Source organism: Fusobacterium sp., from assembly GCF_030528405.1.
Taxonomy (GTDB): domain Bacteria; phylum Fusobacteriota; class Fusobacteriia; order Fusobacteriales; family Fusobacteriaceae; genus Fusobacterium.
The window spans coordinates 1-47,944 of sequence record NZ_JAUMYY010000004.1 but is presented as its reverse complement, the minus strand read 5'-3'; the positions used below and the strand labels follow the sequence as shown (position 1 = coordinate 47,944).

Sequence of the window (47,944 nt, the reverse complement as noted above, 5' to 3'; positions counted from 1 at the left end):
TGAAATCCGTAGGATTGAAATTTTCTCTTAGATACCCAAATGTGAAACTCAGTGAATTTCGAGAGCGTTAGCTTGAAGAAAACACTAGAGTTATCACAGTATGGTAATACATAAATAAGAAAAAGAAAATGAAATCCGTAGGATTGAAATTTTCTCTTAGATACCCAAATGTGAAACTCAGTGAGTTTCGAGAGCGTTAGCTTGAGGAATTAAAAATTTTAATTATAGAAAAACAAAAATATTTTTACATTGAATCTGGAGGAAAGATGAGAAAAGAAATTAAAGGAGCTCTTCTGGTATGTTTAGCAGCTAGTATGTGGGGCTTTGATGGAGTAGTTTTAACACCGAGATTGTTTCATTTAAATGTACCCTTCGTGGTATTTATACTACATTTTATCCCCTTCGTTGGAATGAGCTTAATTTTTGGCAAGGATGAAATAAAAAATATTAAATATATAAATAAAACTGATATTTTTTATTTTTTCTGTATCGCATTATTTGGTGGGAGTTTAGGGACTTTAGCTATAGTTAAGGCATTATTTTTAGTTAATTTTAAGCATTTGACAGTGGTAACACTGCTGCAAAAACTGCAACCTATATTTGCAATAATTTTAGCTAGAATAATTTTGGGTGAGAAATTAAAAAGAGATTATCTTTTATGGGGAGCAATAGCTTTAATAGGTGGATATTTTTTAACCTTTCAATTCAATTTACCTGAAATAAATGTGGGAGCAAATCTTCCGCTAGCAGCGTTTTACTCAATTCTAGCAGCATTTTCATTCGGTAGTGCCACAGTATTTGGGAAGAGGACATTAAAAAATGCCTCATTTAGGACAGCACTTTATCTAAGATATTTGATGACATCTGCAATTATGTTTGTAATAACACTTATAAATGGAAGTTTAGCAAACTTTAAGACAGTAAGTCCAAATGAATGGTTAATTATTTTTATAATTGCTGCAACAACAGGAAGTGGCGCTATAATGCTTTACTATATAGGTTTAAAAAATATAAAGGCTAAAGTTTCAACAATTTGTGAACTTTCCTTTCCAATTTCAAGTGTACTATTTGATTATTTAATCAATGGAAATTTATTAAGTCCAATACAAGTTGTGAGTGCTGGTGTAATGATATTTTCAATATATAGAATAACAAAGTTGAGTTAAAAACTAGAGCTAATATATAAGAATTTAAGAAAATAGTTTTTTGTAGGAGGTAAAGATGAGAGTATTAGAAGGAAAATTGTCAGGAAAAGGAATAAAGGTGGCTATAGTTGCAGCAAGGTTTAATGAGTTCATAACATCAAAACTAATTGGTGGTGCTGAGGATATTTTAAAAAGGCATGAAGTGGAAGAAAAAGATATTTCACTTGTTTGGGTACCTGGAGCTTTTGAAATACCGCTTGCAGCGAAAAAATTAGCTGAATCAAAAAAATATGATGCAATAATAACTTTAGGAGCAGTTATCAAAGGTTCTACTCCACATTTTGACTATGTTTGTGCTGAGGTTTCAAAAGGAGTGGCACATGTGGCATTGGATTCTGAAATTCCTGTAATTTTTGGAGTGCTTACAACAAATTCTATAGAAGAAGCTATTGAAAGAGCTGGAACAAAGGCAGGAAATAAGGGAGCAGATGCTGCAATGACTGCAATTGAAATGGTAAACCTATTAAAAGGAATTTAAATTAATATTTATGTGCTCTCAATTAGGAGAATTTTATGAATGATAGAGAATATATGGAAAGGGCTATAAAATTAGCAAGATTAGGTGAAGGTAAAGTAAATCCTAATCCTTTGGTGGGAGCTGTAGTAGTAACAAATGGAAAAATTGTTGGAGAAGGTTGGCACCAAAAATATGGAGCTGCACATGCAGAAGTCAATGCATTAGAGATGGCAAAAGAAAAAGCTAGAGGTGGAACTCTCTATGTTACTTTAGAGCCTTGTTCTCATTATGGAAAGACACCACCCTGTGTAAAAAAAATTGTGGACAGTGGAATAAAAAAATGTTTTGTATCAGTATTAGACCCTAATCCTTTGGTATCAGGAAATGGAATAAAGTATTTAAAAGAAGCTGGTATAGAAATAGAGGTTGGACTCTTAGCTGATATGGCTTATGAAATGAACAGAGTATTTTTCAAATATATAACAAAAAAAATTCCTTATTTATTTTTGAAATGTGGAATAACATTAGATGGAAAAATTGCAACAAGATCAGGAAATTCAAAATGGATAACTAATGATATAGCGAGAGAGAGAGTTCAAAGACTGAGAACTAAATATATGGGAATAATGGTAGGTATAAATACAGTGCTAAAAGATAACCCCAGTTTAGATTCAAGATGTGATAATTCAAGAAATCCCTTTAGAATAGTAGTAGACCCTAATTTTGATATAGATAAGTCTGCTAAGTTGTTAAATTTTAATGATGATAAAGTTATACTTATTGTATCTGAAAAAAATAAAGAAACTAAAATGGAAAAAATTAGAGAATTTGAGGCTAAGTCTATAAAATTTATATGCTTAGCAGGTGAAGAATTTAAAATAGAGGATATTTTAAGGGAACTTGGAAAAATGAACATAGACTCTGTTTTATTAGAAGGAGGAAGCACCTTAATTTCAAATGCTTTAAAGGAAAATGTAATAGATGGTGGAGAAATATTTGTAGCTCCAAAAATTCTTGGTGACAAGGAAGCTCTATCTTTTGTAAATGGTTTTGAATTTGAAAATATAAGTGATATTATAGAGTTACCTAATCCTAGATTTAATATTTATGGTGATAATATTTCTGTTGAATTTTCTAGATAGGAAGTGAGATATGTTTACAGGGTTAGTAGAAGAAATTGGAGAAGTGATTTCTATAAGTCAAACAGATAAATCTCTTAAAATAAAAATTAAGGCAAAAAAAGTTTTAAAAGATGTGAAGTTAGGAGATAGCATTGCAACAAATGGTGTTTGCTTAACGGTTATTGACTTCTCAAATAATTATTTTGTAGCAGATTGTATGTTTGAAACAATGAAGAGATCAAATTTAAAGAACTTAAAATCAGGAGATAGGGTAAATTTAGAAAAATCTATAACTCTATCGACACCTTTGGGAGGACATCTTGTAACTGGAGATGTAGACAGTGAAGGTGAAATTATTTCTATAACTAAGGAAGGAATAGCTAAAATATATGAAATAAAAATAGAGAAAAAATATATGAAATACATAGTTGAAAAGGGAAGAGTAACTGTTGATGGAGCAAGCTTGACAGTTATGCTTTTAAAAGATGAAAGTTTCGGTGTCTCTTTGATTCCACATAGTCAGGACGCTATAACCTTGGGTTCAAAAAAAGTTGGAGATAAGCTTAACATTGAAACAGATTTAATAGGGAAATACATAGAAAGATTTTATTTTTTTGCCACTCAAAATAAAGAAGAAAAAGAAAGTAAGTTAACAAAAGAATTTTTACTTAAGCATGGTTTTTAGGAGGAAATATGATTTATACAATAGAGGCTGCATTGGATGATATAAGAAAAGGAATACCTGTAATTGTTGTTGACGATGAGAAACGAGAAAATGAGGGAGATCTTTTTTTAGCAGCAGAAAAGGCGAATTACAAAGGCATTGATTTTATGGCAAAATATGGAAGAGGACTTATTTGTGTGCCACTTACAGAGAGTTATGCTAAGAGATTATTTTTAGAACAGATGACAGCTAATAACACAGATGCTAAATGTACAGCTTTTACAGTAAGTGTAGATTATAAATATGGAACAACTACGGGAATTTCAATAGCCGATAGACTTCTAACAATCCAAAAATTAGCAGATAAAAATACAAAGGCTGATGAGTTTACAAGACCAGGTCATATATTTCCATTGACTGCTAAAAACGGAGGAGTTATAGAAAGAGCTGGGCACACAGAAGCTGCAGTTGATCTATGTAAAATAGCTGGACTTGCTCCAGTAGGAGTTATTTGTGAGATTTTAAATGAAGATGGAACAATGTCAAGGGTGCCAGATTTAGAAAAATTTGCAAAAGAACACAATTTAAAAATTATAACTATAGAAGATTTAATAAAATATAGAAAAAAGACAGAACAACTTATGAAAATAGAAGTTGAAACAAATATGCCAACTGATAGTGGGACATTTAGAATGGTAGGTTTTGAAAATAATATAGATGGCAAGGAGCATATAGCTCTAGTCAAAGGAGATGTAAAAGATAAAGAGGCAGTGCCTGTAAGAATACATTCAGAATGTTTTACAGGAGATATTCTAGGCTCATTGAGATGTGATTGTGGTTCACAATTAAAAACTGCTATGAGAAGAATAGAAAAACAAGGGCTAGGTATAGTTTTATATTTAAGACAAGAAGGGAGAGGTATAGGTCTTTTAAATAAAATGAGGGCGTATAATTTACAAGAGCAAGGTATGGATACCTTAGATGCTAATTTACATCTTGGTTTTGGTGGTGATATGAGAGATTATGCAGTTGCAGCTCAAATGCTTAAAGCATTGGGAGTTAAATCTGTTAAACTTATAACTAATAATCCGTTGAAGATAGAAGGCTTAAGAGAATACGGAGTAGAAGTCATAGAAAGAGAAGAAATAGAAATAGAGCATAACAAGGTAAACAGACTTTATTTAAAAACTAAAAAAGATAGAATGGGGCACTTATTAAAACTTAAATAAAAAAATTAAATCGTAACATCTGTTACGATTTTTTTATATAGATATATAGTATAATAAATTGAAAATAAATTTTTGATAATTTTTTATTATAGAAGGAGATAATTATGTATTTAAGTAAATCAATGAGTATAAAAAATATAGTGGAAAAATATCCAGAAACAATTCAAGTTTTTAAAAATATTGGATTTAAAGGTTTAGAAAATCCAGCTGTACTTAATAAATTAGCAGATATATCATTAGAGAAAGCTATGATGATAAAAAGAGAAGATGTAGATGTCTTTATGGCTATGTTAAAGGAAGCAATAGATGGAGTACAAAAAGAAGAGAGTACAGATAAGAAAGCATCTCTTATGGGACTTTTACCCTGTCCAGTAAGAATCCCTCTTCTTGAAGGCTTTGAAAAATACTTATCAGAAAATAAAGATATAAAATTAAAATATGAATTAAAGGCTGCATATTCAGGTTTAGGCTGGATAAAAGATGAAGTCATAGATAAAAATGATATAGATAAATTAGCGGATATGTTTATTTCAGCTGGCTTTGACCTATTTTTTGATAAAGATTTGATGGGAAAATTTAAAACTCAAGGAATATTTAAAGATTTAACAGGAATTAAAAAATATAATGAAGATTTTGAAAACGAAAATATCTCTCTTAAGGATCCGAGAGGAGATTACTCTATGATAGGAGTAGTTCCAGCAATTTTTATAGTAAATAAGGCTTTATTGGGAAAGAGAGATAAACCTGAATCTTGGGCAGATATTTTAAAGCCCGAATTTGCAAGATCAATTTCATTGCCTATAGCAGATTTTGACTTATTTAATTCAATTTTAATTCATATTTATAAATTATATGGTAAAGAAGGAGTTAAAAATTTAGGAAGATCATTGCTTTCAAATCTGCATCCAGCACAAATGATAGAAGCTAAAGAGCCTGTTGTTACAATAATGCCATATTTCTTCTCAAAAATGGTACCAGAAAAAGGACCTAAGGAAGTTATTTGGCCTAAGGAAGGGGCTATTGTATCTCCAATATTTATGTTAACTAAGGCTGATAAAGCTAAAGAATTGGATAAGGTTATAAAATATATGAGTGGGGAAGCAGTTGGAAATGTTTTGGCCAATCAAGGTTTATTTCCAAGTGTACACCCTAAAGTAAAAAATCCTATTAATGGTAGACCTATGCTATGGATAGGTTGGGATTTTATATATGCTAATGATATGGGGAAATTGATCAAAGAATGTGAAAATATATTTAATGAAGGAGCAAGAGAATAATGAAACTTATAACAATATCAGGGCCGCCTTCATCTGGGAAAACATCACTTATTATAAAGACAATAGAAAGTTTTAAACAAAAGGGATTAAAAGTTGGAATAGTAAAATTTGACTGTCTATACACAGATGATGATGAATTATATGAAAAAGTAGGAGTACCTGTAAAGAAAGGACTATCGGGTTCAGTATGTCCTGACCATTTTTTTGCAAGCAACATAGAAGAGGTAGTGCAATGGGGAAGAAAAAAAGAGTTGGATTTATTAATAACGGAAAGTGCAGGATTATGTAACAGGTGTTCACCTTATTTAAAAGACATAAAAGCAGTATGTGTAATAGATAATTTAAGTGGAATAAATACTCCGAGAAAGATAGGTCCTATGCTAAAGCTTGCTGATGTTGTTGTAATAACAAAAGGCGATATAGTTTCTCAGGCAGAAAGAGAAGTTTTTGCTTCAAGGGTACAGACAGTTAATCCTAAGGCAGCGATAATACATATAAATGGTTTAACTGGTCAGGGAACCTATGAATTTGCAAGTTTAATAATGGATGAAAACGAAGAGATAGATACAGTTATGGAAAGAAAATTGAGATTTCCTCTTCCTTCAGCAGTCTGCTCTTATTGCCTAGGAGAAACTAGAATAGGAAATACTTATCAATTAGGTAATATTAGAAAAATTAATTTTGAAGAATGATCAGGTGAAAGAAATGAATAATGAGGAATTAAATATGGATTTTGATGAAATGGATTTAGATCTTTTAGATATTTTGGGAATAACTGAGGAAAAAATTGAAAGTATAACTTTAATTGCGGGTTACAATAAAAAAGGCGAAAAAGAATCTTACAAAGAGCTGACAATAAAAGTTGGAGAAATAGTTGCCATTGTTGGACCCACAGGTTCTGGGAAAAGCAGATTGCTTGCAGATATAGAATGGGGAGCACAGGGAGATACACCGACAAAGAGAACAGTGCTAGTGAATGGAGAACTAATGGATACAAAGAAAAGGTTTTCTCCAAGCTATAAATTAGTGGCACAACTTTCACAAAATATGAATTTTGTAATGGACTTAACAGTGAGAGAATTTATAAACTTACATGCTGAAAGTAGGCTTGTCTTAGATAGAGAAACTGTTATTGAAAAAATATTTAATAAGGCAAATGAATTGGCAGGAGAAAAATTTACAATAGATAGCCCTATAACCAGCTTAAGTGGTGGGCAATCAAGAGCACTTATGATAGCAGATACAGCTATACTTTCAACTTCACCTATTGTTCTGATAGATGAAATAGAAAATGCAGGTATAGATAGGAAGAAAGCTTTGGATTTATTAGTTGGAAATAATAAGATAGTTTTAATGGCAACTCATGATCCTATTCTTGCACTTATGGGAGATAGGAGAATAGTTATAAAAAATGGAGGTATAGACAAAGTTATTGAATCCACTCCAGAAGAAAAAAATATTTTAGGTTCTTTGACTGATTTAGATGATGTGCTCCAAGCTATGAGAAATAAATTGAGATATGGAGAAAAATTAGAGCTTGATTTTGAAATAAAAAAAATAACTTAAAGAATGTTTTAATCTTCAGATAATCTCATTAAAGATTCTATGAAAAATTATTAGTAGTTATTTAAGTAACAATATATATGCAATAGAAAATCCTCTGTCACAGGAGGGTTTTTATATTAATAATTATTTAGACGGGGTATCTAAAAATGAAACAGAGATTTTTAAAAGAGAAATTATGTAGAAAAAAATTAAAATAAGTTAAATAAATATAATTTAATAAAAACTTTGTTTAGGAAATTAAAATTTATATACAAAAACATAATATTATGGTAGAATTTTTCTTAATATAGGTTTAAATAAATAATTAATTTTAGGAGGCAGTATGAAGAAAAATTTAAAAAAAATAGTTTTATTTTTATTTCTTGTAATTTCAGTATTTAGTTTTTCTGAAATAAGATTTAAAGATGATGTGGGAAGAGAAATAGTTTTAAAAAAACCTTTGACAAAAGTTGTTGTTGCAAGCAGATATAATAATGAACTTATAAGAGCAATAGGGAGTATAAAAAATGTTATTTCAGTGGATACAAATACAGCACAGGATAGAATTTATTGGAGCGAATTTGATCCTAATAATGTAATAGGAAAGGGACAAAATGCTCTTAATTATGAAAAAATAATAGAGTTAGCTCCTGAAGCTTTAATAACACCTAGAAATAGTTCTTATGAAAAAGATATAGAACAATTATCTAAGGCTGGAATAGAAGTTATAGTTGTAACTGGTTGGGACAATGCAAATATGCCAGCACAGATAGAAAGACTGGGAAAAATGTTTGCCAATGAAGCTGGAGCAAAAAAATTGATAGATTTTTATAACAAAAATTTAGATGAGATAACAAAAAAAGTTGCAAAAATAAAAAATAAAAAGACAATTTATTGGGAATATGGCAATCCATTTACAACAGCTATTCCTGGAACTTCAAATGACGGTTGGGTTAGTATGATGAGAACCGCAGGTGGTATAAGCATATTTGACGACCCAAATATAAAAGGCAAAACTATAGACCCAGAGCAAATTTTAATAAATGATCCTGATTTAATAATAAAAACTACTTCTGGTTCAGCTTTAAAAAACACTGGAATATATACAGCACCTTCTGAAGAAGAATATGATGAAATTTCAAAAGAAATGGTATCAAGAAGTGGTTGGCAAGATTTAAAGGCTGTAAAGAATAAAAATTTCTACATAACAACAGGTTTTTGTGCAGGAGGTTTAGGAAAACTTATAGGTGTAGCTTATACAGCTAAATGGTTATATCCAGAAGAAATGAAAGATATAGACCCAGATAAAATATTTGCAGAATGGATGGCTATGCAAAACATAGAAACACCTAAAGGCCATGTTTATAAATTGAAATAAGGAAGAATAATGGAAAAGCTTTCTAAAATTTATAAGTATGAAGCACAAAAAAAAATAAAAATATTGATAATTTTTATAATTTTAATTCTGGTTTCATATGTATCTACCTTCAGTGGTATAGCAGATATAAGTTTGAAAAGAGTCTTTGTAACCTACTTTAAATTTAATATTTCGCAGGTGGAAGCACTCTCTAAAAGAGAGATGATAATATTTACGGATCTAAGGTTTGCAAGAGTTTTTCTAGGAATAATAGCTGGATTTTCATTGGCTGTATGTGGAACGATAATGCAGTCCATAACACAAAATAAAATGTCCAGCCCATTTACAACAGGAATCTCAAGTGCAGCTTCTATGGGAGCTGCACTTGCAATTTTATTTTTTTTGGAAAAATTTAAGTATTCAGAATATATAATAGTTTTGTTTGCTTTTATTTTTGGTCTTTTATGCTCACTTCTAGTTTATGGTTTATCAATGATAAAGGGTATGACTAAGGGAACTTTGATTCTTATAGGAATAGCTTTTAATTATCTTTTTTCTTCAGGAAATGCAGCACTTCAATTTGTCGCGAATGATGAGGTACTATCTTCCATTGTAAACTGGACTTTTGGTAATTTTTCAGGTCTATCTTGGACTAAAATTTTCATAATGACTATGATACTTTTGCTTCTATTCCCTTATTTTTTTATAAATAGACATTCTTATAATTTACTGGCGATGGGAGAAGAATCTGCTATATCATTAGGTGTAAATGTAAAAAGGTTGCGAATAGTATCTGGAATAATAATTACACTTTTAACAGCATCTGTTGTAAGTTTTGTCGGAGTTATTGCTTTTGTAGGTATAATAGCACCACATATAGCAAGAATGCTTATGGGAGATGACCACAGATACAGCATAATTTTAAGTGGACTTATAGGTTCTGTGCTTTTAGTTGTGGCTGACTATATAGGGAGAACAATAATTTCTCCTATAATAGTTCCTATAGGTATAGTTGTTTCTTTTGTAGGCATACCTATATTTATATATTTAATAATGAGTTCTAAGAGAGTGTAATTATGAAATTAGGAATAAAAAATTTAAGTTTTTCATATAGGGATAAAAAAGTTCTTAAAAATATTTCATTTGAAATTGAGAATGGAGAAATTCTTGGAATTTTAGGTCCAAATGGTGCAGGAAAAAGCACTCTTATAAAATGTATAAATGGAATTTTAAGAGCAAAGGACGGAAGTGTTTTTTTAGAAAATAAAAATTTGTTGAAGATGTCTTTAAAAGAAAAATCACAAATAATAGCTTATGTGCCTCAACTTTTATCTGTTCCTGAAATTTATTTAACTGTTTATGAAACTGTGCTTTTAGGAAGGGCACCTTATAAAAGAGGGAATTTTTCTGAACAAGATAGAATTTTGGCATTAAAAAATATAGAAAAATTTGGTTTAGAAAGATATATGTTTAGCTATGTGGAAGAGTTAAGTGGTGGGGAAAAGCAAAGAGTTTTACTTGCTAGGGCATTGACACAAGAACCTAAAATATTAATTTTAGATGAATCCACAAGTAATTTAGACTTAAAATATCAGTTGGAAACTATGGAGATAGTAAAGGATATAGTGAGGGAACGAAAACTTTTTGTATTAAATATTATTCATGATTTAAATTTAGCAATTTCTTACAGTGATAAAATTTTGCTCTTAAAAGAAGGAGAATTGAAATATATAGGGAAAACAAAAAGTATAGTTACAAAGGAAATTATAGAGGAAATTTTTGATGTAAAAATTGATATCATAGATTATAAAAATAAAAATTATATTATACCTTTGCATTAAATATGCTTGAATATAAAAAGAGGCTTTTATTCTTCAGTAGTTTAGTATTTATGCTCAAATAAGCTAAATCATAATTTTTAAAAGCCTCTTTTGTTTTTATATTTTATAGATGATAGCACCATTTCTGCCTGAAGATTCTTTATCCCTTCTATAAGAATGAAAGCATTGATCTTCAAAGGTACATAGTCCATTCATAAAAATTTTATCTTCAGGGATCCCCAGATTTTTCAATATTAAAAAATTGAATAACTGATTATCAAAGAAAAATTTATTCTCTTTTTTTATAAAAGCAGCTTCAATTATATAAGCAGGGAACTTATTCTTAAATTTTAAATAAAAATCTTCTTGAACCTCATAATTTTTGCAAGAAATACCCACTCCAAAAACAATATTGATCTTACTCAAATCAACATTGGGAATTTTCTCTATAGCTTTTAAAACAATAGTTTTATATGAGCCTTCCCAACCTGAATGAACGGCACCAAAAAAATCAGTTTTTTCATCATAAATAAATATGGGCAAGCAGTCAGCATACTTAACAAGTAAGGCAGCTTTTTTATTTGAACTTAAGAAACCATCTGTATTTTCAAAGTAAGTTTTAGTTAAATCATCTATGACTTTGATATTGTCACTGTGAGTTTGATAGCCAGAAAATAATATTTTATTTTCTATGTTAAAATCTTTTAGTATTTCACTAGTTACTTTTTGCTTTATACAGCCATAATTTTTTTTTGTTCCCAATATCTTTATACCAAATTTTTCTAAGACTTTAATTTCAATATGATTCTTAAAGTTTAAAATATCTTTTTCTGATAACATCATAGTTTATTTAATTCCTCTCTAAATTCCAAAGTTTTTTTCAACTTCTTACTCAATCTATCAAACATTTCAAAATTTAATGATTGAGGACCATCTGATAGAGCACAGTCTGGATTTTCATGAAATTCTACCATAGCTCCATTTGCTCCAGCAATTACACCTGCCAATGTGATTGACTCAACTATGCTTCTTTTACCAGTACCGTGGCTGGCATCAACTATGATTGGTAAATGAGATTCCTGTCTTATAAGTGCTATGGCATTTATATCTAAAGTATTTCTAGTTGCAGTTTCAAAAGTTCTAATTCCTCTTTCACAGAGAATTACATTTTTATTTCCATGTGCTATTATATATTCTGCTGACATTAAAAATTCATTTATAGTTGCACTTAAGCCTCTTTTTAAAAGAACAGGTTTATCAATATTGCCTAATTTTTTTAGTAAACTGAAGTTCTGCATATTTCTTGCTCCAATTTGAATAATATCTGTGTACTTAACAACTAGGTTTAAATTTTCTGTGTCCATAGCTTCGGTAACGACAAGCATATTATTTTCATCTGCAATTTCTCTTAAGTATTTTAAAGCTTCTTCACCTAAGCCTTGAAAATCATAAGGAGATGTTCGAGGCTTATAAGCTCCTCCTCTTAAGGCAAGAGCTCCATTTTCTCTAGCTTTTTTTGCAATTTTTGCAAGCATTTCTCTATTTTCAACTGAACAAGGTCCTGCCATATACAAAAAATTTTTAGCTCCTATTTTATGCCCCTTAATTTCTATTTCACTATCTTCAGTTTTAAATTCTCTACTAACAAATTTGTATGCTTTATTAATTTTATGAATTCTCAAAATTTTATTAAAGTTTTTAAGTAAACTCATATCAAAATTTTCTGGTATGTAGATAAGAGCAATCTTATCTATATTTTTATCCTTTATACAAAAATATTTAATTTTATATTTATCTAAAAAATTTAAAATTTCTGTTAACTCCACAAATGAAGTACCAATTTTAAGCTCAATATACATATTTTCTCACTTTCTATTCTAATTTTAACTTTGCAGTTACATAGGTAACTCCAGGATTTATATCTAACCTGTAGTCTAATTTTTCTTTATTTTTTGAAAGAAAATCTCTAATTTTTATAGCAAGAACAGGATTGTGTTCTAACTTATATGCTCCATAACCATGAATAATTAGAATTTCTCTTTTATCTTTTTTCTTTAAAGCTTCATTATATTTTTTCTTGAAAACTTGTATTGCAACTTTAAAATCTAAATTATGTAAATCTATTTCATTGTACATAGTTCTCAATCCCCTTAAAAATTTTTCCTAAATATTATACCATAAAATGAAATGGATAGAAAATTTTTTGAGAAAATTAATAAAGAAATAAAGAAGAGCTATTGTATTTAAAATGTTGTGCTTCTCTCATAATTTTTAACATAAAATCAGAGGGCGATACAAAATTTAATTTACAACAGCTCATTTATAGTTATCTAAGCTTTCTTTATATATTTTTTATAAAATTCATCTACATAGATTGCGATAGCATTATCTCCTGATACATTAATAGCAGTTCCAAAACTATCTTGAGTTATATACAGAGCTATTAAAAGAGAACCTAAAGCTCCATCAGCATCTATACCTATCATAAATAAGAATGGAAGAGCAGCCATAACTGCACCACCAGGAGCTCCTGGTGCAGCGACCATAGCAATTCCTAGCATAGCAATAAAAGGAATTACAGTAGCTAAAGAAAATGGAAGTCCATTTAAAATTAAAATTCCCATTATACAGCTAGTAAGAGTAATCATACTTCCTGATAAGTGGATAGTTGCACAAAGAGGTATAACAAAATTCACAATTTCAGGAGAAGTCCCATTTTTTAGACCAGATTGAATATTAACGGGAATAGTAGCTGCTGATGATTGTGTTCCAACTGCTGTAAAATATGCAGGTAGTTGATTTTTAATAAGAGTAAATGGATTTTTCTTTGAAATAGTTCCAGCTATAGAGAACATAATAAACATATAGATGTAATGAATAACAAAAATGCAAAGATATATTTTTATAAAAACCCCAATAACAGTAAAAACAACTCCTGAATAAGTTAACTCTGCAAAAATTCCTAGTATATGAAAAGGTAGTAGAGGAATTACGAAACTAGCTAAAACTCTAGTTATAATGTTTTCAAAATCATTGAAGATTGAAAATGTAATCTCAGCTTTTCCCTGTGCTCTCATATAACTGATTGTAATACCCATCATAAATGCAAAAACTATAGCAACTGTAACATCAAATGGTGCTTTTAATGGAATACTAAAATAAGGGCTGACATCCTTTCCAGTAAAATTTATTGAGGAAGAAATTCCAGCAATAAGCCTAGGATATAAATTAGCGGCCACTGTATAGGAAAAAGTTCCAGCAATAAGTGTGGATACATATGCAATAACGGCAGTTAAACCTAAAAGTTTTCCAGCTCCTTCTGTAAGTTTTGCAATTCCAGAAACTACGAAGCCAACAATCATAAGTGGTATAAAAAATGATAGAAAACTTCCAAAAAATGTACTGAAAGTTTTAAATATTCTTACAAAAGCTAAAGGTGTAAAATTTCCAATTAATATACCAGCAATAATTGCAAGAATAAGTTTAGGTACAAGTCCAAGTTTAAATTTTTCCATAAATCCTCCTCCTAAAGTAATAAAAAATAATAGAAAATAATTTTTCATAAATTATAACATAAAAGAAAAAGAAACTCAAATATAGGTGTTAGATAAAAGTTCAATTTTTGATAGTTTTAAATCATTTAGAATTTTTTTAATTCTTAAGGAGATTATAAAATGAATTTCAAGTCTTTATTTTTGAAAAAATTATAGAGTTATAATTTTTTGCTCACTTATAGATTAATAATTGACAGTTAAGAATAAACAATATTTTTTTGAAAGAAAATGATTGAAATTGATTGAATATGATTGTATAATTTTTTAAAGATTAAATTAATAATTAGGAAAGTGATTTTTATGATATTTCAAGAGAGAATTTCTAAAATAATGTCTTTAATTGAAAAAAAAGGCACAGTTTCTAATGCTGATTTGATAAAAATATTAAAAAGCAGTGAAGCAACAATTAGAAGAGATTTAGATTATTTAGAAAAAGAGAATAAATTGAAAAGAGTACGTGGAGGAGCAATTTCATTTAGAATGGTTGAGGAAGAGATGCCTATAGATATGAAAGAGGAGCTTGAACTTCCAGCAAAAAAAGAGATAGCAAGGCTAGCCTCAAGATTTATAGAAGATGGAGATAGCATTTATTTAGATGCTGGAACCACAACCAATGAACTTATAGAATATATAAAGGATAAGAAAATAAGAGTTGTCACAAATGGACTTATGCATATAGAAAAATTATTAAGATATAGCATAGAAACTTGCTTACTTGGAGGAAGGATAAAAAGAAAGACGAAGGCAATAATAGGAACTAGAGCTGTAGAAGATTTGGAGGATTTTTCTTTTGACAAGGCATTTATAGGTGTAAATGGAATAAATGAATTTGATGGTTATACAACTCATGATTTAGAAGAGGCACTTTTAAAGAGAAAAGCTATGAAAAAAGCTAAAAAAGCTTATGTTTTAGCAGATAGCACAAAGTTTGATATAGCATATTTTTCAAATATAGCAAAATTAAATGAGGCAACAATAATTACAAATCAAAAAAATATAAGTGAAAAAATTTTAAGATTAACAGAAGTAATAAATAACTAGGAGGTGGGCTGTGATTTATTCTGTTACATTAAATCCATCTATAGATTTAGTAGCTAGAGTTAAAAATTTTCAAGAAGGAGAAACAAATAGAGCTTTTGCTGATGAAATCTATGCTGGTGGAAAAGGAATAATGGTTTCAAAGTTGTTTAAAAACATAGGAACAACTTGTAAGAATTTAGGTTTTTTAGGAGGTTTTACTGGGAAATTTATAGAAGATAACTTAGATACATTAAAAATAGAGCATGATTTTGTAAAAATAAAGGAAAATACTAGAATAAATATCAAATTAAAGTCAGAAAAAGAAACGGAAATAAATTGCAAGGGACCAGATATTTCAGAAGAAGAAATTAAATTATTTTTAAAAAAAATAGAGTTAATAAATAGCAATGATTTTGTTATATTATCTGGTTCTGTTCCCTTGTCTTTGGGGAATGATTTTTATATAAAGATAATAGATATACTAAAAAGAAATAATGTGAACTTCGTGCTTGATAGTAGTGGTGAAGCGTTTGCAAAATCATTGGAATATAGCCCATTTCTTATAAAACCTAATAGAGATGAGATTTCAGAATATGCTAAAAAAGAAATGGAAGATAAGCAGGAAATCATAGAATTTGTTAGAAAAAATTTGCTTGATAAGGCAAAACATACTATTGTTTCGATGGGAGCAGGAGGAGCTCTCTATATAGAGAAAGATTATGCACTTTTCGCAAAAGCACTTAAGGGAAAGTTAATAAATAGTGTTGGAGCAGGAGATTCAGTTGTAGCAGGTTTTGTAGATAGTATGTTAAAAGTAAAGGATGTTGAAGAAGCATTCAAATTTGCAGTAGCTTGTGGAACAGCAACAGCATTTTCAGAAGATATAGGTGAATTGAAACTTATAGAGGAAATAAAAAATAAAATAATTGTAGAAAGGATGGCTTAGTGTTATGAGAATTAAAGATTTATTAAAAAAAGAACTTATGATTATGGATTTAAAGTCTACGGAAAAGTTAGATGCAATAGATGAAATGGTAAAAAAAATGAAAGAAGTCGGAGTTATTAGTGATGAAAAGATTTTTAAAGACTTTATTTTGAAAAGAGAAGAGAAAGGGACAACTGGGCTTGGAGAAGGAATTGCTATGCCTCATGCAAAAGTTGCAGTTGTTAAGGAGCCAGCAGTTTTATTTGCAAAGAGTAAAGAAGGCGTTGACTATGATGCTTTAGATGGAGAAGCAGTTAATATTTTCTTTATGATAGCTGCTGAGGAAGCTGCACACGATTCTCATATAGAAACTTTAGCTAAACTTTCAAAAATGCTTATAAATGATGATTTTGTAAAAGGTCTAAAGACTTGTGAAACTCCAGAAGAAGTACATGAGCTAGTGGATAAATTTTCTGTTGAAGAAGAAGCTTTAGAAATAAAAAAAGAAACAAAAATCCCAAAAGAAGATATTTATATAGTTGCAGCAACGGCCTGTCCAACAGGAATCGCTCATACATATATGGCAGCAGAAGCTTTAAAAAAAGCAGCGGCAGAAATGGGAGTTAAAATAAAAGTTGAAACAAATGGAGCGGATGGAACTAAAGATGCCTTGACTGATGAAGATATAAAAAATGCAACAGGAGTTATACTGGCTATAAACAGAAATATTGAAACAGACAGATTTGATGGAAAACCATTAATTCAGGTAGAAGCTAAAGATGGAATTAATAATGCAAAAAAATTAATTCAAGATGTTCTGGATGGAAATGCAAAACCATTTATTGCAACTACTAAAAAGACAGATAATGTATCTAATGAAGCAGAAAAAAAGGGGTTATATAAACATTTGCTAAGTGGAGTTTCTTATATGTTGCCTCTTGTAATAAGTGGAGGAATTTTAATAGCATTGGCATTCTTAGCAGATACATTAGCGGGAGTCAGTGCAGATGAAGTTCAAGGAGCTTATGGTTCTACTTCAAGTTTGGCAAAATTATTGATGACTATAGGTGGAGCTGCTTTTGGTCTATTCGTACCTATTTTAGGTGGATATATAGCTTACAGTATAGGAGAAAGAGCTGCTCTAACTGCAGGACTTGTAGCTGGAGCCTTAGCTTCAGCAGGAGGCTCAGGATTTTTAGGAGCAATGCTTGGAGGATTTTTAGCAGGAGCTGTTGTAAAAATTTTAATAAAAATTCTTTCTGGAATGCCAAAATCATTGAATGGCTTAAAAATGATTTTACTTTATCCTGTTTTATCAGTATTGATTACAGGCGTAGTAATGGTAATGTTTTTAAATCCAGTTGTATCTGTGGTAAATAATTCGTTAAATAATTGGTTACAGTCTATGACTGGTTCAAGTGCTCTACTATTAGGAGCAATACTTGGTGGCATGATGGCAATTGATATGGGTGGTCCTATAAACAAAGCTGCATATGTATTTGGAACAGGAACATTGGCATCAACTATGGGAACAGGAGGAAGTACAGCTATGGCAGCAGTTATGGCAGGTGGAATGGTTCCTCCATTGGTAATAGCTATATCAACTACTTTATTTAAAAGAAAATTTACACCTCAAGAAAGAGAAGCAGGCTTGTCAAATTATGTTATGGGATTTTCATTTATAACAGAGGGAGCAATACCTTATGCAGCAGCAGATCCAACAAAAGTTATACCTGCCTGTGTAATAGGCTCAGCAATAGCAGGAGCTTTAACAATGATGTTTGGAATAAAAATACCAGCACCTCATGGAGGAATATTGGTGATGTTTTTAAGCAATAATTTCTTTATGTATTTATTATCAATAATAGTTGGAGCGACTGTGGCAGCAGTAATTTTAGGATTAATGAAAAAAGAAATAAAAGAATAAAGTAAAAAAGACTGGCAATTTTTTAAATTTGCCAGCCTTTTTTATTCTATCTATTATTAATCTATTTGAGAATTTTGATTTGTATTTTTTGAAATTTAGTTTGAGCAGCTGCCTGTGCTTCTCTTTCTAAAGAACTGTTTTTTATAAAATCTCTACTTTTAAATTTTATAAAAATTTATCTATCGGCTAAAACTAAAATATCGTTTTCAAGAATCACAGTATTTCCATGTGGAATCATAGCTTTTTCACCTCGTTTTATCATCACAACAAATAATTTTTTTCCTAATTCATAAATAGCTTTTTCTTTTAAGTCAGAGTCCTTGTCTATTATTTTTTCATAGAGATGAATTCGACTATGCTTTTCTTGAAAAGTGGAACCACATAAAACTATCTTATCTCCATTTTCTATGGTAGTGCTACCACTGGGAATTATATTTGTATTATTTCTTACTATGAGAACAAGTAAAACTCCTGGCATAAGTTCGATATTTTTTATAGCTTTCCCTATCCATTTATGAGTTTTATCTATTTCAAAACTAATAAAGTTAACATCTTCCTCATCTGAGTAATCATTAAATGTTTTTAAAACATTGCCCTCCTCATCTATCATATTTAATTTTTTAGACACGTAGGGAAGAAGGGAACCCTGTATAGCTATTGAGAGTAAAACCACTACGAAGCTTATGTTAAAAACTATATCTCCTACTTCCCTATGTGCAACTATTACAAGTATTGAAAAAACAACAGAGGCTGCACCTCTTAATCCTGCCCATGAAGTTAAAAGCATTTGTCCTTTACTTGCCTTAAAAAATGACATTAAACTAAATATAACAAGAGGTCTTATTAAAAAAGTTAAGGCAAGCATTAAAATTGTAGAAGGGATTATATATTTAAATGCTATTGTAGGACTCACAAGTAGACCTAATAAAAAGAAGATTAACATTTGCATAATACTTGTCACACCATTAAAAAATGATACTATTTCGCTTTTTCCTTTAAAACTAGTGTTGCCAACCAAGATGCCCAATAAATAAATTGCAATATAACCATTACCTCCTAAATATTCCGTAAAAGTGTAAGTTAAAAGAGTAGCACCCATTAAAAATGCCATAGTAAAACCAATGTCTAAATTTCTTATTCTTTTTAAAAGAAACATAGTTAACTTAGCCACAGTATATCCGATAAGTAAAGCAAAGATAACTTGTTTAAAAAGCAAAATTGGAAAGTTAATACCAATTCTTGTCATAGATAAAAAAGATACAGTTAATACATAAGCAAAGGGGTCATTAGAACCACTTTCAATTTCAAGCAAGGAAGCAGTATTTTCTTTCAAGCCTAATTTATGGGTTCTTAAGATTGCGAAAACTGAAGCGGCATCAGTGGAACTAAGTACTGAACCTATTAAAAGAGAGGTTTGCCAGCTCAATTTTAAAATATAATAAGAGAATACTGCAGTTAAAATTGCAGTAAAGAAAACACCTAAAGTTGAAAGACTAAGAGCTCTTTTTAATACAGGACGAGCCATGGAAAGTTTAGTACCAAAGCCCCCAAAAAATATTATAAAAATAAGAGCAAGTGTACAAATATCTCTAGAAAGTTCAAAATTATTAAAATATATTTTAAATATCCCATTTTCTCCAAAAATCATTCCTAAACTTATAAAAATTAAGAGCATTGGAATGCCAAATCTACTTAAAAATTTATATACAAACACACATAGAATTAGAACTATGGCGAAAAAAAGTAAAAGATTGTTCATTTATATTTTTTCCTTTCAAAATTTTTATATTTTTATAATTATAGCTTATAAAATAAAAAAAATAAATATTAAATAATTTGCAAGCATAGAATTAATAAAATAATAGACAAATTTAAATTTTAAAAAGTTGACAATTAATAACAAAAAGTTTATAATAATTAAGTTATAAAATAAAAAATATAATAAAAAAATAAGAAAGGAGGGTAAAATGCCTACTCTAAGTCAATTAGTAAAAAATGGAAGACAAACATTAGCTGAAAAGAAAAAATCTCCAGCTTTACTTGGAAACCCACAAAGAAGAGGAGTTTGTGTAAGAGTTTATACAACTACACCTAAGAAACCAAACTCAGCTTTAAGAAAAGTTGCCAGAGTAAAATTAACTAATGGTATAGAAGTAACTTGTTATATTCCTGGTGAAGGACATAACTTACAAGAACACTCAATAGTTCTAGTGAGAGGTGGAAGAACAAAGGACTTACCAGGGGTTAGATATAAGATTATAAGAGGTGCTTTAGATACTGCAGGTGTTGCAAAAAGAAAACAAGCTAGATCTAAGTATGGTGCTAAAAACGCATAATTTTAAGGAGGTGAAAAATTAATGTCAAGAAGAAGAGCAGCGGTAAAAAGAGATGTTTTACCAGATTCAAGATATTCAGATAAGGTTGTGACTAAAGTTATTAACTCAATAATGTTAGATGGAAAGAAATCAATAGCTGAAGGAATTTTTTACTCAGCAATGGATTTAATAAAAGAGAAAACTGGACAAGAAGGTTATGATATTTTTAAACAAGCTTTAGATAATATTAAACCTCAAATAGAAGTTAGATCTAGAAGAATAGGTGGAGCTACTTATCAAGTTCCTGTTGAAGTTAAAGCAGATAGACAACAAACTTTAGCAATTAGATGGTTAACTAACTATACAAGAGCTAGAAAAGAATATGGAATGATAGAAAAATTAGCAGCAGAATTAATTGCAGCAGCAAATAATGAAGGTGCTACAATAAAGAAAAAAGAAGATACATATAAGATGGCAGAAGCTAATAGAGCATTTGCACATTATAGAATATAATTTTTAGAAAACAATGTTTTCATTTAATCGAGGAGGAAAAATTTAATGGCTAGGAAAGTATCACTAGATATGACTAGAAACGTTGGAATAATGGCTCACATCGATGCAGGGAAAACAACAACAACTGAAAGAATACTATTTTTTACTGGGGTTGAAAGAAAACTAGGAGAAGTTCACGAAGGTCAAGCTACAATGGACTGGATGGAACAAGAGCAAGAAAGAGGGATAACAATAACCTCTGCGGCTACTACTTGTTTTTGGAGAGAACACAGAATAAATATAATAGACACACCAGGGCACGTGGACTTTACAGTTGAGGTTGAGAGATCTCTAAGAGTTCTAGATGGAGCGGTTGCTGTATTCTCAGCTGTTGATGGGGTACAACCACAATCAGAAACAGTTTGGAGACAGGCAGACAAATATAAGGTCCCAAGACTTGCATTCTTTAATAAAATGGACAGAATAGGGGCTAACTTTGATATGTGTGTATCAGATATTAAAGAGAAATTAGGTTCTAATCCAGTGCCTATACAGTTACCAATAGGTGCAGAGGATCATTTTGAAGGTGTTATTAATCTTATAGAAATGAAAGAATATGTTTGGCCAATAGATTCTGATAATGGTCAAAAATTTAATATTCAAGAAATTAGAGAAGAATTAAAAGAAAGAGCAGAAGAAGCTAGACAGTATATGTTAGAATCTATAGTTGAAACTGATGATGCTCTTATGGAAAAATTCTTTGGTGGTGAAGAGATTTCTAATGAAGAAATAAAGAAAGCTTTGAGAGTGGCAACTATTGAAAATATAATTGTACCAGTAACTTGTGGTTCATCATTTAAAAACAAAGGAGTTCAAGCACTATTAGATGCAATAGTAGACTATATGCCAGCTCCAACAGATGTTGCTATGGTAGAAGGGACAGATCCTAAAGACTTTGAAAAGAAAGTTGATAGAGAGATGTCAGATGATTCACCTTTCTCAGCATTAGCGTTCAAAGTAATGACAGATCCGTTCGTAGGAAGATTAACTTTCTTTAGAGTTTATTCTGGAGTAGTAGAAAAAGGTTCTTATGTATTAAATTCTACTAAAGGTAAAAAAGAGAGAATGGGAAGAATACTTCAAATGCATGCTAATAAAAGAGAAGAGATCGATTATGTATATTGTGGAGATATAGCTGCAGCAGTTGGTTTAAAAGACACAACTACAGGGGATACTCTATGTGCTGAAAATGCTCCAATAGTTCTTGAAAAAATGGAATTTCCAGAGCCAGTTATTTCAGTTGCAGTAGAGCCTAAAACAAAAAATGACCAAGAAAAAATGGGAATTGCTTTATCAAAACTTGCTGAAGAAGATCCTACTTTTAAAGTTAGAACAGATGAAGAAACAGGTCAAACTATTATCTCAGGAATGGGAGAACTACATCTAGAAATAATAGTTGACAGAATGAAGAGAGAATTTAAAGTTGAGTCTAATGTAGGAAAACCTCAAGTTGCTTATAGAGAAACAATAACAGCTTCTTATGATCAAGAAGTTAAATATGCAAAACAATCTGGAGGTAGAGGGCAATATGGACATGTTAAGATTATCCTTGAACCAAATCCAGGTAAAGAATTTGAGTTTGTAAATAAAATAACAGGTGGAGTTATTCCTAGAGAGTATATTCCAGCAGTTGAAAAAGGGTGTAAAGAAGCACTTGAATCAGGAGTTATAGCAGGATATCCTTTAGTGGATGTAAAAGTAACTCTTTATGATGGATCATATCACGAAGTTGACTCATCAGAAATGGCATTTAAAATAGCAGGTTCAATGGCTCTTAAACAAGCAGCAGCTAAAGCTAAACCAGTAATTTTAGAACCAGTATTTAAAGTGGAAGTGACAACTCCAGAAGAATATATGGGAGATATTATTGGAGATTTAAACTCAAGAAGAGGAATGGTTTCTGGAATGATAGATAGAAATGGAGCTAAGATAGTAACAGCTAAGGTTCCTTTATCTGAAATGTTTGGTTATGCAACGGATTTAAGATCTAAATCTCAAGGAAGAGCTACTTATTCTTGGGAATTTTCTGAATATCTTCAAGTTCCAGCTTCAATCCAAAAAACTATTCAAGAAGAAAGAGGAAAATAATTTTTATAATTTACTTTTTAGTAAAATAGTGTATAATTGAGTTAATAATAATATAAAAATAAAAATCTAATTAGGAGGAAAAAATGGCTAAAGAAAAATTTGAAAGAAGTAAACCCCATGTAAACATTGGAACAATTGGTCACGTTGACCACGGAAAAACTACAACTACAGCAGCAATTTCTAAAGTATTATCAGATAAAGGGTTAGCACAAAAAGTTGATTTTGATAAAATTGATGCTGCTCCAGAAGAAAAAGAAAGAGGAATTACAATCAATACAGCACATATAGAATATGAAACTCAAGAAAGACACTATGCACACGTTGACTGTCCAGGACACGCGGACTATGTTAAAAATATGATAACAGGAGCTGCACAAATGGATGGAGCAATACTTGTTGTTTCTGCTGCAGATGGTCCTATGCCTCAAACAAGAGAACATATATTACTTTCTAGACAAGTTGGAGTTCCATATATAGTTGTTTATTTAAATAAATCAGATATGGTTGAGGACGAAGAATTATTAGAATTAGTAGAAATGGAAGTTAGAGAATTACTAACTGAATATGGATTCCCAGGAGATGATATTCCAGTTATAAGAGGTTCTTCATTAGGAGCTTTAAATGGGGAAGAAAAATGGGTAGAAAAAATAATGGAACTTATGGCAGCAGTAGATAGCTATATTCCTACTCCAGAAAGAGCAGTAGACCAACCATTCTTGATGCCAATAGAAGATGTATTCACAATAACAGGAAGAGGAACAGTTGTTACTGGAAGAGTTGAAAGAGGAGTAATCAAAGTTGGAGAAGAAATAGAAATAGTTGGAATTAAACCAACATCTAAAACTACATGTACTGGTGTAGAAATGTTTAGAAAACTTCTTGATCAAGGTCAAGCTGGAGATAATATAGGTGCTCTATTAAGAGGAGTTAAGAAAGAAGATGTTGAAAGAGGACAAGTTCTTGCTAAACCAGGAAGTATCTTACCTCATACAAATTTTAGAGGAGAAGTTTACGTACTAACTAAAGAAGAAGGTGGAAGACATACTCCATTCTTCACAGGATATAGACCTCAATTTTACTTCAGAACTACTGACATAACTGGAGCAGTAAATTTACCTGAAGGAGTAGAAATGGTAATGCCAGGAGATAACATTGAAATGACTGTTGAATTAATTCACCCAATCGCAATGGAAACTGGATTAAGATTCGCAATTAGAGAAGGTGGAAGAACAGTTGCTTCAGGAGTTGTTTCTGAAATAACTAAATAATAAAAAATTTTTTAAGAGAGCTTTTTGGGGGCAATACACATTTAGCTCTCTTTTTTTATTCACAAAAAAAGATGCTGAATGAATTAAAGTAATACTCAAAAATATCCATCTAAAAATATTTGATAATTTTTAATAGACTATATGGTATAATTATTTAAATGAAAAAGGGAGGGAGTTTATGAATTTTGAGATAGGAAATGTAAGTTTTGACTTAGTTGGAATAATATTTATAGCTGTACTTTTTATATTAATTCTTACATCCCTAATTGTAAATTATAAAATATTTAAAAGGATAAAAAGTATTTTTATAAAAATTTTATTTTTTGTAGAGGTATTAATTAGAGCGGTAGCATCTTATTATATTTTTTATTATTTTATTTTAATACTTGCACTTAATAGCACATTAATGGAAAAAATTTTATATGGACTTTTATTTGTATCATCCTTATTTATTCCAGTAATACCACAGCTTATTTTAATTTTTTTTATGGCTTAAAATTTTCTTTATAAAATTACTGTAAAATGATGGTAAAGAACATAGATTTATAAAATAAATATAATTTTATAAAAAAATATATAAAATATATTCGTATTCTTTCTAAAAAAACTCTATAATTGTAATGTAAGAAATATTAATGTACTAATATTAAAAAATATATAAATAAAAAAGATTAAAATAAATTAGAAAATAGATTTATTTTGATTTTTTTAAACAATTATTAAAGTCATTTTAAAAATTAAATTTTGTTTTATTACAAGTGGAGGTGTTTATTTTGGAATTGGTATTAAGCAGTAAAAAAATCACTTTGGAAGATTTAATTAATGTTACAAGAAATGGATATAAGGTAAAGATTTCTGAGGAGGCTTACGAAAAGATTGATAAGGCAAGGGCATTAGTTGACAAATATGTTGAGGATGGTAAAGTTTCTTATGGAATAACAACAGGATTTGGGAAATTTGCTGAAGTTTCTATATCTAAAGAACAAACGGGGCAACTACAAAAAAATATAGTTATGAGCCATGCTTGTAGCGTTGGAGAACCTATGGCAAACGATGTTTCTAGAGGAATAGTTTTATTAAGAGCTGTAAACTTAGCTAAAGGATATTCAGGAGTTAGAAGAATTGTTGTAGAAACTTTAGTTGAGATGTTAAATAAAAATGTAACACCTTGGATACCTGAAAAAGGTTCAGTGGGTTCATCAGGTGATTTATCTCCACTAGCTCATATGTCTTTAGTATTGTTAGGAATGGGGAAAGCATATTATAATGGAGAATTAATGAGTGGAAGAGAAGCCATGGAAAAAGCAGGAATAGCTATAATTCCAGAATTATCATCGAAAGAAGGGCTAGCCTTAACTAATGGAACGCAATCTTTAACATCTTTAGGAGCTCATACTTTATATGATGCAATTAATTTATCAAAACATCTAGATATAGCAGCTTCTATGACTATGGAAGGTTTACATGGAATAGTTGATGCTTATGATGCAAGAATAGGAGAAGTAAGAGGTCAGTCAGGGCAAATAAGAACTGCTAAAAATATGAGAACTATTTTAAATGGAAGTAAGAATGTTACTAAACAGGGTGTTGAAAGAGTTCAAGATTCTTATGTATTAAGATGTATACCTCAAATTCATGGAGCAACTAAAGATACTTTAGAATATGTAAAACAAAAAGTTGAAATAGAAATAAATGCTGTTACGGATAATCCTCTAATTTTTGTTGAAACAAATGAAGTTATATCAGGTGGAAATTTCCATGGTCAGCCTATGGCATTACCATTTGATTTTCTAGGAATCGCTATAGCAGAGATGGCAAATGTTTCTGAAAGAAGAATAGAAAAAATGACTAACCCAGCCTTAAGCCATGGACTTCCAGGATTTTTAGTTGAAAATGGAGGATTAAATTCAGGTTTTATGATAGTTCAATATTCTGCTGCAGCACTTGTATCTGAAAATAAGGTTTTAGCACACCCTGCATCTGTAGATTCTATTCCTACATCAGCAAATCAAGAAGATCATGTTTCTATGGGTTCAATAGCTGCAATAAAAGCAAAAAATATATTAGAAAATACTAGAAAAGTAATAGGAATGGAATTAATTTCTGCCTGTCAAGCAATTGATTTAAAAGGAGCAAAAGATAAATTGGCTCCAGCTGTAAAACTAGCTTATGAAGAAGTTAGAAGATTAATTCCTTATGTAAAAGAAGATAGAGAAATGTATATTGATATTCATACAGCTGAAGATATAATAAAGACAAATAAAATTGTAGAAAATGTGGAAAAAGAAACAGGAATATTAGAATTCTAATTAGGAGGAAATATATGATTAATAATAAATCAATTTATGAAGCAATGACGATAAAATTAACTGCTGAAGATATACCAATGGAAATACCTAAATTGGACCCTTCTATAAGAAGAGCACCAAAAAGAATAGTTAAACTATCAGATCATGATATAGAACTAGCAGTGAGAAATGCTCTTAGATATATACCAGAAGAATTTCATGAAATGCTAGCACCAGAATTTTTAGAAGAATTAGAAACTTATGGAAGAATATATGGTTATAGGTTCAGACCAGCTGGACAAATTTATGGAAAGCCAATAGATGAATATAAAGGAAAATGTGTAGAAGCTAAAGCTATGCAAGTTATGATAGATAATAACTTGGATTTTGATATTGCTCTTTATCCATATGAATTAGTAACTTACGGAGAAACAGGTCAAGTTTGCCAAAATTGGATGCAATATAGACTTATAATGAAATACCTTGAAAATATGACTCAAGATCAAACTCTTGTGGTGACATCTGGCCATCCAGCAGGTTTGTTTAGATCTAATCCAAGTGCACCAAGAGCAATAATTACAAATGGTCTTATGATAGGTTTATTTGATAACTATGAAGATTGGGCAAGAGGAGCAGCGATAGGTGTTGCTAACTATGGTCAAATGACTGCAGGAGGATGGATGTATATAGGTCCGCAAGGAATAGTTCATGGGACTTATTCAACGATTTTAAATGCAGGTAGATTGTTCTGTGGAGTTCCAGCTGATGGAGATTTAAGAGGAAAATTATTCATTACATCTGGTCTTGGAGGGATGAGTGGAGCTCAAGGGAAGGCTTGTGAAATAGCAAAAGGTGTTGGAATTGTTGCAGAAGTTGATTTATCAAGAATTAACACAAGACTTGAACAAGGTTGGGTAAATGTTATAACTAAAACTCCAGAAGAAACTTTTAAAATTGCTGAAGAAAAAGTTGCAGCAAAAGAACCTTATGCAATAGCTTATCATGGAAATGTAGTAGAGTTACTTGAATATGCAATAGAGTATAATAAGCACATAGATTTATTATCAGATCAAACATCTTGTCATGCTGTATATGATGGAGGATATTGTCCAGTAGGAACTTCATTTGAAGAGAGAACAAGACTTCTTGGAACTGATAGAGCTAAATTTAAAGAGCTAGTAGACGAAGGATTAAAAAGACATTATAAAGCAATTAAAACATTACATGATAGAGGGGTTTATTTCTTTGATTATGGAAACAGTTTCTTAAAATCTATCTATGATGTAGGAATATTAGAAATTTCTAAAAATGGAAAAGATGATAAAGAAGGATTTATTTTCCCTTCATATGTAGAAGATATATTAGGACCAGAGTTATTTGACTATGGATATGGACCATTCAGATGGGTTTGTTTATCAAGAAAAAAAGAAGATTTATTAAAAACAGATAAGGCAGCATTGGAATTAGTAGATCCAAATAGAAGATACCAAGATAGAGATAACTATGTATGGATACAAGATGCAGATAAAAATGGTTTAGTTGTTGGAACTCAAGCAAGAATATTCTATCAAGATGCTATGAGTAGAACAAAAATAGCTTTAAAATTCAATGAAATGGTAAGAAATGGGGAAATAGGACCTGTAATGTTAGGAAGAGATCACCATGATGTATCTGGAACAGATTCGCCATTTAGAGAAACTTCTAACATAAAAGATGGAAGTAATATAATGGCAGAAATGGCAACTCAATGTTTTGCAGGAAATGCAGCAAGAGGAATGACTATGATAGCTCTTCATAACGGTGGAGGAGTAGGAATAGGAAAATCTATAAACGGTGGATTTGGAATGGTATTGGATGGAAGCCACAGAGTTGATGAAATCTTAATGCAAGCTATGCCTTGGGATGTTATGGGTGGAGTTGCAAGAAGAGCTTGGGCAAGAAATCCTCATTCAATAGAAACTGTAATTGAATATAACAATGATAATAAAGGAACAGACCATATTACATTACCATATATAGTTTGTGATGAATTAATTAAAAAAGTCTTAAAAAAATAAGACCTTACACCACTTTTTATATATATAATAAAAAGGATACTCTTTATGGGTATCCTTTTTACTGTATAAAATATATAGAGGTTTTTATTTTAAGTATTCAAGAGCTAAAGAAGAGAACAGAAGAACTCCATTTTTTAAAATGCTTTCATTGATATTAAATTTAGAATTATGAAGTACAGAACATCCTTCATAAGCTGTTCCTAACCAAAAGAAAGCACCTTTATAATCTTTTAGATAAAAAGCAAAATCTTCTGCACACATTGAAGGCTCTTTGATTTCCACTAAAGACTCTATTCCTAAATATTCCTTTACAACCTTTCTTGCAAATTCAATAGACTCATCATCATTAATTAATGAGCAATATCCTCTTTGATATTCAATAGAACTTTGAGTTCCAAAAAAGCTATCAAGAGCTTTTAGGCTATCATTTAATCTTTTTTCTATAAAATCTCTTATTGTTGGATTAAAAGTTCTACAAGTTCCTTCGATTCTAACATTTTCAGCAACAACATTATACCTAACACCAGCATTCATAGTTCCTATTGTAAAAACTACATTTTCCATAGGACTTATTTCTCTTGAAATTATAGATTGTGTACTTACAATCCAATTTGCTGCAGCAACTAGAGCATCAATTCCTTTATTAGGTTCAGCGGCATGAGATGCTTTTCCTTTTATATTGATATAGAAATGGTCAGAAGCAGCCATAAAAGCTCCTTCTTTTAGTGCAATTTTATTAGATTCAATTTCAGGCCAGACATGGAGTCCATAAATTTTATCAATTCCCTCAAGAGCTTTACTTGCTATAATTCTTTTAGCTCCTCCATTTGGAGAGTCTTCTTCAGCTGGTTGAAAAACTAGTAAAACTTCACCTTTAATATCTTTTTCAAAAGTTTTTAAAATTTTTGCAGTACCTAATAAGATGGCCATATGAGCATCATGACCACAGGCATGCATAAGCCCTTTCTTTAAAGATTTATATGAAATTTCATTTTCTTCTTCAACTGGCAAAGCATCCATATCTGCTCTAAATGCAATTTTCTTTTCAGATTTATTTAGTCCAATTTTTGCAATTATTCCATAGTTATCACTCTGTCTTTCATATCTTACATCAAGTTCTTCTAAAATTTTTATAATGAAGTCAGAAGTATTTTTTTCATTATTGGATAATTCGGGATTTTTATGAAGATATCTTCGCCAATTTATTACATCTTCTTCGATAGCTTTTATTTTATTTATTAAAATTTCTTTCATAGATCTTACCTTTCTAAATTTTTAAATGAAAATTTACTTATCAAAATTGCTAAAATAGTAAAGCCTATTCCTATAGCTAATGATAGCATAGCTCCCGAAAACAAACCTTTATCAAGGAGAGTAGCTAAAATTAAATTTAATAGTGCAAAATAAGTTATACTAATAATAGTGTAGGCAAAAGAATAATTTGTCATGACAGGACTTTTGAAATCTGGATCACAAATTCTTAGTAAAAGTATTCCTGTTAAAAATACACCAGTGGACATTCCAAAAGTGGATATCATATGTTCAAACCAATAATCTTTTAAAAAATATTTACACATATAAAATAGGAAAAAAGTAGTTAAAATAAATCCTATAATACACATAAGTGTAATAGGAACTATAAAGGCAAAAACAGCTTTAATTGGTAAGCTAGCAATAGCAGCAATGACAGCAAATTCAGTTAATGTACCAGAAATTTTTGCTTTTACCTTAGAATCAACTAAGAAATCTAATTTTAACTTACACATAAGATTCCAGAAAATAAACATTACAACTATGGAATAAGCCCATATGGAAATTTTATCTAAAATAAAAATTTTGTGAGTTTTCATAAATTCTAATAGTTTAAATGAGATAAGGCAGACACTAAAAATAATTGCAAAGTGAAAGGCAAGAGAATCTATTGATGCAGAAAGAGTAGTATCTCTTCCTAAAAGAGGTTGTTTTTCAGTGTCTTTTATATATCCTATTTTAAAACTTTCAGGTATATCTCCTGGCTTTTTTAAAATTGCTGTATAACCTTTACGAGAGGAAAAATTAATTAGTAACATACCGATTAAAATACCTCCAACTATACCAAAAGTAGCAGTTGTTGTAGCAACACCTTGAGCAGTTTCCCAATAAGGTAGATTAGCATTTTGTAACATATTTCCAAGTAAACCAGCTGTTCCATGCCCTCCAACAAAACCTAAGCCCAGTTCCCAACCAAAAGTTCTATAGAAATCATATTTTCCATTGAATATATATTGCATAGAAAATCCAGCAAAAAATTGAAACATTGCTATTCCTAATCCTATAAAAGCTAAAGGAAGTACATTTTTTACTGATTTTACTTCTGATGAAAATTTCAATCCAAGTGGAACAGAGGCAACTATTGGAATTATAAGGATACCTGGTAAAAGAGAGTAAATTTTAAGCCATTCTGGAGAGATTTTTAAAATATTGAAACACACAGGACCTAAAATTAATAATAAGAAACCTCCAATAACTGAAGCAGGCATAAAAGTTTGTTGAAAAAATTTTATTTTGGCTCTCAGAAAGGTACCTAACAATAAAAATAGTCCCAATAAACCTAAACTATTCAATAATTCAGAAAACATTTTAGCTGTCATATCCAATTTGTATGATATAAATTATATCATACATCCTCCTTCCTTAATTAATATAGAGATATCAAATTTTTTGACATATTTTTTGACATCTTTTAATTAAAATAATTATACTTTTTTAAATATTATTTGTCAAATTTTTTGACAAAATTTTTTAACTAAAAAAAGATATAAATGGTATAATAAAAGTAAAAAAGTGAGGAATATATTATGATAAAAATAGCTATTTTTACTCCTAAAAACTCATTCAATTCCATAAAGAAAGCCTTAGAAGAAATAGAATGTAATAAAGAATATATATTTTATGATAATTTATATAGCCTAGGAGAAATATATAAAAAAATAGCCCATAAGTATCATGGCATTATTACAAGTGGACCTATAGGTTATGAAAATATAAAAAAACAAGTGAAAATTACAACACCTATCTACTATCTTGAAATTTCTAAAAGTGATCTTTTTAAATACTTATTTGAAACATTGAAAGAGAGACCTGATATAAATTTTTCACGAGTTTATATTGATTTTATTTCAAACGAAGATAAAGAATATTGGTTAGAAAATGTATTTAAAAAGGATGAAGAACCTATATTTTTACCTTTAGATTACAGTGATTCAAAGCTATATGAAAATTTTAAAAAAAATTATTTGAGACTTAAAGAAGAAAAAAAAATTGATTATGTTTTAACTAGGATAAGTAATATGTTACCGTTTTTGGATGAACATAAAATTCCATATAAATTTCTTTTTCCATCTGAGTCAGCAATAAGAGAAACTGTTACATTGGCAATAAATGATATAAAGGCAAAAAAATTTGATAAGAATCAGGTGGTTTTTGGAAAACTAAAAGGACAAAATAATTTAAAAGAATTAGAAAATATTATTCAAAGTAGCTGTAAAAATTGTATTTTACAAAGAGATAGAGAAGATTTGAATATTTTGGTCTTAAAAGAAGATTTTTTAGAATTAGATATTAATTCTTTAATAAAATCTAAATATAAAAAGGACTTTTTTATAGGTTGGGGTAATGGGAAAAATATGAATGAAGCTCGATTTTATGCAGAAGAAGCCTTAAAAAAGAATATAGAAACCTGTGGTGAGATAGTGTGTATTATGGGAGCAGATAAAACGAAAATTTTAAAAGAAATAGATGAAAAGAAAAAAGAAAATCTAGAAATTATTGAAAAATTAAAAAAACTAAATATTAGTAATGAAAGAGCAAAGAATTTAATAGAAATTTTTAGAAAAGAAAAAAGAATAAGTTCAGAAGAACTAGGAGTATACTTGAGTATCTCTTCACGAACAGCGAATAGAATACTGGATAAATTAGAAAAAAATTCCTTAGCTAATGTTTTTATAGAAAAAATGAAGCGAGGAAGACCTAAAAAAATTTATATTTTAAATTTTTAATAAAGAAAGGATATTGCAAATTAGATTTTTAAAAGTTTTAAGCTCATAAATTTCTAATATTTTTATCAAAGTTACAGCTCTTAAAAATATTAAAATTTATATTGGCAATTCAAACTTATGAAATCTTTAAAATGCAATATCCTTTTTTAAATTTCAACTCTGTCATCTAGTGCTCTTGAAATAGTGGCACTATCTGAAAACTCAATATTTCCTCCCATAGGAATACCACTAGCAAGCTTTGTTACTTTTATGTCAAAGTTTTTTATAAGTTTTGCTAAATACATAGCGGTGGTTTCGCCTTCCAGATTAGGATTGGTAGCTAAAATAATTTCTTTTATATCATTGTCTGCTATTCTTTGAATTAGAGATTTTATATTAAGCTCATTAGGACCAATCCCATTTAATGGATCCAGTCTTCCTTCTAAAACGTGATAAGTACCTCTAAATTTTGTAGTTTTTTCCAATGTAACTATGTCTTTACTTTCTTCAACAACACAAATAATACTTTTTTCTCTTAAACTATCAGAGCAAATATCACATATGTCAGATTCACAAAAATTACCACATATAGTACATTTTTTTACTTTTTCCTTAACTGTATGTAATGCTTCAATAAAATTTTCTACTTCTTCTTTGGATTGATTAAGCATAAAAAAAGCATATCGAGTAGCTGATTTTATCCCTACACCAGGTAATTTATTAAACTCTAGAATTAGCCTTTCTAAACTTTTTGTAGCCATTGTTTCACCTAAAAAATAGATTTTTTAATATCTTTAACAACTTTACTGATCTCTCTTCTCTCTTTACCCAATTCAGCATTTTTAATAATATAGTCATCAACCCTATCTTCATAATCAGATTGCATATTATCAATTATATCTAAAATGTCTTGATAAGACATACTAGCTCTAATATAGGCTTTTAAATTATTTAAAAGCTCAACTCTTTTTCTATTATCTCTGATTTTTCTATCGTTATCTTCAATTTCTCTTTTTATTTGATTTTTTCTTCTTTCTTTTCTTACTAGCTCTAAAACATTATCCATTTTATACTCCTATTTTGATAAAAGAATTGCTAAATCATAATCCTTTTTAAAATTAGAATTTCTTTCAGCTGAACAAGCAAATTCTAGAGGATGAGTTATTATTTCGTTTCTCTCTATACCAACCATTACACCACTTTCTCCTTCATACAGTAGTTCAACAGCTCTAGCTCCCATTCTTGTTGCGAGAACTCTATCAAATCCAGAAGGAGTACCTCCTCTTTGCACATGCCCTAAGACAACAGATCTAATTTCTGTATTAATTTTCCCCTTCAATTGCTGCTCAATTTCTAAAACATTTCCTACACCTTCAGCGACTAAAACTATATCATGAAGTTTCCCCTGTTTTCTTCTGGCTTGAATTTGTAATGCTAGCATTTCAATAGGATTGTCCATTTCAGGAATCATTATTCCATCTCCACCACCTGCTAAACAAGCATGCAAAGCTAAATCTCCTGCTCTTCTACCCATGACTTCTATTAAAATAGTTCTTTCATGTGAAGTAGCAGTATCTCTTATTTTTGACATAGCATCTAAAATGGTATTTAAACAAGTATCAAAACCTAATGTAAAATCTGTACCACAGATGTCATTGTCGATAGTTCCGGGGATTCCAACGACTCTTATACCATGTTCTTTGTAAAGTAAGTTAGCTCCACGGTAGGAACCATCTCCACCAATTACAACTAAGTATTCTATTCCTCTTTTCTTCAAGTTATTGGCAGCTATAGCTCTAAATTTTTCTTTTTTAAATTCTTCGCATCTAGCTGTTAGAAGAATAGTACCTCCTCTATCGATAATACCAGAAACATATCTTTCATCCATTAGAAATATTTCATCATTAAGCATACCTAGATATCCACGTTTTATTCCATATACTTCAAAACCATAAGATATTGCGACTTTTGCAGCAGCTCTTATGGCTGCATTCATTCCAGGAGAATCTCCACCACTTGTTAAAATCGCTATTTTTTTTTGCATTTTAAAAATCACCTACATTAAATTTATTTATAAAATATTCCCATATCTCTGAATTTATTATATCTTTTTTCTAATAATTCATCTAATGATATTTTTTCAAGTTCTTCAATTGTTTCTAAAATAACCTTTTTAAGATTAAAAGCAGTGCATTCTGGGCATCTGTGTGCTCCACCTAAAGATTCATCGATTATACCGTCTATCAAACCTACATTTAAAAGGCTATGAGAAGAAATCTTTAAATTTTTAGCTGCTTCTTCTGTTCTACTTGGATCTTTATATAAGATAGCAGCACAACCTTCTGGAGATATAACAGAATATGTTGAATTTTCAAGCATAAAAACCTTATCTGCAACTCCAAGTCCCAGTGCACCTCCTGAACCTCCCTCACCAATTACAACAGAAATAATAGGAGTTTTAAGTCCGCTCATTTCCATTAAATTTCTTGCAATAGCTTCTCCTTGACCATGTTTTTCAGCTTCGAGTCCTGGATAAGCCCCTGGAGTATCTATAAAAGTTAGAACAGGAATATGAAATCTTTCAGCCATTTCAAAAAGCCTTAAAGCCTTTCTATAACCTTCAGGGTTTGCCATTCCGAAATTTCTAAAAACTTTTTCTTTCATTGTTCTGCCCTTTTGATGGCCAATAACCATAAATTTTTTACCATCAATTTTACAAAGTCCTCCGATTATAGCTGGATCGTCTCTGAATAATCTATCTCCATGTAACTCCACAAAATCTTCAGTAATCATTTCTATGTAGTCAAGGGTATAAGGTCTAGCAGGATGTCTTGAAACAGCAACCCTTTGCCAGTCACTTAAATTATCATAAAGTATTTTTAAAGCTATATCTTTTTGGTCTTTTAATTTATTAATTTCATCAGATAGATCTATCTCTTTTTCTTCAGAGAATTTAGTAAGTTCATCTATCTTATGTTGTATTTGTTCTATTTCATATTCAAATTGCATACTATTTCCTCCTACTTAAACAAGATTAGTTAAAACTTTATGTATAGTATTTTTTAAATCTTCTCTTTTTGCAATAATATCAACCATTCCACATTCCTGTAAAAATTCACTTTTTTGGAAATTTTCAGGTAACTTTTGTTTAATTGTTTGTTCTATAACTCTTGGTCCTGCAAATCCTATTCTTGCTTTAGGTTCTGAAATAATGACATCACCTAGCATGGCAAAAGATGCAGTAACTCCTCCTGTTGTTGGATTTACTGGAACAGATATAAAGGGTAAACTATGAAGTCGCATTTGTTTAGCAGCAGCAGAAGTTTTAGCCATTTGCATTAAAGAAAAAAGCCCTTCTTGCATTCTAGCACCACCAGATATGGCAACTACTACTGCAGGGATATGATGTTCAATAGCTCTTTCCATAGCAGCTGTTATTTTTTCACCTACAACAGATCCCATGCTTCCACCCATAAAATTAAAGTCCATACATGCTATACTTACTTTAAGCCCGTTTATCTCTCCTATACCACTTATAACACCTTCATACATACCAGTTTGTTCTTGTGCTTGAATATTTTTTTCTACATAGTCTGGAAAATCCAAGGGATTAGCAGAGGATAGAGTTGTATCTTCTTCCACAAAAGTTCCTTCATCAATGAGTAAAGAAATTCTTTCTCTAGCACTCATATTGAAGTAATTATCACAATTAGGACATTTTTTTAAATTTTTAGCTATATCTGCTCTGTGATTTAATTCAGAGCAACTAGGACATTTTATCCACTCATCTTCTTTAGCTTTGTCTATATTTTTTACTTTGTATTTAGCAATTCTTTCCTCTTCACTTTCTTTATCCAAAGTTAAATATTTTTTCTTAGTTTTCAATTTAACTGGGCTTACTTTCGAAGAAGATTTATTTGACGAAAATAAGCTTTTTCCAAATGAAAAAATTCCCATAATATATTTTCACCTCTTTTTAATCTTTTTGTTTTAAAAATTATAACTGTTGTTATATTATATTTTATTTTTATTGTTTTTTCAATAATTTTATTTTTGAAGGGCTTGAAAAAATCAATTTTTTTAACATATAATGAATTTTAAATTTATGTATTTGTTTTGTCCCTTTAAAGATTTTTGCCTTTTATTAGAAATTAATATTTATTAAATATCATTAAAAAAATTAACTTTTATTAGAATTTTTTAAAGCTTTTGTGTAGAACTAATACAACTAATACATTATAAAGAAAATAAAAATTGTTGGTTCATATGCACTTAAATAAACTTGACTTTTAAAATAGCCAAGTTTTATAATATTAAAAATAGAATAAAATGATAAAATATATTAATTAAATATTTATATTAAGACAAATTAAATTTATATAAAATAAATGAGGAGGATAAAGTTATGAAAAAAATTTTTAAATTGGCATTATTTTTTATATTTCCTTTCAATTTTTTATTTGGAGCTCCAGCTTCAAACACTAAAAAGAATGAAGTTTAGGAAATTCAATTAAAATTTTTACCAAAAAATTTAAAAGAGCTAAAGAGTTTAGAACAAGCTAAACTACTAAGTCCACAAGATACAGTAGCATGCTATATTGCAGCTATTGTAGATATCCAGAGTTTCAGGAGGACGGAATGGAGATGATAGAATTTTTAAATGGTCCTACAGAACTTACAGCTTATGATAAGCAATTTTATAAGGATCGTTTATGTGAAAAAGAATATCTTCCAAAATCATATCTGAAAGGAAGCAGCCCAGAAAATAATTACAGCCCTTCTAAACCTTATACTGTAATCATTTCTTTTAATCCTTACTCATATGAGCAGGAAAACCTTGTTAAGTTATTTGTTAAAAGTTCGGGAGCAGATAGCCCAAGACCTATCACTTTAAGGTTAAAACCATCTACTGGAGAATGGTTCTTATGGGATCAAGCTTTACTTACTGGCATTAGAATTTCAGCTTCTTCAGACCCTTGGAAATAAAAAATTGGCTTGAGAATACAGTGAGGAGAGAAAAAATGAAAAAAATATTATTATCAATATTTGTTTTATTATCCTGCTTATTTGTAAGTTGTAAAAATGAGAAAAAAGAAGTTAATACAGCAGGCACAGAGAATAAAATTGAAAACTCAGATATTGTAAAAAAATACTTGGACTTTTTTAATCAGGAAGATAATGCTATAATTGCAGTATATTTTAAAAATAAGGAATTTTTGAGCGAAGAACAATGGAAAGGTTTGACTTTATTAGATCCACAGGAAAAAGTTCAAGAAAGTTTAGGAAATTTTAAAAATTATATTTTAGTAATAGCTAATGATGATATAAAAAACTGTAGAGTAATGTCATTAGATGGAGATGAATTATACTCGTTCTCTCTAAAAAAGACAGAAAATTTTGTTATAAAGAATTATGAAGATAAAGAAATTTACATAAATATGTCTGGTGACAAAGAAAATATTAGCCTTGAAATATATGGAAGCGAGGGCTTGAGTGAGTATTATTCTGAAAATGAAGAGTATAAAATAGCAGATTATGGATATGAAGTACGAGCTTGGCATGAATATAAGGGATATAATGAAACTGAAGAAAATGAAAATCTTCCAGAAAAAAAAGGAAATATTTCAGAAGAGATAGATTTAGATGGAGATGGAAAAAGTGAAAAAATAAGTTTCTTAGCTGATGGGGATACAGGCAAATTTATTATTGATGAAAGAGAGTATGAAATATATCAAATATTAGCCTTAGTAGATATAGAAATATTTGGACCTATTTCCAATTTAGAAATTATTGATATTGATAAAAATGATAAACATAAAGAAATAGTATTCAGAATTTCAGGTGAAAATGAACTTGGAAAAGAAACCTTTATTATTTTTCATTATAAGGATGGGGATTTAAAATATCTTGGAAGTCTTGAATACGAAGCTTATCACTCACTAGCTGAAGTTGTTGATTCGGAAAATAATCTAATCAATATAAAAAATAATTTTGGGCTGTATTTAGATTTTCCATATAATGTTTCGATAATGTATAAAATAAAAAATGAAAAGTTGGTTCTGGAAACAAAAGTAGAAGAGATGAAATTCTTTGATGGAAGAATAGTCGGAATTGTAAGGATACCTGTTAATATTTATGAGTCAACAGATTCTAATAAATTATTATTTAAAGCTAAGGAAGGAAGCATTTTATTATTTTTAGAAACAGATCATAAATCTTGGATAAAAGTTAAGGACTTTAAAACAGGTGCAATAGGCTATATAAGATTTATAGCCAAAACAGAAAAAGAAAATGAAAAATATTCAGATATTAAATTTTTTGAACAAGATGAATTAAAGCTATTTTCTAATGTATTTATGAATCTTCCAGAGATAGGCTTTTAACGCTAATGAAAGACTAATATTGATATTAAGTAAATGATTAAAATTATATAAGGGAGAAAATAATGAAAAAAATAATGATTTTTATTTTGCTTATATTTTCTGCTTTGTTTATAAGCTGTAAAAATGAAAAGCAGGAAGTTAGCCAAAATATTTCAAATGCTGAGACAGAAGTATCAAACTTTGTTAAAAAGCATTTAGATTTTTGTGAAGCAGATGATGCATTAATTGGAGTATTTTTTAAAAATAAAGACTTTCTTTCTGAGGATGAATGGAAAGAATTTAAAGTTCTAGATTCAAAGGAAGAATTTAAAGGAAATTGGGGAGATTTCAAAAACTATATTCTTGTTATAGCTAATCAGGATATTTCAAATTGTGATATTAAAACTGCTGGTGAAGTTGAAGAAAAAATATTCTCCTTTTCAATGAAAAGAGGAGAAGCTTTTGTACTAAAAAATTATGATAAACCAGTTTATTTATTCTTTTCAAAAGAGGGAGAGGATAATATACAAATGTGGGGTGACGATAAAGTCTATCTTTTTAGGGAAAATTCAAATGAAGGCTTAGAAACTGTATATACAATTAAATCATGGACTAAATTAGAAGAAGAAGTAAACTTTGATTCAGATGAATCCAAAATTGAAATTTCTGAAGAAATAGACTTAAATAAGGATAATCAAAGTGAAAAAATTCATTTTATATCTGATGATGCGGAAGATTTTTTTAAGGAAGTCAAGACTGTTTATACAGGAACTGTTAAAATAGATGATAATGTTTTTACAACAGAAGATTTAGTAAAAATGGCAGGAATTAGCTCTGAAGAAAATCATCTTTGGGGACTTCCACTTGGAGATATGGAAATTATAGATATGGACCCAAAAGATAAATATAAAGAGCTTATTTTTAAGATAAATTCTTATTCAGGCGAGTCTGATGGAATAGGAATTGTATTTCATTATAAAGAAAATGCTTTAGTATATATAGGACATATTATTTATGGGATGTCAATAAAAATCGCTCCAACTTATAATGAAAAAGATAAGACATTAAATATAATGGGATATGACACAGAATTAGGTTTCCCCTATTATAGAGAAAATATCTATAAATTAGAGAATGAAAAAATAGTTCTGGAAGAAGGAATAAAAAAGATAAGAGAGTATGATAACAAAATAGTGGGAACAGTTAATTTGCCAATTAATATTTATAAAGATATAAAGTCAAAGGAACTGCTGTTTAAAGCTGAAAAAGGAAGAATTTTATTATTTATAGAAACAGACCAAAAATCATGGATTAAAATTAGAGATTTTGAAACTGGAAAAGAAGGTTATATAAGGTTTGATTTTAAATTAAATGAAGATGGTTTTAATGAAATTAAGTTTTTAGAACAAGAAGAGTTGAAAGAAAAAATATTCTATGAAATATTTGATCACCTGCCAGCATATGGGTAAAATAAAAAGGGACTGTTGCAAATGAACTGCACCCAAAATCTTGGACACAAGATTGGAGGTGCAGTTCATAGAAAGGTTTGCTTGTCAGCCTAAATATAGAATTTTAATATTTTTTCGAAACATAGCTTTAATAAAAATATTAAAAATTATTATTAGGCATGACTCTAAATACCTATAAACCTTTAAGTTGCAATAAGTCCTTATTTTTTTAATGAAAAATAATCACCTTTTTTCTCAATTAAGCCGCTTTTTAAAAGCTTACCTATTGCCCTTTTAAAAGCTTTTTTTGTAAGTCCAAAATAATCTAAAATTTCTTCTGGAGAACTTTTATCGTTAAAACGGAAATGATCTTTTAAGATTTTCATTTTGTTCATTATTAATTCGGCATCATTTTCGATTTGTGCAGATAAGAGCTTTCTAGGACTTAAATCTATTTTTCCGTCTTCTCTTACTCTTGTAACTCTAAGGGTTAATTCATCACCTATAGAATATTTTTCAAAACATTCATTTTTAGGAATAAGTCCAAAATATCTATCTTCAACAGCTACAAAAACTCCTATATCTTCATTAATTCGATATACAGTTGCAGAAACTATATCTCCTTTATTTATTGAAGACGAAGGCATTAGAAATTTATAAATTTTCATTGTGGCTGAAACTCTTCCTCTACTGTCTTCATATAAACCTACTAAATATTTTTTCCCAATTTCAACATTTATTTCTTGTTGGGAACGAGGTAACATCAAATCTTTATTTAAGCCCCAATCTAAAAATGCTCCAAATTTAGGATGAGTATCAACAACTTTGAGTTTTGCGAGAGTACCTACTAAAGCTTCAGTTTTTCTGAAAGTTGCAATAAGTCTATCTTCTGAATCTCTATAAATTAAAACTTCAACTTCATCCCCTTCTTTTAGTTCTCTTCCTTCAAGCTCATTATTAGGTAATAAAATATTATCCTTATCATCATCAGTACCTGCATATAGATGAGCACCTACACTTGAAAAATTATTTATTATTAATTTTTGTCTTTTTCCTACTTTTATCATAAATCTCACCTTTTAGTTTAATTTACTGTAAATTATAACATAATAAATTGAAGAAAAGAAATTAAAATTTACTTTCTAATAAAAAAGGGACTGTTGCAAATTAGATTTTAAAAAGTTTTGCTTGTCAATCTAAATATAAAATTTCAATATTTTTGTGAAGCATAGCTTTAATAAAAATATTAGAAATTATTATTAGGTATGAGTTCAAAAAACCTATAAATCTTTAAATTGCAAAAGCCCCTAAGGTCTTAAATTTATTAATAAGCTATTTGATATAAATTTTCTATATCTTTTAAAGTTACATCTTTAGGGTTTCCACCAGTACATACGTCATTTAAAGCATCTATTGATAACTTAGCAATGCCTTCCCTAGGTATATTTATTTCTCTTAAAGTTTGAGGAATTCCTACGTCAATAGCAAGTTGTCTTACAGCATCTACAGCAGCTTTTGCAGCAGCTTCTTTAGATAGACCTTCTACATTGACTCCCATTGCTTTCGCAATATCTACATATTTTTCTATACAAGCAGACATATTAAATTCCATAATAATAGGTAACAAAAGAGCATTAGCAACACCATGAGGTATGTCATAAATAGCTCCCAGAGGATGAGCCATAGAATGGACAATTCCTAAACCAACATTTGAAAAGCCCATACCAGCAATATATTGAGCTATACTCATTCCTTCCATATCTTCCATATTTTTATCTTTTACAGCGCCTCTTAAATGTTTTGCTATCATCTCAATAGCTTTTATTTCAAACATATCAGAGATAGTATTAGCTCCTTTAGTTATATAGCCTTCTATTGCATGAGTTAAAGCATCCATACCAGTTGCTGCTATTGTTTTCGCAGGAAGTGTCATCATAAGTTCCGCATCAACTATTGCGACTAAAGGTATATCTTTAGGATCCACACATACTATTTTTCTATTTTCATCTTCAACGGTAATTACATAATTAATAGTAACTTCAGCAGCAGTACCACAAGTTGTTGGGAGTGCTATTATAGGTACAGATTTATTTTTTGTATTTGCCACACCTTCAAGAGATTTAATGTCTTCAAACTCTGGATTGTTTTTTGTAATTCCTATTGCTTTAGCTGTATCAATTACAGAACCTCCGCCAACAGCAATTATAAAATCAGCATTAGCCTCATTGTAAGCAGCAAGCCCATCTTTACAATTTTTTATTGTTGGGTTTTGCTTAATTTCTGTAAATGTTTCATAGTTTATGTTAGCCCCATCTAAAACTTCTTTAACTTTATCTAATACTCCACACTTTTCTAAAATATTGTCGCTGACAAGAAGAGCTTTTTTATAACCTCTTGTTAGTATTTCATTAACTATTTCAGCTCTACTTCCCTTCCCAAAATAACTTGTTTCATTAAGAATAAATCTAGCCATATCGTTTCCTCCTATATTAAAATTTAAAATAAAACTTTCTTATAACTATATATTTTTTGTAAAGCTATATAAAAATTAAAAATAGGTATATTTGTATAATATTATAACATTTTTTGTGACAAACATCAATTAAATTAAGCAAAAAAATTCTATTTTTTATAGTAAATATTCATATTTATTTAATATAAAAAGAGTGTTATAATTTAAAAAATAGAATTTTTTTAATTCAAAGTTTGGAGGTAAAAATGAAAAAAATAAATTTAGATTACTCTAAAATTTTTAATTTTATTAGTGAAGAGGAAATAAATGCTTTAAAATCAGAAGTAGAAGTAGCTGTAAAAAAATTGGAAACTAAGACAGGAGAAGGAAATGATTTTTTAGGTTGGTTGGATTTACCTGAAAATTATGACAAAAATGAATTTGAAAGAATAAAAAAAGCAGCAGAAAAAATAAAAAATAATTCAGAAGTTCTTATTGTCGTTGGAATAGGAGGTTCATATTTAGGAGCAAGAGCAGTTATAGAAGCTTTAACACATAGCTTTTATAATGGTTTATCTAAGGAAAAAAGAAAAACTCCAGAGATATACTTTGCAGGACAAAATATATCTGGAAGGTATTTAAAGCATTTAATAGAGGTTATAGGAGAGAGAGATTTTTCTGTTAATGTCATATCTAAATCAGGAACAACAACTGAACCAGCAATAGCATTTAGAGTGTTTAAAGAACTACTAGAAAAAAAATATGGTGAAGATGCTAGGGAAAGAATATATGCAACAACAGACATAGCAAAAGGAGCTCTAAAAAAACTAGCAGATGAAAAAAAATATGAAACATTTGTAATACCAGATGATGTAGGAGGAAGGTTTTCAGTTCTGACTGCTGTAGGACTTCTCCCTATGGCTGTAGTTGGAATAGATATTGATGAACTAATGAAAGGAGCACAAGAAGCAAGAGAGGATTATAAAAACGATTTTAATTCTAATGATTGTCACAAATATGCACTTATAAGAAATATTTTATATAGAAAGGGTTATTTAGTCGAACTTTTAGCAAATTATGAACCAAGTTTGCATTATATAGCTGAATGGTGGAAGCAACTATTTGGAGAATCTGAAGGCAAAAACCAAAAGGGAATTTTTCCAGCAGCAGTGGATTTGACAACAGATTTACATTCTATGGGACAATATATACAAGATGGTAGAAGATTTTTATTTGAAACAATCATGAATATTGAAAAAAATTCGGAAGATTTAAAAATAAAAGAAGAAAAAGAAGATTTAGATGGTTTGAATTATCTTGCAGAAAAAACTTTAACCTATATTAATTCAAAGGCTTTCGAAGGAACTTTACTTGCTCATATAGATGGAGGAGTTCCGTGTATGACAATAAATATTCCAGAGATGAATGCTTATAATTTAGGATATTTGATATACTTTTTTGAAAAAGCATGTGCTATAAGTGGTTATATGCTTGGAGTGAATCCTTTCGATCAACCAGGAGTGGAGTCATATAAGAAAAATATGTTTGCTCTTTTAGGAAAGAAGGGCTTTGAATTTTTATCAGCGCAATTAAATAAAAGGTTAAGAAAGTAAAAAGCTTTAAGAAAAAATACTTGACAAAGTAAGTAAAATATAATAGGATATCTTTATAACGATTACAAATTAGATATAATTTTAAAAATAAGGATTTTAGGAGGATTAAAATGTCATTAATAGGGAAAAAAGTTCCAGAGTTTAAAGCAGTGGCTTTCAAAAAAAGTGAAAAGGATTTTATAACAGTAACAGATAAAGATTTGTTAGGAAAATGGTCAGTATTTGTTTTCTATCCAGCAGATTTTACATTTGTATGTCCAACTGAATTAGAAGATTTACAGGATAATTATGAAGCTTTTAAGAAAGAAGGAGCAGAAATTTACTCAGTTTCTTGTGATACTCATTTTGTTCATAAAGCATGGAGTGATCACTCACCAAAAATAGGAAAGGTTGAGTATCCTATGATAGCAGATCCAACAGGAGTTTTAGCAAGAGCTTTTGAGGTTATGATAGAAGAAGAAGGTCTAGCTTTAAGAGGAAGCTTTGTAATAAATCCAGAAGGAGTTATTAAGGCTTATGAAATCCATGATAATGGAATAGGAAGAGAAGCAAAAGAATTATTAAGAAAATTACAAGCAGCTAAGTTCGTTGCAGAACATGGGGAAGTTTGTCCAGCAAAATGGCAACCTGGAAGCGAAACTTTAAAGCCAAGCATTGATTTAATAGGAGAACTATAAGAAAGAGAAGCTTCAAGCTTCTATCTAAAACATAAAGAAAAGGGGTATAAATATTAATATTATATCCCTTTTTATAAAGTAAAGAAAGTAAAAATCCTAATAGCTGAATACTTTATTTTTAAAGGAAACAGGTATTAGTATTTTTAGAGAAGAAATAAAATTAAGAATGAAAGGGGAGAAAAATGGAGAAAATTTATGACCTTATAATTGTAGGTGGTGGACCAGCTGGTTTATCAGCGGGAATATATGCAGGAAGAGCTAAATTAGATGTTCTTATATTAGAGAAAGAACAAAAGGGTGGGCAGATAGCTTTAACGAGTGAAGTTGTGAACTATCCTGGAATACTTGAAATTTCTGGTAGTGAATACATAGCTCAAACAAGAAAGCAAGCAGAAAATTTTGGTGTTAATTTTATTCAAGAAGAAGTTACTGACATGGATTTTACACAAAAAATTAAAGTAATTAAAACAGCAAATGCAGAGTATAAAGCTTTATCAATTGTTGTTGCAACAGGAGCAGCACCTAGAAAGTTAGGTTTTCCTGGAGAAAAGGAATTTACAGGAAGAGGGGTTGCATATTGTGCGACTTGTGATGGAGAATTTTTCACAGGTATGGATATATTTGTAATAGGAGCAGGTTTTGCAGCAGCTGAAGAAGCTATGTTTTTAACTAAGTATGGGAAATCTGTAACAATAATAGCAAGAGAACCTGATTTTACTTGTGCTAAATCAATAGGTGATAAAGTTAAAGCACATCCTAAAATAACTGTTAAATTTAATACGGAATTAACAGAACTAACAGGAGATATGAAACCAACAGGGGCTAAATTTAAAAATAATGTAACAGGTGAAATTAGCGAGTATAAAGCAAAAGTTGGGGAAACATTTGGGGTGTTTGTATTTGTGGGATATGCTCCTTCAAGTCAAATATTTAAAGGACATATAAATATAGATGAATATGGATTTATACCAACAGATGAAGAACTTATGACTAACGTTCCAGGAATATTCGCTGCTGGAGATATAAGACCAAAAAGATTAAGACAGGTTGTTACTGCTGTATCTGATGGGGCAATAGCAGCAACAAGTATAGAAAAATATGTACATGATCTAAGAGAAGAATTAGGACTCAAAAAAGAAGAAAAAGAAGAAACTAAAGTTACAAATATAGCAGCAGAAAAGGAAAGCTTTTTAGATGATAATCTTAAAAAACAGCTTTCTGATGTGGTTGCTAGATTTGAGAATCCAATAGAATTAATTGTCATAAAAGATCCTAATAATGATGAATCTACAGCAATTGAGAATGCTGTAAAAGAAATAGCAGAGATTTCAAATAAACTAAAATTTTCATCATACAATGCTGGAGATAATAAAGAATTAGAAGCAAAAATAAAAGTTGAAAGATTTCCAACTATAACAATATTAGATAAAAATGGGGAATATAAGGGATTGAAATATTCTAGTATTCCAAGTGGGCATGAACTAAATTCATTTATATTAGGAATGTATAATGTTGCAGGACCAGGACAAAAAGTTGCAGAAGAAAGTCTATCAAAAATTGAAAAAATAGATAAACCAGTAAATATAAAAATTGGAATTTCTTTGTCATGTACTAAATGTCCAAAGACAGTTCAATCAGCACAAAGAATTGCAACACTTAATAAAAATGTAGAAATGGAAATGATAAATATATTTACTTTCCAAGATTTCAAAAATAGATATGATATAATGAGTGTTCCAGCTGTAATAATAAATGATAAACAAATTTACTTTGGTGAAAAAAATATAGAGGATATATTAGAAATAATAAATAAATAAAATAAAACAAAAAGACTATTGTGAAATTCTTTTTATATGATGAGAATCCAATAGTCTTTTTTTAATTGTAACATATGTACTACTTATTGGAGTAGAAAAATGTTAAGATTTTCTAGAAAGGAGGATTCTATGTTAAAGATAAAAATTGCACAAAAAATTGATTTAAATGAAATTGTTTTAGTTAATGAGTCAGAAGTTGTAAGTATGAGAGCAATAAATCATGAAAATACTTATTTATCTTTGTTTACTCTAGCTTCAGCTGAAGAAATTACAGCTGAAGCCATGTGCGGAGAGAGATATTACTATTGTTTTTCAGGAAGAGGAGCAATAATAATAGAAAATGTAAAAAAAGAAATTAGAAAAGGAGAATTTTTAAGAGTTGACAAAAATAAAGATTACTCTTTGAAGTCATTTGAAAATTTTAAATTCATAGAAGTAGGTGAAAAAATAGGAGGTAACGATATGGAAAATAAGATGTTAAAGGGATTAAATTATGCGGAAACTATTCAATTGGAAAAATGTATTGAATATCAAGAGAATAAGATAGTTAGTAAAAATTTAGTTGCTAAAAAAGATTTGGTAATAACTGTTATGTCATTTTGGAAGGGAGAAAATTTAGAACCTCATATGGCACCTGGAGATGCTTTAGTAACAGTTTTAGATGGAGAAGGAAAATTTGTTGTAGACGGGAAAGCTTCTTTAGTTAAAAAAGAAGAGAGCATAGTTTTACCAGGGAATATAGCACATGCAGTAGAGGCAATTAGTAATTTTAAGATGTTGCTAATTTTAATAAAATAGTTTTAAAACTAAATAAAACAAAAATTTTAAAAAAATAAAAAAAATAAGTTGACAAAAAATAATAAAGGTGGTAAGATAACAAATGTCCACTT

The 47,944-nt window shown here is 29.6% G+C and carries 43 protein-coding genes; 29 read left to right on the top strand and 14 right to left on the bottom strand.

What is annotated here, in order from left to right; genetic code table 11:
• The first annotated feature begins 266 nt into the window (after positions 1-266).
• The 11 genes from Q4A58_RS01340 (at position 267) to Q4A58_RS01290 (ending at position 10,696) form a co-directional block, all read left to right on the top strand.
• On the top strand, positions 267-1,166 hold the full coding sequence (locus Q4A58_RS01340; RefSeq protein WP_303115885.1) for a DMT family transporter: 900 nt from the start codon (positions 267-269) through the stop codon (positions 1,164-1,166).
• Positions 1,167-1,221: 55 nt separating this feature from the next.
• On the top strand, positions 1,222-1,683 hold the full coding sequence (gene ribE / locus Q4A58_RS01335; protein WP_303115880.1) for a 6,7-dimethyl-8-ribityllumazine synthase: 462 nt from the start codon (positions 1,222-1,224) through the stop codon (positions 1,681-1,683).
• A gap of 35 nt (positions 1,684-1,718) precedes the next feature.
• On the top strand, positions 1,719-2,804 hold the full coding sequence (gene ribD / locus Q4A58_RS01330; protein WP_303115878.1) for a bifunctional diaminohydroxyphosphoribosylaminopyrimidine deaminase/5-amino-6-(5-phosphoribosylamino)uracil reductase RibD: 1,086 nt from the start codon (positions 1,719-1,721) through the stop codon (positions 2,802-2,804).
• A 10-nt stretch (positions 2,805-2,814) separates the two neighbouring features.
• Positions 2,815-3,468 carry a riboflavin synthase gene (locus Q4A58_RS01325; RefSeq protein WP_303115876.1) on the top strand — a complete coding sequence of 218 codons (654 nt, stop codon included), beginning with the start codon at positions 2,815-2,817 and terminating at the stop codon, positions 3,466-3,468.
• A gap of 8 nt (positions 3,469-3,476) precedes the next feature.
• On the top strand, positions 3,477-4,676 hold the full coding sequence (locus Q4A58_RS01320) for a bifunctional 3,4-dihydroxy-2-butanone-4-phosphate synthase/GTP cyclohydrolase II (protein ID WP_303115875.1): 1,200 nt from the start codon (positions 3,477-3,479) through the stop codon (positions 4,674-4,676).
• A gap of 104 nt (positions 4,677-4,780) precedes the next feature.
• Positions 4,781-5,953: an ABC transporter substrate-binding protein gene (locus tag Q4A58_RS01315; RefSeq protein WP_303115873.1), complete on the top strand. Its 1,173-nt coding sequence runs from the start codon at positions 4,781-4,783 to the stop codon at positions 5,951-5,953.
• Complete coding sequence (locus Q4A58_RS01310; protein WP_303115871.1) at positions 5,953-6,645, top strand: GTP-binding protein; 693 nt, start codon at positions 5,953-5,955, stop codon at positions 6,643-6,645. Before Q4A58_RS01315 ends, Q4A58_RS01310 begins: the two co-directional genes overlap by 1 nt.
• A 13-nt stretch (positions 6,646-6,658) precedes the next feature.
• Entirely contained in the window at positions 6,659-7,519 is an 861-nt protein-coding gene (locus tag Q4A58_RS01305) for an ATP-binding cassette domain-containing protein (RefSeq protein WP_303115870.1), read from the top strand.
• A gap of 322 nt (positions 7,520-7,841) precedes the next feature.
• Positions 7,842-8,876, top strand: a complete 1,035-nt coding sequence (locus Q4A58_RS01300; RefSeq protein WP_303115868.1) for an ABC transporter substrate-binding protein — start codon at positions 7,842-7,844, stop codon at positions 8,874-8,876.
• A 9-nt stretch (positions 8,877-8,885) separates the two neighbouring features.
• On the top strand, positions 8,886-9,929 hold the full coding sequence (locus tag Q4A58_RS01295) for an iron ABC transporter permease (protein ID WP_303115866.1): 1,044 nt from the start codon (positions 8,886-8,888) through the stop codon (positions 9,927-9,929).
• Between the two features lie 2 nt (positions 9,930-9,931).
• Positions 9,932-10,696 (top strand): ABC transporter ATP-binding protein, encoded by a 765-nt coding sequence (locus Q4A58_RS01290; RefSeq protein ID WP_303115865.1) that lies wholly within the window; start codon positions 9,932-9,934, stop codon positions 10,694-10,696.
• 96 nt (positions 10,697-10,792) lie between these two features.
• On the opposite strand, the gene pgeF is transcribed toward Q4A58_RS01290, so the two are convergent.
• The 4 genes from pgeF to Q4A58_RS01270 form a co-directional block, all read right to left on the bottom strand.
• Positions 10,793-11,518 carry a peptidoglycan editing factor PgeF gene (gene pgeF, locus Q4A58_RS01285; protein WP_303115863.1) on the bottom strand — a complete coding sequence of 242 codons (726 nt, stop codon included), beginning with the start codon at positions 11,516-11,518 and terminating at the stop codon, positions 10,793-10,795.
• Entirely contained in the window at positions 11,515-12,534 is a 1,020-nt protein-coding gene (gene aroF, locus Q4A58_RS01280; protein WP_303115861.1) for a 3-deoxy-7-phosphoheptulonate synthase, read from the bottom strand. Before aroF ends, pgeF begins: the two co-directional genes overlap by 4 nt.
• A 13-nt stretch (positions 12,535-12,547) precedes the next feature.
• The gene (locus tag Q4A58_RS01275; RefSeq protein ID WP_303115860.1) at positions 12,548-12,811 is read right to left on the bottom strand and encodes a Smr/MutS family protein; all 264 of its coding nucleotides are present in this window, start codon (positions 12,809-12,811) and stop codon (positions 12,548-12,550) included.
• A gap of 194 nt (positions 12,812-13,005) precedes the next feature.
• A complete protein-coding gene (locus tag Q4A58_RS01270; RefSeq protein WP_303115858.1) occupies positions 13,006-14,190 on the bottom strand; it encodes a dicarboxylate/amino acid:cation symporter in 1,185 nt (394 codons plus the stop codon).
• Between the two features lie 339 nt (positions 14,191-14,529).
• On the opposite strand from Q4A58_RS01270, the gene Q4A58_RS01265 reads away from it, so the two are divergent.
• The 3 genes from Q4A58_RS01265 to Q4A58_RS01255 are packed head-to-tail and all read left to right on the top strand — an operon-like array spanning position 14,530 to position 18,101.
• The gene (locus Q4A58_RS01265; RefSeq protein WP_303115857.1) at positions 14,530-15,270 is read left to right on the top strand and encodes a DeoR/GlpR family DNA-binding transcription regulator; all 741 of its coding nucleotides are present in this window, start codon (positions 14,530-14,532) and stop codon (positions 15,268-15,270) included.
• A gap of 10 nt (positions 15,271-15,280) precedes the next feature.
• On the top strand, positions 15,281-16,195 hold the full coding sequence (gene pfkB, locus Q4A58_RS01260; protein WP_303115856.1) for a 1-phosphofructokinase: 915 nt from the start codon (positions 15,281-15,283) through the stop codon (positions 16,193-16,195).
• A 4-nt stretch (positions 16,196-16,199) separates the two neighbouring features.
• Positions 16,200-18,101: a fructose-specific PTS transporter subunit EIIC gene (locus Q4A58_RS01255; RefSeq protein WP_303115853.1), complete on the top strand. Its 1,902-nt coding sequence runs from the start codon at positions 16,200-16,202 to the stop codon at positions 18,099-18,101.
• Between the two features lie 175 nt (positions 18,102-18,276).
• On the opposite strand, the gene Q4A58_RS01250 is transcribed toward Q4A58_RS01255, so the two are convergent.
• Positions 18,277-19,860, bottom strand: a complete 1,584-nt coding sequence (locus tag Q4A58_RS01250) for a potassium/proton antiporter (RefSeq protein WP_303115850.1) — start codon at positions 19,858-19,860, stop codon at positions 18,277-18,279.
• A 208-nt stretch (positions 19,861-20,068) separates the two neighbouring features.
• On the opposite strand from Q4A58_RS01250, the gene rpsL reads away from it, so the two are divergent.
• The 7 genes from rpsL to Q4A58_RS01215 all read left to right on the top strand — a co-directional run bounded on the left by rpsL (position 20,069) and on the right by Q4A58_RS01215 (position 28,669).
• Entirely contained in the window at positions 20,069-20,437 is a 369-nt protein-coding gene (rpsL, locus tag Q4A58_RS01245; protein WP_303115847.1) for a 30S ribosomal protein S12, read from the top strand.
• A gap of 21 nt (positions 20,438-20,458) precedes the next feature.
• Positions 20,459-20,929 (top strand): 30S ribosomal protein S7, encoded by a 471-nt coding sequence (gene rpsG / locus Q4A58_RS01240; protein ID WP_303115837.1) that lies wholly within the window; start codon positions 20,459-20,461, stop codon positions 20,927-20,929.
• 45 nt (positions 20,930-20,974) lie between these two features.
• Positions 20,975-23,056: an elongation factor G gene (fusA, locus tag Q4A58_RS01235; protein WP_303115827.1), complete on the top strand. Its 2,082-nt coding sequence runs from the start codon at positions 20,975-20,977 to the stop codon at positions 23,054-23,056.
• 83 nt (positions 23,057-23,139) lie between these two features.
• Positions 23,140-24,324, top strand: a complete 1,185-nt coding sequence (tuf, locus tag Q4A58_RS01230) for an elongation factor Tu (RefSeq protein ID WP_303115820.1) — start codon at positions 23,140-23,142, stop codon at positions 24,322-24,324.
• 178 nt (positions 24,325-24,502) lie between these two features.
• Positions 24,503-24,820, top strand: coding sequence for a hypothetical protein (locus tag Q4A58_RS01225; RefSeq protein WP_303115819.1), 318 nt, complete (start codon positions 24,503-24,505; stop codon positions 24,818-24,820).
• 262 nt (positions 24,821-25,082) lie between these two features.
• Entirely contained in the window at positions 25,083-26,633 is a 1,551-nt protein-coding gene (gene hutH, locus Q4A58_RS01220; protein ID WP_303115818.1) for a histidine ammonia-lyase, read from the top strand.
• Positions 26,634-26,647: 14 nt separating this feature from the next.
• Entirely contained in the window at positions 26,648-28,669 is a 2,022-nt protein-coding gene (locus Q4A58_RS01215) for a urocanate hydratase (protein ID WP_303115816.1), read from the top strand.
• An 84-nt stretch (positions 28,670-28,753) separates the two neighbouring features.
• On the opposite strand, the gene Q4A58_RS01210 is transcribed toward Q4A58_RS01215, so the two are convergent.
• Together Q4A58_RS01210 and Q4A58_RS01205 are read right to left on the bottom strand one after the other, a co-directional pair.
• Positions 28,754-29,923: a M20 family metallopeptidase gene (locus Q4A58_RS01210; protein WP_303115815.1), complete on the bottom strand. Its 1,170-nt coding sequence runs from the start codon at positions 29,921-29,923 to the stop codon at positions 28,754-28,756.
• A gap of 5 nt (positions 29,924-29,928) precedes the next feature.
• On the bottom strand, positions 29,929-31,287 hold the full coding sequence (locus Q4A58_RS01205) for a sodium/glutamate symporter (RefSeq protein ID WP_303115814.1): 1,359 nt from the start codon (positions 31,285-31,287) through the stop codon (positions 29,929-29,931).
• 219 nt (positions 31,288-31,506) lie between these two features.
• On the opposite strand from Q4A58_RS01205, the gene Q4A58_RS01200 reads away from it, so the two are divergent.
• Complete coding sequence (locus Q4A58_RS01200) at positions 31,507-32,706, top strand: HTH domain-containing protein (RefSeq protein WP_303115813.1); 1,200 nt, start codon at positions 31,507-31,509, stop codon at positions 32,704-32,706.
• A gap of 146 nt (positions 32,707-32,852) precedes the next feature.
• Here Q4A58_RS01200 and recR read toward each other — a convergent pair whose 3' ends face one another.
• The 5 genes from recR to accD are packed head-to-tail and all read right to left on the bottom strand — an operon-like array spanning position 32,853 to position 36,642.
• A complete protein-coding gene (recR, locus tag Q4A58_RS01195; RefSeq protein ID WP_303115810.1) occupies positions 32,853-33,446 on the bottom strand; it encodes a recombination mediator RecR in 594 nt (197 codons plus the stop codon).
• 8 nt (positions 33,447-33,454) lie between these two features.
• Positions 33,455-33,751, bottom strand: a complete 297-nt coding sequence (locus Q4A58_RS01190; protein WP_303115809.1) for a DUF496 family protein — start codon at positions 33,749-33,751, stop codon at positions 33,455-33,457.
• A 9-nt stretch (positions 33,752-33,760) separates the two neighbouring features.
• The gene (pfkA, locus tag Q4A58_RS01185; protein WP_303115807.1) at positions 33,761-34,729 is read right to left on the bottom strand and encodes a 6-phosphofructokinase; all 969 of its coding nucleotides are present in this window, start codon (positions 34,727-34,729) and stop codon (positions 33,761-33,763) included.
• Between the two features lie 23 nt (positions 34,730-34,752).
• Positions 34,753-35,694 carry an acetyl-CoA carboxylase carboxyltransferase subunit alpha gene (locus Q4A58_RS01180; protein ID WP_303115805.1) on the bottom strand — a complete coding sequence of 314 codons (942 nt, stop codon included), beginning with the start codon at positions 35,692-35,694 and terminating at the stop codon, positions 34,753-34,755.
• A 15-nt stretch (positions 35,695-35,709) separates the two neighbouring features.
• On the bottom strand, positions 35,710-36,642 hold the full coding sequence (gene accD / locus Q4A58_RS01175; RefSeq protein WP_303115803.1) for an acetyl-CoA carboxylase, carboxyltransferase subunit beta: 933 nt from the start codon (positions 36,640-36,642) through the stop codon (positions 35,710-35,712).
• 681 nt (positions 36,643-37,323) lie between these two features.
• Here accD and Q4A58_RS01170 point away from each other — a divergent pair.
• The 3 genes from Q4A58_RS01170 (at position 37,324) to Q4A58_RS01160 (ending at position 40,516) form a co-directional block, all read left to right on the top strand.
• Complete coding sequence (locus Q4A58_RS01170) at positions 37,324-37,671, top strand: hypothetical protein (RefSeq protein ID WP_303115801.1); 348 nt, start codon at positions 37,324-37,326, stop codon at positions 37,669-37,671.
• Between the two features lie 35 nt (positions 37,672-37,706).
• Positions 37,707-39,068 (top strand): hypothetical protein, encoded by a 1,362-nt coding sequence (locus Q4A58_RS01165; RefSeq protein ID WP_303115799.1) that lies wholly within the window; start codon positions 37,707-37,709, stop codon positions 39,066-39,068.
• Positions 39,069-39,130: 62 nt separating this feature from the next.
• Complete coding sequence (locus Q4A58_RS01160; protein WP_303115797.1) at positions 39,131-40,516, top strand: hypothetical protein; 1,386 nt, start codon at positions 39,131-39,133, stop codon at positions 40,514-40,516.
• A 200-nt stretch (positions 40,517-40,716) separates the two neighbouring features.
• On the opposite strand, the gene Q4A58_RS01155 is transcribed toward Q4A58_RS01160, so the two are convergent.
• Together Q4A58_RS01155 and fucO are read right to left on the bottom strand one after the other, a co-directional pair.
• Positions 40,717-41,562, bottom strand: a complete 846-nt coding sequence (locus Q4A58_RS01155) for a S1 RNA-binding domain-containing protein (RefSeq protein WP_303115795.1) — start codon at positions 41,560-41,562, stop codon at positions 40,717-40,719.
• Between the two features lie 257 nt (positions 41,563-41,819).
• On the bottom strand, positions 41,820-42,968 hold the full coding sequence (fucO, locus tag Q4A58_RS01150; protein WP_303115787.1) for a lactaldehyde reductase: 1,149 nt from the start codon (positions 42,966-42,968) through the stop codon (positions 41,820-41,822).
• A 245-nt stretch (positions 42,969-43,213) separates the two neighbouring features.
• On the opposite strand from fucO, the gene Q4A58_RS01145 reads away from it, so the two are divergent.
• From Q4A58_RS01145 to Q4A58_RS01130, 4 genes are all read left to right on the top strand, one after another.
• Positions 43,214-44,560: a glucose-6-phosphate isomerase gene (locus Q4A58_RS01145; RefSeq protein ID WP_303115779.1), complete on the top strand. Its 1,347-nt coding sequence runs from the start codon at positions 43,214-43,216 to the stop codon at positions 44,558-44,560.
• Between the two features lie 110 nt (positions 44,561-44,670).
• A complete protein-coding gene (ahpC, locus tag Q4A58_RS01140) occupies positions 44,671-45,237 on the top strand; it encodes an alkyl hydroperoxide reductase subunit C (RefSeq protein ID WP_303115777.1) in 567 nt (188 codons plus the stop codon).
• Positions 45,238-45,419: 182 nt separating this feature from the next.
• A complete protein-coding gene (locus tag Q4A58_RS01135) occupies positions 45,420-47,054 on the top strand; it encodes an FAD-dependent oxidoreductase (protein WP_303115775.1) in 1,635 nt (544 codons plus the stop codon).
• A 129-nt stretch (positions 47,055-47,183) separates the two neighbouring features.
• Positions 47,184-47,852: a cupin domain-containing protein gene (locus Q4A58_RS01130; protein WP_303115772.1), complete on the top strand. Its 669-nt coding sequence runs from the start codon at positions 47,184-47,186 to the stop codon at positions 47,850-47,852.
• Positions 47,853-47,944 lie beyond the last annotated feature (92 nt).

What these genes read in the sequence shown, in the direction of transcription:
- Q4A58_RS01145 (WP_303115779.1), top strand. Translation starts at nt 43,214, where the DNA reads ATGAAAAAAATAAATTTAGATTACTCTAAAATTTTTAATTTTATTAGT.
- Q4A58_RS01320 (WP_303115875.1), top strand. Translation starts at nt 3,477, where the DNA reads ATGATTTATACAATAGAGGCTGCATTGGATGATATAAGAAAAGGAATA.
- Q4A58_RS01210 (WP_303115815.1), bottom strand. Translation starts at nt 29,923, where the DNA reads ATGAAAGAAATTTTAATAAATAAAATAAAAGCTATCGAAGAAGATGTA.
- Q4A58_RS01180 (WP_303115805.1), bottom strand. Translation starts at nt 35,694, where the DNA reads ATGCAATTTGAATATGAAATAGAACAAATACAACATAAGATAGATGAA.
- Q4A58_RS01290 (WP_303115865.1), top strand. Translation starts at nt 9,932, where the DNA reads ATGAAATTAGGAATAAAAAATTTAAGTTTTTCATATAGGGATAAAAAA.
- Q4A58_RS01250 (WP_303115850.1), bottom strand. Translation starts at nt 19,860, where the DNA reads ATGAACAATCTTTTACTTTTTTTCGCCATAGTTCTAATTCTATGTGTG.
- ribD (WP_303115878.1), top strand. Translation starts at nt 1,719, where the DNA reads ATGAATGATAGAGAATATATGGAAAGGGCTATAAAATTAGCAAGATTA.
- Q4A58_RS01315 (WP_303115873.1), top strand. Translation starts at nt 4,781, where the DNA reads ATGTATTTAAGTAAATCAATGAGTATAAAAAATATAGTGGAAAAATAT.
- ahpC (WP_303115777.1), top strand. Translation starts at nt 44,671, where the DNA reads ATGTCATTAATAGGGAAAAAAGTTCCAGAGTTTAAAGCAGTGGCTTTC.
- Q4A58_RS01215 (WP_303115816.1), top strand. Translation starts at nt 26,648, where the DNA reads ATGATTAATAATAAATCAATTTATGAAGCAATGACGATAAAATTAACT.
- rpsG (WP_303115837.1), top strand. Translation starts at nt 20,459, where the DNA reads ATGTCAAGAAGAAGAGCAGCGGTAAAAAGAGATGTTTTACCAGATTCA.
- Q4A58_RS01170 (WP_303115801.1), top strand. Translation starts at nt 37,324, where the DNA reads ATGGAGATGATAGAATTTTTAAATGGTCCTACAGAACTTACAGCTTAT.
- Q4A58_RS01130 (WP_303115772.1), top strand. Translation starts at nt 47,184, where the DNA reads ATGTTAAAGATAAAAATTGCACAAAAAATTGATTTAAATGAAATTGTT.
- Q4A58_RS01155 (WP_303115795.1), bottom strand. Translation starts at nt 41,562, where the DNA reads ATGATAAAAGTAGGAAAAAGACAAAAATTAATAATAAATAATTTTTCA.
- Q4A58_RS01135 (WP_303115775.1), top strand. Translation starts at nt 45,420, where the DNA reads ATGGAGAAAATTTATGACCTTATAATTGTAGGTGGTGGACCAGCTGGT.
- pfkA (WP_303115807.1), bottom strand. Translation starts at nt 34,729, where the DNA reads ATGCAAAAAAAAATAGCGATTTTAACAAGTGGTGGAGATTCTCCTGGA.
- Q4A58_RS01310 (WP_303115871.1), top strand. Translation starts at nt 5,953, where the DNA reads ATGAAACTTATAACAATATCAGGGCCGCCTTCATCTGGGAAAACATCA.
- fusA (WP_303115827.1), top strand. Translation starts at nt 20,975, where the DNA reads ATGGCTAGGAAAGTATCACTAGATATGACTAGAAACGTTGGAATAATG.
- Q4A58_RS01270 (WP_303115858.1), bottom strand. Translation starts at nt 14,190, where the DNA reads ATGGAAAAATTTAAACTTGGACTTGTACCTAAACTTATTCTTGCAATT.
- Q4A58_RS01275 (WP_303115860.1), bottom strand. Translation starts at nt 12,811, where the DNA reads ATGTACAATGAAATAGATTTACATAATTTAGATTTTAAAGTTGCAATA.
- rpsL (WP_303115847.1), top strand. Translation starts at nt 20,069, where the DNA reads ATGCCTACTCTAAGTCAATTAGTAAAAAATGGAAGACAAACATTAGCT.
- accD (WP_303115803.1), bottom strand. Translation starts at nt 36,642, where the DNA reads ATGGGAATTTTTTCATTTGGAAAAAGCTTATTTTCGTCAAATAAATCT.
- aroF (WP_303115861.1), bottom strand. Translation starts at nt 12,534, where the DNA reads ATGTATATTGAGCTTAAAATTGGTACTTCATTTGTGGAGTTAACAGAA.
- Q4A58_RS01305 (WP_303115870.1), top strand. Translation starts at nt 6,659, where the DNA reads ATGAATAATGAGGAATTAAATATGGATTTTGATGAAATGGATTTAGAT.
- fucO (WP_303115787.1), bottom strand. Translation starts at nt 42,968, where the DNA reads ATGGCTAGATTTATTCTTAATGAAACAAGTTATTTTGGGAAGGGAAGT.
- Q4A58_RS01165 (WP_303115799.1), top strand. Translation starts at nt 37,707, where the DNA reads ATGAAAAAAATATTATTATCAATATTTGTTTTATTATCCTGCTTATTT.
- ribE (WP_303115880.1), top strand. Translation starts at nt 1,222, where the DNA reads ATGAGAGTATTAGAAGGAAAATTGTCAGGAAAAGGAATAAAGGTGGCT.
- Q4A58_RS01205 (WP_303115814.1), bottom strand. Translation starts at nt 31,287, where the DNA reads ATGTTTTCTGAATTATTGAATAGTTTAGGTTTATTGGGACTATTTTTA.
- pgeF (WP_303115863.1), bottom strand. Translation starts at nt 11,518, where the DNA reads ATGATGTTATCAGAAAAAGATATTTTAAACTTTAAGAATCATATTGAA.
- Q4A58_RS01295 (WP_303115866.1), top strand. Translation starts at nt 8,886, where the DNA reads ATGGAAAAGCTTTCTAAAATTTATAAGTATGAAGCACAAAAAAAAATA.
- Q4A58_RS01190 (WP_303115809.1), bottom strand. Translation starts at nt 33,751, where the DNA reads ATGGATAATGTTTTAGAGCTAGTAAGAAAAGAAAGAAGAAAAAATCAA.
- recR (WP_303115810.1), bottom strand. Translation starts at nt 33,446, where the DNA reads ATGGCTACAAAAAGTTTAGAAAGGCTAATTCTAGAGTTTAATAAATTA.
- Q4A58_RS01255 (WP_303115853.1), top strand. Translation starts at nt 16,200, where the DNA reads ATGAGAATTAAAGATTTATTAAAAAAAGAACTTATGATTATGGATTTA.
- Q4A58_RS01300 (WP_303115868.1), top strand. Translation starts at nt 7,842, where the DNA reads ATGAAGAAAAATTTAAAAAAAATAGTTTTATTTTTATTTCTTGTAATT.
- Q4A58_RS01325 (WP_303115876.1), top strand. Translation starts at nt 2,815, where the DNA reads ATGTTTACAGGGTTAGTAGAAGAAATTGGAGAAGTGATTTCTATAAGT.
- tuf (WP_303115820.1), top strand. Translation starts at nt 23,140, where the DNA reads ATGGCTAAAGAAAAATTTGAAAGAAGTAAACCCCATGTAAACATTGGA.
- Q4A58_RS01200 (WP_303115813.1), top strand. Translation starts at nt 31,507, where the DNA reads ATGATAAAAATAGCTATTTTTACTCCTAAAAACTCATTCAATTCCATA.
- Q4A58_RS01265 (WP_303115857.1), top strand. Translation starts at nt 14,530, where the DNA reads ATGATATTTCAAGAGAGAATTTCTAAAATAATGTCTTTAATTGAAAAA.
- Q4A58_RS01225 (WP_303115819.1), top strand. Translation starts at nt 24,503, where the DNA reads ATGAATTTTGAGATAGGAAATGTAAGTTTTGACTTAGTTGGAATAATA.
- Q4A58_RS01340 (WP_303115885.1), top strand. Translation starts at nt 267, where the DNA reads ATGAGAAAAGAAATTAAAGGAGCTCTTCTGGTATGTTTAGCAGCTAGT.
- Q4A58_RS01160 (WP_303115797.1), top strand. Translation starts at nt 39,131, where the DNA reads ATGAAAAAAATAATGATTTTTATTTTGCTTATATTTTCTGCTTTGTTT.